Annotated in this window: 55 protein-coding genes and 3 pseudogenes (1 of these 58 running past the window's edge); 10 read left to right on the top strand and 48 right to left on the bottom strand. The window is 30.5% G+C overall.

The window, feature by feature from the left end:
- From BUB01_RS18725 to BUB01_RS18710, 4 genes are all read right to left on the bottom strand, one after another.
- Positions 1-282 carry the beginning of a hypothetical protein gene (locus BUB01_RS18725; RefSeq protein ID WP_072991810.1) on the bottom strand. Its footprint begins 375 nt before the window's first position, so the window shows 282 of its 657 coding nt (coding positions 1-282); it begins with the start codon at positions 280-282; the stop codon falls past the left edge of the window.
- Between the two features lie 5 nt (positions 283-287).
- A complete protein-coding gene (locus BUB01_RS18720) occupies positions 288-737 on the bottom strand; it encodes a hypothetical protein (protein WP_072991808.1) in 450 nt (149 codons plus the stop codon).
- A 4-nt stretch (positions 738-741) separates the two neighbouring features.
- Entirely contained in the window at positions 742-4,389 is a 3,648-nt protein-coding gene (locus BUB01_RS18715; RefSeq protein ID WP_072991805.1) for an AAA family ATPase, read from the bottom strand.
- Positions 4,390-4,701: 312 nt separating this feature from the next.
- On the bottom strand, positions 4,702-5,481 hold the full coding sequence (locus BUB01_RS18710; RefSeq protein WP_072991802.1) for a pseudouridine synthase: 780 nt from the start codon (positions 5,479-5,481) through the stop codon (positions 4,702-4,704).
- 223 nt (positions 5,482-5,704) lie between these two features.
- Here BUB01_RS18710 and BUB01_RS18705 point away from each other — a divergent pair, with 223 nt between their 5' ends.
- The 5 genes from BUB01_RS18705 to BUB01_RS18685 all read left to right on the top strand — a co-directional run bounded on the left by BUB01_RS18705 (position 5,705) and on the right by BUB01_RS18685 (position 12,039).
- Positions 5,705-6,397, top strand: coding sequence for a response regulator transcription factor (locus BUB01_RS18705; protein ID WP_143152536.1), 693 nt, complete (start codon positions 5,705-5,707; stop codon positions 6,395-6,397).
- Positions 6,394-7,821: a sensor histidine kinase gene (locus BUB01_RS18700; RefSeq protein ID WP_072991795.1), complete on the top strand. Its 1,428-nt coding sequence runs from the start codon at positions 6,394-6,396 to the stop codon at positions 7,819-7,821. Before BUB01_RS18705 ends, BUB01_RS18700 begins: the two co-directional genes overlap by 4 nt.
- A 95-nt stretch (positions 7,822-7,916) precedes the next feature.
- Complete coding sequence (locus BUB01_RS18695) at positions 7,917-9,143, top strand: hypothetical protein (RefSeq protein ID WP_072991792.1); 1,227 nt, start codon at positions 7,917-7,919, stop codon at positions 9,141-9,143.
- 446 nt (positions 9,144-9,589) lie between these two features.
- Complete coding sequence (locus tag BUB01_RS18690; protein WP_072991789.1) at positions 9,590-10,174, top strand: TetR/AcrR family transcriptional regulator; 585 nt, start codon at positions 9,590-9,592, stop codon at positions 10,172-10,174.
- A gap of 89 nt (positions 10,175-10,263) precedes the next feature.
- On the top strand, positions 10,264-12,039 hold the full coding sequence (locus BUB01_RS18685; RefSeq protein ID WP_072991787.1) for an oleate hydratase: 1,776 nt from the start codon (positions 10,264-10,266) through the stop codon (positions 12,037-12,039).
- Positions 12,040-12,186: 147 nt separating this feature from the next.
- On the opposite strand, the gene BUB01_RS18680 is transcribed toward BUB01_RS18685, so the two are convergent.
- Both BUB01_RS18680 and BUB01_RS18675 read right to left on the bottom strand, forming a co-directional pair.
- Positions 12,187-13,026 carry a helix-turn-helix domain-containing protein gene (locus tag BUB01_RS18680; RefSeq protein WP_479723192.1) on the bottom strand — a complete coding sequence of 280 codons (840 nt, stop codon included), beginning with the start codon at positions 13,024-13,026 and terminating at the stop codon, positions 12,187-12,189.
- Positions 13,027-13,106: 80 nt separating this feature from the next.
- Positions 13,107-15,215: a HelD family protein gene (locus BUB01_RS18675; protein WP_084109019.1), complete on the bottom strand. Its 2,109-nt coding sequence runs from the start codon at positions 15,213-15,215 to the stop codon at positions 13,107-13,109.
- 420 nt (positions 15,216-15,635) lie between these two features.
- Here BUB01_RS18675 and BUB01_RS18670 point away from each other — a divergent pair, with 420 nt between their 5' ends.
- Positions 15,636-16,229: a cysteine peptidase family C39 domain-containing protein gene (locus BUB01_RS18670; RefSeq protein WP_072991781.1), complete on the top strand. Its 594-nt coding sequence runs from the start codon at positions 15,636-15,638 to the stop codon at positions 16,227-16,229.
- A gap of 343 nt (positions 16,230-16,572) precedes the next feature.
- Here BUB01_RS18670 and BUB01_RS18665 read toward each other — a convergent pair whose 3' ends face one another.
- The 3 genes and pseudogenes from BUB01_RS18665 to BUB01_RS18655 form a co-directional block, all read right to left on the bottom strand.
- Complete coding sequence (locus BUB01_RS18665; RefSeq protein ID WP_072991778.1) at positions 16,573-17,790, bottom strand: Bcr/CflA family efflux MFS transporter; 1,218 nt, start codon at positions 17,788-17,790, stop codon at positions 16,573-16,575.
- Positions 17,791-17,928: 138 nt separating this feature from the next.
- Positions 17,929-18,102, bottom strand: a pseudogene (locus tag BUB01_RS24025) (DapH/DapD/GlmU-related protein); the annotation flags it as partial.
- A 95-nt stretch (positions 18,103-18,197) separates the two neighbouring features.
- Complete coding sequence (locus BUB01_RS18655; protein WP_072991775.1) at positions 18,198-19,958, bottom strand: 1-deoxy-D-xylulose-5-phosphate synthase; 1,761 nt, start codon at positions 19,956-19,958, stop codon at positions 18,198-18,200.
- A 146-nt stretch (positions 19,959-20,104) separates the two neighbouring features.
- On the opposite strand from BUB01_RS18655, the gene BUB01_RS18650 reads away from it, so the two are divergent.
- The gene (locus BUB01_RS18650) at positions 20,105-20,563 is read left to right on the top strand and encodes a MerR family transcriptional regulator (RefSeq protein ID WP_072991772.1); all 459 of its coding nucleotides are present in this window, start codon (positions 20,105-20,107) and stop codon (positions 20,561-20,563) included.
- 215 nt (positions 20,564-20,778) lie between these two features.
- Here the strand turns inward: BUB01_RS18650 and BUB01_RS23875 are convergent, their stop codons facing one another.
- The 8 genes from BUB01_RS23875 to BUB01_RS18615 form a co-directional block, all read right to left on the bottom strand.
- Positions 20,779-20,910, bottom strand: a complete 132-nt coding sequence (locus BUB01_RS23875; RefSeq protein WP_278337157.1) for a hypothetical protein — start codon at positions 20,908-20,910, stop codon at positions 20,779-20,781.
- A 42-nt stretch (positions 20,911-20,952) separates the two neighbouring features.
- A complete protein-coding gene (locus tag BUB01_RS18645; RefSeq protein ID WP_072991769.1) occupies positions 20,953-22,308 on the bottom strand; it encodes an MATE family efflux transporter in 1,356 nt (451 codons plus the stop codon).
- Positions 22,309-22,852: 544 nt separating this feature from the next.
- Complete coding sequence (locus tag BUB01_RS18640) at positions 22,853-23,446, bottom strand: uracil-DNA glycosylase family protein (RefSeq protein WP_072991766.1); 594 nt, start codon at positions 23,444-23,446, stop codon at positions 22,853-22,855.
- 3 nt (positions 23,447-23,449) lie between these two features.
- Positions 23,450-24,361 carry a helix-turn-helix transcriptional regulator gene (locus BUB01_RS18635; protein ID WP_072991762.1) on the bottom strand — a complete coding sequence of 304 codons (912 nt, stop codon included), beginning with the start codon at positions 24,359-24,361 and terminating at the stop codon, positions 23,450-23,452.
- Between the two features lie 89 nt (positions 24,362-24,450).
- Entirely contained in the window at positions 24,451-26,232 is a 1,782-nt protein-coding gene (locus tag BUB01_RS18630) for a recombinase family protein (RefSeq protein ID WP_072991759.1), read from the bottom strand.
- 60 nt (positions 26,233-26,292) lie between these two features.
- Entirely contained in the window at positions 26,293-26,439 is a 147-nt protein-coding gene (locus tag BUB01_RS18625; protein ID WP_072991755.1) for an SHOCT domain-containing protein, read from the bottom strand.
- A gap of 414 nt (positions 26,440-26,853) precedes the next feature.
- The gene (locus tag BUB01_RS18620) at positions 26,854-27,087 is read right to left on the bottom strand and encodes a helix-turn-helix domain-containing protein (protein WP_072991752.1); all 234 of its coding nucleotides are present in this window, start codon (positions 27,085-27,087) and stop codon (positions 26,854-26,856) included.
- A gap of 4 nt (positions 27,088-27,091) precedes the next feature.
- Positions 27,092-27,508 (bottom strand): sigma factor-like helix-turn-helix DNA-binding protein, encoded by a 417-nt coding sequence (locus tag BUB01_RS18615; protein ID WP_072991749.1) that lies wholly within the window; start codon positions 27,506-27,508, stop codon positions 27,092-27,094.
- Positions 27,509-28,359: 851 nt separating this feature from the next.
- Between BUB01_RS18615 and BUB01_RS24065 the strand changes: the two genes are divergently transcribed.
- A complete protein-coding gene (locus tag BUB01_RS24065) occupies positions 28,360-28,437 on the top strand; it encodes a hypothetical protein (RefSeq protein ID WP_479723191.1) in 78 nt (25 codons plus the stop codon).
- Between the two features lie 188 nt (positions 28,438-28,625).
- Here BUB01_RS24065 and BUB01_RS23320 read toward each other — a convergent pair whose 3' ends face one another.
- The 3 genes and pseudogenes from BUB01_RS23320 to BUB01_RS18595 form a co-directional block, all read right to left on the bottom strand.
- On the bottom strand, positions 28,626-28,763 hold the full coding sequence (locus BUB01_RS23320) for a hypothetical protein (RefSeq protein ID WP_159433277.1): 138 nt from the start codon (positions 28,761-28,763) through the stop codon (positions 28,626-28,628).
- Between the two features lie 58 nt (positions 28,764-28,821).
- Positions 28,822-29,271: pseudogene (locus BUB01_RS18600) on the bottom strand (YbhB/YbcL family Raf kinase inhibitor-like protein).
- Between the two features lie 140 nt (positions 29,272-29,411).
- The gene (locus BUB01_RS18595) at positions 29,412-30,164 is read right to left on the bottom strand and encodes a sulfite exporter TauE/SafE family protein (RefSeq protein ID WP_242958447.1); all 753 of its coding nucleotides are present in this window, start codon (positions 30,162-30,164) and stop codon (positions 29,412-29,414) included.
- Positions 30,165-30,419: 255 nt separating this feature from the next.
- On the opposite strand from BUB01_RS18595, the gene BUB01_RS18590 reads away from it, so the two are divergent.
- A complete protein-coding gene (locus BUB01_RS18590; protein ID WP_072991742.1) occupies positions 30,420-31,289 on the top strand; it encodes a TetR/AcrR family transcriptional regulator in 870 nt (289 codons plus the stop codon).
- A 243-nt stretch (positions 31,290-31,532) separates the two neighbouring features.
- Here BUB01_RS18590 and BUB01_RS18585 read toward each other — a convergent pair whose 3' ends face one another.
- From BUB01_RS18585 to BUB01_RS18470, 27 genes and pseudogenes are all read right to left on the bottom strand, one after another.
- Positions 31,533-32,336, bottom strand: coding sequence for a conjugal transfer protein (locus tag BUB01_RS18585; RefSeq protein ID WP_479723190.1), 804 nt, complete (start codon positions 32,334-32,336; stop codon positions 31,533-31,535).
- Between the two features lie 123 nt (positions 32,337-32,459).
- On the bottom strand, positions 32,460-33,458 hold the full coding sequence (locus BUB01_RS18580; protein WP_072991736.1) for a bifunctional lytic transglycosylase/C40 family peptidase: 999 nt from the start codon (positions 33,456-33,458) through the stop codon (positions 32,460-32,462).
- Positions 33,455-35,707: a CD3337/EF1877 family mobilome membrane protein gene (locus BUB01_RS18575; protein WP_479723189.1), complete on the bottom strand. Its 2,253-nt coding sequence runs from the start codon at positions 35,705-35,707 to the stop codon at positions 33,455-33,457. The genes BUB01_RS18580 and BUB01_RS18575 overlap by 4 nt, the downstream gene beginning before the upstream one ends.
- A gap of 80 nt (positions 35,708-35,787) precedes the next feature.
- Complete coding sequence (gene tcpF, locus BUB01_RS18570) at positions 35,788-38,235, bottom strand: conjugal transfer ATPase TcpF (protein ID WP_072991732.1); 2,448 nt, start codon at positions 38,233-38,235, stop codon at positions 35,788-35,790.
- The gene (locus BUB01_RS18565) at positions 38,219-38,611 is read right to left on the bottom strand and encodes a conjugal transfer protein (RefSeq protein ID WP_072991730.1); all 393 of its coding nucleotides are present in this window, start codon (positions 38,609-38,611) and stop codon (positions 38,219-38,221) included. Before BUB01_RS18565 ends, tcpF begins: the two co-directional genes overlap by 17 nt.
- Positions 38,612-38,714: 103 nt before the next feature.
- Complete coding sequence (locus tag BUB01_RS18560) at positions 38,715-39,215, bottom strand: antirestriction protein ArdA (RefSeq protein ID WP_072991728.1); 501 nt, start codon at positions 39,213-39,215, stop codon at positions 38,715-38,717.
- Positions 39,216-39,308: 93 nt separating this feature from the next.
- Positions 39,309-39,530, bottom strand: a complete 222-nt coding sequence (locus tag BUB01_RS18555; RefSeq protein WP_072991725.1) for a hypothetical protein — start codon at positions 39,528-39,530, stop codon at positions 39,309-39,311.
- A 44-nt stretch (positions 39,531-39,574) separates the two neighbouring features.
- Positions 39,575-40,765 carry a MobT family relaxase gene (mobT, locus tag BUB01_RS18550; RefSeq protein WP_479723188.1) on the bottom strand — a complete coding sequence of 397 codons (1,191 nt, stop codon included), beginning with the start codon at positions 40,763-40,765 and terminating at the stop codon, positions 39,575-39,577.
- A 100-nt stretch (positions 40,766-40,865) separates the two neighbouring features.
- Entirely contained in the window at positions 40,866-42,758 is a 1,893-nt protein-coding gene (locus tag BUB01_RS18545; protein WP_072991718.1) for an InlB B-repeat-containing protein, read from the bottom strand.
- Between the two features lie 17 nt (positions 42,759-42,775).
- The gene (locus tag BUB01_RS18540) at positions 42,776-43,279 is read right to left on the bottom strand and encodes a hypothetical protein (RefSeq protein WP_072991715.1); all 504 of its coding nucleotides are present in this window, start codon (positions 43,277-43,279) and stop codon (positions 42,776-42,778) included.
- Positions 43,280-43,315: 36 nt separating this feature from the next.
- A complete protein-coding gene (locus BUB01_RS18535; protein ID WP_072991712.1) occupies positions 43,316-43,705 on the bottom strand; it encodes a hypothetical protein in 390 nt (129 codons plus the stop codon).
- Complete coding sequence (locus BUB01_RS18530; protein ID WP_242958446.1) at positions 43,705-44,172, bottom strand: hypothetical protein; 468 nt, start codon at positions 44,170-44,172, stop codon at positions 43,705-43,707. Before BUB01_RS18530 ends, BUB01_RS18535 begins: the two co-directional genes overlap by 1 nt.
- A gap of 72 nt (positions 44,173-44,244) precedes the next feature.
- On the bottom strand, positions 44,245-44,397 hold the full coding sequence (locus tag BUB01_RS23540; RefSeq protein ID WP_200802918.1) for a hypothetical protein: 153 nt from the start codon (positions 44,395-44,397) through the stop codon (positions 44,245-44,247).
- Between the two features lie 128 nt (positions 44,398-44,525).
- Entirely contained in the window at positions 44,526-44,867 is a 342-nt protein-coding gene (locus BUB01_RS18525; RefSeq protein WP_072991705.1) for a hypothetical protein, read from the bottom strand.
- A gap of 10 nt (positions 44,868-44,877) precedes the next feature.
- Positions 44,878-46,362 (bottom strand): hypothetical protein, encoded by a 1,485-nt coding sequence (locus tag BUB01_RS18520; RefSeq protein WP_072991702.1) that lies wholly within the window; start codon positions 46,360-46,362, stop codon positions 44,878-44,880.
- 19 nt (positions 46,363-46,381) lie between these two features.
- Entirely contained in the window at positions 46,382-47,422 is a 1,041-nt protein-coding gene (locus BUB01_RS18515; RefSeq protein WP_242958445.1) for an ATPase, T2SS/T4P/T4SS family, read from the bottom strand.
- Positions 47,423-47,473: 51 nt separating this feature from the next.
- Entirely contained in the window at positions 47,474-47,644 is a 171-nt protein-coding gene (locus tag BUB01_RS23535) for a hypothetical protein (RefSeq protein ID WP_200802916.1), read from the bottom strand.
- Positions 47,645-48,178: 534 nt separating this feature from the next.
- Positions 48,179-48,451, bottom strand: a complete 273-nt coding sequence (locus BUB01_RS18510) for a hypothetical protein (RefSeq protein WP_072991697.1) — start codon at positions 48,449-48,451, stop codon at positions 48,179-48,181.
- A gap of 21 nt (positions 48,452-48,472) precedes the next feature.
- Entirely contained in the window at positions 48,473-49,834 is a 1,362-nt protein-coding gene (locus BUB01_RS18505) for an FtsK/SpoIIIE domain-containing protein (protein ID WP_072991694.1), read from the bottom strand.
- 67 nt (positions 49,835-49,901) lie between these two features.
- Positions 49,902-50,531: a DUF6037 family protein gene (locus BUB01_RS18500; RefSeq protein WP_072991691.1), complete on the bottom strand. Its 630-nt coding sequence runs from the start codon at positions 50,529-50,531 to the stop codon at positions 49,902-49,904.
- 76 nt (positions 50,532-50,607) lie between these two features.
- Positions 50,608-50,997, bottom strand: coding sequence for a YdcP family protein (locus BUB01_RS18495; RefSeq protein WP_072991688.1), 390 nt, complete (start codon positions 50,995-50,997; stop codon positions 50,608-50,610).
- 20 nt (positions 50,998-51,017) lie between these two features.
- Positions 51,018-51,332: a YdcP family protein gene (locus BUB01_RS18490; RefSeq protein ID WP_072991685.1), complete on the bottom strand. Its 315-nt coding sequence runs from the start codon at positions 51,330-51,332 to the stop codon at positions 51,018-51,020.
- Between the two features lie 430 nt (positions 51,333-51,762).
- A complete protein-coding gene (locus BUB01_RS23745) occupies positions 51,763-51,903 on the bottom strand; it encodes a hypothetical protein (protein WP_242958444.1) in 141 nt (46 codons plus the stop codon).
- Positions 51,904-52,023: 120 nt separating this feature from the next.
- Positions 52,024-52,254: pseudogene (locus tag BUB01_RS24020) on the bottom strand (TIR domain-containing protein); the annotation flags it as partial.
- 128 nt (positions 52,255-52,382) lie between these two features.
- Entirely contained in the window at positions 52,383-53,201 is an 819-nt protein-coding gene (locus BUB01_RS18480) for a macro domain-containing protein (RefSeq protein WP_242958449.1), read from the bottom strand.
- A 584-nt stretch (positions 53,202-53,785) separates the two neighbouring features.
- Complete coding sequence (gene rlmD / locus BUB01_RS18475; RefSeq protein WP_072991679.1) at positions 53,786-55,150, bottom strand: 23S rRNA (uracil(1939)-C(5))-methyltransferase RlmD; 1,365 nt, start codon at positions 55,148-55,150, stop codon at positions 53,786-53,788.
- A 102-nt stretch (positions 55,151-55,252) separates the two neighbouring features.
- Entirely contained in the window at positions 55,253-55,612 is a 360-nt protein-coding gene (locus tag BUB01_RS18470; protein ID WP_072991676.1) for a DUF1540 domain-containing protein, read from the bottom strand.
- Positions 55,613-55,755: 143 nt separating this feature from the next.
- On the opposite strand from BUB01_RS18470, the gene BUB01_RS18465 reads away from it, so the two are divergent.
- Positions 55,756-56,478: an alpha/beta hydrolase gene (locus tag BUB01_RS18465; RefSeq protein ID WP_072991673.1), complete on the top strand. Its 723-nt coding sequence runs from the start codon at positions 55,756-55,758 to the stop codon at positions 56,476-56,478.
- Positions 56,479-56,569: 91 nt separating this feature from the next.
- Here BUB01_RS18465 and BUB01_RS18460 read toward each other — a convergent pair.
- The coding region (locus tag BUB01_RS18460) for an SdrD B-like domain-containing protein (protein WP_200802915.1) at positions 56,570-57,671 on the bottom strand (1,102 nt) is incomplete at its 5' end.

Raw genomic sequence — 57,671 nt, 5'->3', positions numbered from 1 at the left:
TGCCTTTTTAGCAGCTTGGGATGTATCTACTTTTGATTTATTAGAGAAAAAACTTGCACTTATGAAAATTATTATACATACAATTCCAAATATCTTAAGAGGTCTATCTTGTTTCTTTATTAAATCTACATCATCATTTGTTTGTTCATAATCAAATGAATCATTTTCATTATAATCATTTTGGTATTCATTGACTTGCTCATTTGAATTTTGATTTATCCTATCAAAATTCTTCTTTTTATTATTGGCTTTATCCTTAAAATTATATTGTTGATCACTCATAAATTTCACCTTTCCTCAATATATTTTGCTGGATTTAATTTAAAATAAATACACATTCCTATTCTGCAAACTAATATTTGTACTATCATTAATATAGTAAAAATAATATGCCTAGTAGTATTACCTATTTGATACCCTGCATTCATTATCATAATTCCTATATTAATAATTACTAAATCAATGAAAAAAATCTTTATAAAAGAGTATAACCAAGGCAATACATGATACATCTTTCTTAAAACTGGAATAAGAAGTGATAGTCCTATAAAAAACCCACAAAAAACTACATTTGTACTAGCCATATTAGTTATTGAAAATCCAGATTTAATAGTAATACTAACTGTAATAAAAAAAACAAATGGCATAATAGCTAATAAAATTAATATAAAACACATTGGAAAAATGAAATAAACAGCAGCTATACCACTTCCTAATAATCCTTTTAATTTTTTCATATAATTACACCCTTTCTATATCAGTATCCATTATTGTAACTAACTCTTCTCTAGTTAAATCCATATCCGTACTCAATCTCATAGCTTGATTATTTATTGTTTTCTCATATAAATTACGTACATATCTTCCATTACCAAATTGATCTTCACCTGCTACTGTATTAAATATATCTTTTAATTTGTCTTTAGCTAATAAGTCAAGTTCATATCCTTTGCTATCAAATAACATTTCAGCTATTTGCATTAATTGATCTGTAGAATAATCTTTGAAGTTTATTATATTTGGAAACCTTGATTTTAATCCAGCATTTACATTAAGGAAATTATCCATGTCTTCACTATAGCCTGCAAGTATTACAACTATTCTATCTCTATAATCATCCATAAGCTTTACTAAGGTATCAATGGCCTCTTTTCCAAAATCATTCTCTCCACCTTGTGAAAGTGAATAAGCTTCATCAATGAATAATACTCCATCCATTGCCTCCATAACCTTTTCCCTTGTTTTTATAGCAGTTTGTCCAACATAGCCAGCAACAAGTCCAGACCTATCAGTTTCTACTAACTTATTTGTTTTAATTACTCCAATATTGTATAATACTTCTGATACAGTTCTTGCTACCATTGTCTTACCTGTTCCAGGGTTCCCTTTAAAAATCATATGTAGTGTCTGTGTACTATCAACAGCAAGTCCTAGTTTTTTACGTTCATTTTGCAACCTAAGTCTAGCACTTAAACTACGTATATAATCTTTAACCTCTTCAAGACCTATTATCTTAGCCAGTTCACTCTCTAAATCAAAATTAGTTACTGCTTTACTTTCACATTCTATATCTTCTTTTTGAATTACATTCATTTCATTCACTGGAACATCCTCTACTGCAATTCTTGCTGATTGTTTTCTCATTATTTCTTCAAAATAATTTCTTACCATACGACCATTCCCAGAATGTGCATTAGATTGTTTGTGTAATAGATAAACCTGTTCTTTAAGAACGCTATCAACTCCATCTTCTAATACAAATCCTTTATCTTTAATCATTTTTAAAGTTATTTTAAATAAATCCTCTGCAGAATAATCCTCAAAATTAATATTAAGAGGGAATCTTGATTCAAGACCAGAATTAGTTTTTAGGAAATTTGTCATTTCATCTTTATAACCCGCAAGAATGACTATTATTTCTCCTCTATAATCTTCTATAAGCTTAACAAGTGTATCTATTGCTTCTTTTCCAAATCCTCCATTATCATTAGCCAATGCATAAGCTTCATCAATGAATAGAATTCCACCTAAAGCAGATTTAAACACCTCTTCTGTTTTCTTCGCAGTTTGCCCTACATACTCAGCAACTAACCCACTACGATCAGTTTCTATTAAATGTCCGGACTTTAATAAGCCCATTTCTTTAAACATCTCTGCAATAAGTCTTGCTATTGTTGTCTTACCTGTTCCTGGATTACCACTAAAAATCATATTTAAAGCTTGTGATGTATCAACACTCATTCCAGCTTTTTTGCGTTTTTCTTGAGCTATTAGCAACTTGTATTGCGTTCTAACAAAATCTTTAACATTTTCTAATCCTATTATTTTAGAAAGATTTTCTTCTAAATCAAAATTATTTGTTTCTTCAAATTTAAAGTCTTCATACTTTAATAAATCCATTTCCACATCATCATTAGTTATTAATCTCTTAGATTGATTAAGTATTGCACTTTCTATAACATTTCTAACAAGACGTCCATTTCCACTATCATTTGTACCTTTAATTTGTTTTTTCTCAAATAGCTTTACAAGACCTTCTTCACAGTCCTTTGAAATTTTATATCCTTTAGAATTAGCTGTAATAAGTGATATTTTATACATTTCTTCTGCTGTATAATCCTCAAAATTAATTATATTTGGAAAACGTGATTTCAATCCTGAATTAGTTTTTAAGAATTCTTCCATTTCCTCCTTATATCCAGCTAATATAACGACTAAATCATCTCTATTATCTTCTATACCTTTAACTAAAGTATCTATGGCTTCAAGACCAAAAGTATCATGCTTATCTCTACAAAGCGCATAAGCTTCATCAATAAATAAAACTCCTCCTAAAGATGATTTTATTACATCATTGGTCAATTTGGCTGTATGTCCAACATATTGTCCAACAAGATCTGCTCTAGTAACTTCCTTTAATTGTCCTTGTGATAATATACCAAGTGCCTTTAAGTATTTAGCAACTATACGCGCAATTGTAGTTTTCCCTGTTCCAGGATTTCCTGTAAATATCATATGCATAGAAATATCAGCTACTTTAAAACCAGCATTTTCACGTTTCTTTTGAATCTTTAAATTGTCCTCAAGACCTAAAATATACTGTTTTACTGATTCTATACCTACTATATTTTGTAACTCTTTCTTAATCTCATCAATTCCAGATATATTTTTCTTTTGAATAATATCTGATAATTTTATAAAATCACTATTTATTTTTGCCACTACCTCACCATTAACTGCAGATAGTAATACAGCTTGATTTTTAGAAATGGTATTTTTTAACCTCAACTCTGCTAACTGCTTGTACATATTATTCTCTACAAAACTTTCCATACCAGCTACTCCAGTTAAAGTTTTATAACTTGCTACAATTAAATCACATACATCCTTATCATAGCTTACATTCATTGAAAGATTTTGCATACATTTCCCTGTGAAAGTTTCAATTATATTTATTGCTAATTTACATAAATCATTATAAGTAAACTCTTCAGTATGAAGTATATCCCCTACACATTCCATAAACTTAGCTCCAAAAATATTCTGAACATCCTTTTCAGATTTTTCTGATGCAAAAACAAAGTATTTACTATTTGAACTTATTTCGCTTATAGAATTTTCTAAAAGCATCCCATTTGCTTCAACTAAACTATTGTTTTGAAATACATATCTTGAATTAAGAGTATGCGTTCCATTAATTGTTAACGTTTCTATCACATCTATAACACTAGAATGACATTTATCAAAATTATCAAACATTACAATATCTGACTCTCCATATAAGCATTTATATAAATCTGTTAAAAACAAATTAAATTCTGAAACTGTGCCATATAAGGAAAGATCAATACTTAATATAGAACTACTGCTAATAATCTTCTTTTCTTTAAGGCGTTCTGCAATGAATCGTATACTACTATGTTTACCTGTACTCTTATTTCCTAAAACAATAATTGTATTTTTAGGCTTTACCTTGTCATAACCTATTACAAAGGGACGTTTAAAAGCTATACATAGATTATCTAAATAATTTGTTTGACCTATAATTAAAGTAGATAGTTCTTTTCTAATAGAATCAAAAGTATCTGGTATGTTATTAATATTTATTTTTGAAGTATCTTTATGTTGATATGTAGCTATATTTTCATCTACCTTATTATTAGGTTTATTAGACCTACTAGCAAAACTTTCTTGTACATCCTTTTTCATTTCCTCCAAATTATCGAAAGAATTGCTAGGAGTTGAACTATATTCCTGCCTCATATACTGATTTTGCTTTTGTCTGTTATTTTTAAAACCTTTTTTTATAAAACCATGCTTTTTAAAAGCTTCAACTACCTGCAATTCAGGAAAAAGGAATTTAATTATATCCTTATTGTTAAATTTCATTTATTCTACCTCCTATTTATATTAAACACTTGCATATATGCTACTACTAAAATTAGTTTATATTAATAGTAACCCTATTACCAAATTTGTATTTTTAAAATTAATACATTTACTATGTTGATAATATCAAACGTTACTTCCATTATAGTGTCATTTATACTATTTTTCCACATTTTATTAAATATCAGATAGTTTCTGAACATTTATTCATCATAAAATTTATATAATATATAATTTTCTAGTAAAAAAAATCAATTTCCCTTATCATAAAATAAGAAAAGTTGATTTTTTGTTTATAATTATCTACAATTTTTATTCAAATAATTTTTCTAATTCTATATCTGTTAGAAATCTATATTGTCCTTTTTCTAATGATTCATCTAACATTAATCCTCCAATTGAAATTCTTTTTAAGTAAACCACCTTACATCCAACGGACTTTAACATTCGCTTCACTTGATGCTTACGCCCCTCTGAAATAGTCAAATAGCCAGATACAACTGCTTGATTATATTGACCTGAATCTATATTATTTAATTTATCAATATATATTTCATGCTTAAAATCTTTATACACACCTTGCTTATCTACTTTTATTTTAGCTGGCTTTGTTAAAATCTCACCTTTCGAAATATAAACACCCTGCTCTAATTTTCTTTTATCCTCTTCTTCTAATGAACCTAAAGCCCAAAAGAAATAAGTTTTTTCAACATGCTTTTCTGGATACATTAGTTTATGTTCAAACTCACCATCATTAGTAAATAACAATAAGCCCTCTGTATCCTTGTCCAGTCTTCCAACGTGAAATATCCCCTTAGAACTATCATTATTAAAAAAATCAAATACTGTTTTATTAATTTTATCTCTCCTAGCAGTAATACACCCTGCAGGTTTATTAAACATATAATATACTTTTTCAGTATATTCAACTACTTTATCAAGATATTCGATAACATCAAAGTACTCATCAATTTCTATGGATGGCTCCATTTTAACTTGCCCATTTATTTTTACTAACCCATCTTTTATATAAGTTCTAACAACTTTTCTTGTTCCAACAGATGATTGTGTCAAAAATTTATCTAATCTCATATTCAAACTTTCACCTTTTTTTAAATTATTTATTTATATATTACTAAATAAACTAGAAACTTAAAATCCTTTTTTAAAAATTGTGTTTTTAAAATTGTACTACCATATGTCCTATACTTTTTTATTTTCAAGATATTAACAAAATTTTATATCTTGCAACAATTATTTAATAACTTTATGCTAGAATATATCCGCCTAATAATTATTAATACAAAAGAGGTATATTATGAAAAATAAAATTTTAATAGTTGAAGATGATAAAAATATAAAAGAAATGGTTGCTTATGCATTAGAAAAAGAAGGTTTTATAGTTGATTCCGCTGAAAACGGTAAAATAGCATTAGAAAAGATAATTGAATTTAATCCTGATTTACTTTTACTAGATTTAATGCTACCAGATATTAATGGTTTTGAAATATGTAAAAAAGTCCTAGAGCAACATACCTTACCTATAATAATGCTAACTGCTAAGGACGATATAGTTGATAAGGTTCTAGGATTAGAAATAGGCGCTGATGACTATATAACAAAACCTTTTCACATTAAAGAAGTTATAGCTAGAATTAATAAATCACTTCAAAGAATATCTAATAATAAAAAAAATAAAAATATTAATGAATTACTTTATATAGGAAAAGAAACTTTTATAGATACTGACGGTAAAGTTATAATAAAATATGGCAAAGAAATAGTTCTAAGACCAAAAGAATATGAAATTCTCTACGTACTTGCTACAAATGCTGGTAAAGTATTTTCAAGGGAACAATTACTTAATAGCGTTTGGGGCTATGATTTCTTTGGAGATGCAAGAACTGTGGATGTACACATCAGAAGAGTACGAGAAAAGTTAGAGGATGAAGAAAATAAATATATAAAAACTGTATTTGGTGTTGGTTATAAAATGAGGTGTCTATGATTTTTAATAAAAATAGAACTTTAAGAAAGAAAATCACGTCAAGATGTGCATTAATCCTTCTAATAAGTGCTGCTCTACTTAATGCTGTTGTAAAATATATTATTGATTTTAATGAGGCTAGTACTATAAAAAACGATATGATAATGCAACAAAAAAATTCTACTGAATTTATTAAACAATACTTTATTTTAAGTGGCAAAAAAATGGACAAGTATAATTTTATTATCGAAGCTCCCAAAATTGCTAACAATTTGTCTGATAATTATAAATGTACTATAGGAATATATAATACAGATGGTGACTGTGAAATTAGCGTTATAAAAGGAAATATAGATTCAAATGTAAAAGAACATATAAACGAAGCAAAGCATAACAAATCTTATACTTACATGAGCAATAAAATTTCCGATTATAAGGGCTATTTTGCATACCCTTATTACAATGAAGATAAATTTTTAGGAATTGTTGAACTAGTACGAGATTATGAAAGTTTAATTGTTAATGATAGAAATATTTATATGGTTTTCACAGTTGCAGAAATACTATCTATATTTTCAACAATTCTAATTATATATTTTATAGTGAGTAAATCAACTAGACCATTAGAAAAACTTAAACAAGGTGTAGAAGAAATTTCTAATGGTAATTATAGCTACAAAATTAATGATATTTCATTTAATGATGAGATTAGCGATATCGCAAAAGATTATAACAAGATGGTAACAAAGCTTAAAACTCAAATAGAAGATGTTCATAATCTAGAGAAAAGCAGAAGAGACTTTTTTTGCAATGTTACTCATGAACTTAAAACTCCTTTAACAACAATAAGTGGTTATGGAGAACTATTGCTTGATAATTACGAAGATACTTCTTTTAGAGATAAAGCATTACACTGCATTATAGATGAAAGTAACAACCTTAACAATATGATATGTAGTATATTAGCTGTATCTAAAGGCCAAATCTTATCAAGAGAAAAACTAAAAATAAACATAAAAGAATTAATAGAAAAATTAGCAGATGAAGTAAGTATAAGAACTATAGATAAAGGAATATCTATAGCTTTACATTTATCAGAAGGATATATACTAGGAATACCCTATGATATAAAAAGTCTTATATTAAACATTTTAGAAAATGCTTTTAAGTATTCCCCCTGTAATAGCCAAGTATCAATATGTGGAAAACAAATTAACAATAATTATTCAATACTCATTAAAAATAAATCTTATGACGTGGATAATGAGTTTGCCAAAAAAGCTTTTGAACCATTTGTAAGGGGGAACAATTCCATAAATGAAAGAGGAAACGGTTTAGGATTGTATATATGTAAGCAAATAGTTACTGAGCATGGTGGTGATATATCCATGATTATAGATTACAATGAAGTGCAAATTAATATTAATTTAATATCATTGCAATAAATATGCATAAGATTTTTAGCAACCTTAAGCTAAAATATTTACTTAAAGAGAAGTTAAAATTCAAGATTTTTTATTTTAGGGAAGGAGTTAAAATTATGAAAAAATGCATTTCAATACCGACAATCAGTATTTTAGGGCTATCACTGCTTATCACTGGCTGTAGCACACAAAAAAGCATTCAGGTTTCAAAAGATGTAAAAGCGGAAACTAAACTCCAGGCAGAGCAAACTAAACAAAAGACAGAAGCTGTTTTTAATAAAGAGTTAAAAATGTTTAAGAACGAATCATTAATAGCTTGGAAAGACGATGATAATGTTATTGGCTATACTGTAAATTATACAGATGATTCATTAAGCAAAACACTAAAACTTTATAATATTAATATTAAAACAGAACAAACAACTGAAATATTAGCAGACAAAGGTATTAAAGAAGTTATAGGTATGGAAAATGATGAAACACTAATAGTAGCTGATGATGTATCTATTTATTCTATATCTCTTAAAGATAATACCATGAAAAAAATCTATACTCCCTTATCTAAAAAAGAATATGAATCATTAGTTATTATGAGTAAATTAAATGAATTACTATTAAAAAAAGGATATCTTTCTTGGCGTAAAGAAGAATTAAATAATAAACAAACTTATGAGGCTATTAATTATAGAACAGGTAAAAAACATGAAATCGTAAGATATGGTGATTTTTACGAAGGTGAAGCTTTTGCTATATCTGAACCATATTTATATATATGTGACAAGGAAAAAATTAGACGAGTAAATTTAGATGATGGAACTACATCTGAATTAAAAATCTATAGAGCTTTTATACAATCAATATTAGAAGACGGAACCTTACTTGTTCATAGCATTCATGAACAAATGCATTATGGACCGGTAACATTTTATAATGCTAATTTTGAGAAAAACAAAATAACCGAATATGTAAATGATATAAAGCAATATAACTTCTATAATCAAAAATATGATGAAAAAAGCAAACTTATTTTTATTAATGAATCTACTAAACCAGATAAAGATAATAAGTCTTCTTCATTTGTTGGAACATTCATGGGAATTATAGATAAAGATAAATTTATTATAAAAAATAAAATTCCAGTTGTAGACAAAACGATACAAGATTCTAAACTTGAAAATATACTATTAAATCCTAAACGTGATAAAATGATAGCAACGAATGAAACCCTTATTGAAGATAAAAATGCCAAACCTAAAGAGATTAAACGAAAAAACAAACCACCTATTAAAATTGAAAAAATAATGAAACCAGTATATACGCGATATTTATTTGATATTAAATAAATATTGATTATTAAAAAACTTATATATATTAACACTACTTCTATCAGTACATTAAATATTTAAATTTCTCTAACTTGCTTATTTGTTTGCTATATACTTCAAAAAAGGTAGAAACTCAAACAGGGTTTTCTACCTTTTTATCTATTAAAAGTAACCTACAAAAATCTTTACAGAAATTTTCTCATTTATTCCAACTCTTTTCAAAGTATATTATAATATATTTAAACCCTGTCCAAATTACAGAAATTAACAAAAGAATTTTTTCCTGTTTTCTAATTTTAATATTAACACATTTGGACCTTCCAAAGTATGGTCCCAACCTTGTATAATTTTGAATTTCAATCAATCTATTAAATTGTTTTACTTTACCACCAATATTTAAATTTAGTTAGAGTATAGGCTAATTTACTATATAGCAAAATAAGTAATAGAAAGGAGACATTGATATGTCTAAAACAACTAAACGTGCACTAGAGATATCACTGAAAAATTTACTATTAAAAAAACCTCTTGATAAAATAACTATTTCTGATATTACTGAAGACTGTGGAATTAATCGCATGACTTTTTATTATCATTTTAAAGATATTTATGATTTAGTTGAGTGGTCTTGTATTGAAGATACTGCAAAAGCTCTTGATGGTAAAAAAACATATAATACTTGGCAACAAGGCTTTTTACAAATATTTAATGCAGTACTTGAAAATAAGCCTTTCATTTTAAATGTATATCGTTCTGTAAGTAGAGAACAAGTTGAAATTTATCTTTATAAATTAACTTATAACTTACTTATTGGCGTAGTTGAAGAAAAAGCTATTAATATGAATGTTCCCGAGGCAGATAAAAAATTTATTGCAGATTTTTATAAATTTGCGTTTGTAGGATTAATGCTAGATTGGATTAAGAACGATATGAAAGATGATCCTCAAATTATCATTGATCATCTTAGCACTTTAATAAAAGGTGATATTAAAAGAGCTTTAAATAAATATCGTATTGATAAAATACAACAAACTGAAGAAAATGATTAAATTTTTATCATATTAGATAAATTGTTTATTGTTACCTTTGCATATAAATATTAATATGTAGTTAAATAAAGTATATGGAGGTAATTTTTATGTATTATTCAAGTGGAAATTATGAAGCCTTTGCTCGTCCATTAAAACCAGAAGGAGTTGACCATAAATCAGCATATGTAATCGGTTCTGGTTTAGCTGCACTTACTGCAGCATGTTATCTTGTAAGAGATGGTCAAATGAAAGGAGAACATGTTCATATTCTTGAAAAAGAACCAATTCCAGGTGGAGCCTGCGATGGATATGAATATGATAATCTTGGCTATGTAATGCGTGGTGGCCGCGAAATGGATAACCATTTTGAATGTATGTGGGATTTATTCCGATCAATTCCTTCTATTGAAACTGAAGGAATTAGCGTTTTAGACGAATATTATTGGTTAAATAAACGTGATCCAAACTACTCATTAATGCGTGCTACAATTAAGTGTGGAGAAGATGCTCATACAGATGGAAAATTTGGTTTATCAGATAAAGGTTCCATGGAAATTATGAAATTATTCTTTACTCCAGATGAAAAATTATATAATAAGAGAATTGATGAATTATTTGATGAAGAAGTTTTAAATTCAAACTTCTGGTTGTACTGGCGTACTATGTTTGCTTTTGAAAATTGGCATAGTGCTTTAGAAATGAAGCTATATATTAGACGTTTTGTTCACCATATTGGAGGATTACCAGATTTCAAAGCTCTACGTTTTACAAAATATAATCAATATGAATCTATGATTCTGCCAATGATTAAATATTTAGAATCATATAACGTTCAATTCCATTATAATACAAAGGTAGTAAACGTGGAATTTGAAATAAATGAGAATAAAAAACAAGCTAACCGTATAGCTATTATTCATGATGGTAAAGAAGAATTTATAGATCTTACTGAGAATGATCTTGTATTTATAAGCAATGGTGGTTGTGTTGAAAACTCCAGTCTTGGAAGTCAAAATACTCCAGCACCTTTCAATAAAGAAATTAAAGAAGGTGGCGGATGGGATATGTGGCGTAAAATAGCAGCTCAAGATCCATCCTTCGGTAATCCAGATAATTTCTGTTCTGATCCAGAAAAGAGTAATTGGATGTCAGCAACAGTTACAACATTAGATCAACGAATACCACCTTATCTTCAAAATATATGTAAACGTGATCCATTTAGTGGAGGGGTTGTAACAGGAGGTATAGTTACTGTCAAAGATTCAAATTGGTTATTAAGTTGGACATTCAATCGTCAACCACAATTCCGTAACCAACCAAAAGGACAACTTGTTGGATGGGTTTATGGCTTATTTAGTGACAAGCCAGGTAACTTTATAAAGAAACCAATGCGTGAATGTACAGGAAAAGAAATCTGTATGGAATGGTTATATCACCTTGGAGTTCCAGTAGACCAAATTGAGGATATGGCTGAAAATAGTGCTAATACAATACCTTGTATGATGCCATATATTACTTCATTCTTTATGCCTCGTGCTGCAGGAGATCGTCCTAATGTTGTTCCAGAAGGAAGTGTAAACTTTGCCTTCATTGGTCAATTCGCAGAGACAAAGCGTGATACAATATTCACAACAGAGTATTCTATGAGAACTGGTATGGAAGCTGTTTATAAATTACTTAATGTTGACCGTGGTGTACCTGAAGTTTGGGGAAGTGTTTATGATATTCGTGATTTACTTAATGCTACAGTTATGATGCGTGATGGTAAAGGTATAACAGACATGAAACTAGGAATTAAGGAAAAATTAGCTCTTAAAGATACTCTTAAGAAAATTGAAGGTACTGATATAGAGAAATTATTAAAAGAATATAATTTAATATAATATAATTTAATTTAAAATTAAACCCAGTAGAAAAAATTTTTCTACTGGGTTCTTAATTATTTTAATAGTTAAACGCTAACGAATTAATTCTCAATTTCACATATTTTCGAAACTGTTTGGAATTTACTGCTATATATTTGTTTTATCTTAATTAGTATTTATTACCTTTTCAGAAGATAAGACAAACTTTTGTGTAGGATATCCAAACTCTGTTAACAACTCTGCTTCTGCAAATCCTAATTTTTTAACCATTTCTCTATGACCTGTATCAGCTTTATCCCCTTCACGAAAAGTAGTAATTGAAATAGTAGTATCTAGTAAAAAATCATCCATAACTTTTTTAAGAAATGCTTGTGCTATTTCTGAATTACGATATTGAGGATGTATTCCAAAAAAATCAATACTACCAGTTTCTTTGCTGAAAACCATACTTCCAATAACAGTATTATCACACTTCAATATTAAAGCTCTTTTTTCAGCTATACACTTCTTTAACTTGTTTATGTATTCTTCCTCATGTAAATTAGGAAAACCGTCAATAACTAATCTCACTAAGTTCATCCATAATGGAACATCAGATAAAGTAGCAAGTTTAATTTGTTTTTGTAATTCTAGAATATTTTCTAAACATATGCTAGCCTTTTTCAAAACAAATCTTAGCTGCAAAGGATAAAATTCCTGTTCTTTTCGATATTGGTTAGGAGATTTTTTATACATAGCTTTAAAAATAGAAGTAAATGCTTGTTGACTTTCATATCCAGCTATCAAAGCAATTTCAATTATAGGTTTATTGGAAAATACCAATAACTTCGCTGCTTCTGTCAATTTTCTTCGCTGTATATAGTCATGTATTGTCAAGCCAACAGAAGCTGTGAATGTTCTATGCAAATGATATTTAGAATAGTGCACAGCATTTGCTACTATATCCAAATCCAGTTTTTCTGATAGATGATCTTCAATATAATCAATAGCAGTAATAACATTCATCACTTTATAAACCATTGCAGCTTCCCTCCTTCCATAATATATTAATCAATTTATCGAATATCAGCTAATCTTCTGCCCATTTAAATTAGTTGCGTAGGTTTACCACTATACGTCAAAGACAATTTATGCATTGCTCGAGTACATGCAATATAAAGAAGGCTACGATCATAATTACTAAAATAAGTATCATTATTAACTGAAGGTATAATGACCTCATCAAATTCCAATCCTTTTGACATTTGAATTGAAGTAATTGATATACCATTCATGAAAGACACGCTCTCTGGTGAAATCAAATGCACTTCGTAGTTCAGAGATAGTATATCATAAAATAATTTAACCTTTTCATTGGTTTTTAATATAATTCCTAAGGTGATATTTTCACTACTCTGAAATGCATCAATTATTTTCTTTATCTGCACAAGTTCCTCCTGTTCATTCTTACAGCATATAATATCAGGTACATCTCCATGACGCTCAACAGCCTCAATTGAGTCAACATCTTTTACGTGTTTTGCAAATGAAATAATTTCATAGGTTGAACGGTAGCTCTTCTTTAGCTCTACAAATTCTGCATCTTTATATAACTGACGCAGATCATCAAGCGTATATAAATGATTTGGATTAATAAACTGTCCAAAATCACCTAGAATTGTTTTTTGACACTTAAATAAAATATTAATCACGGCATATTGAACTGGAGTATAATCTTGCATTTCATCGATAACTATATGTCTTATAACCTGACTCTCCTGCAACCCCTCAAAAGTTGCATGGAAATACATAAACGGATATACATCCATCCATTCGATTGTTTTTTTTGCTGGCATAACAAATTTGTCCTCTATACACATCTGACTATAAAAATCCTTGTATAGTGCCAGGGTATTTTTAAATTTTAACATGGCATTTAGGCTTCTATAAATTGCCCCTGGTCTTGGCAAAGCCTCTTCTATATAGTTATCAGTTTCAAAGTAATCATATATATCATGTGCAATTATTTTAAGTCTTTGCTTGATGGGATGTCTTTTATAGGATGTAAATCTATCATATATCCATTCCTTTTTTGCAATGAAATTTCCAAATGTATAGTCCATAGGCTCAAAAATTATATCAGTCATATGTTCAAGATAATTATCCATTAATCTTACAAAACCCATTGTGGATTTAAAGCAGACTCTATTTGCCCATTTTGGGTCATTCATTTCAATAGAATCTTTATCTTGCTCAAATTGAATAATCCCTTTAAGCTGTTCCTTTGCAATATCTTCAAAACTCATCTCATAAATCGGCTCTTCTCCCAATTCAGGCAAAACATTAGAAATATAATCCCCAAACACCTTATTAGGAGAGATTATTATGATATTACTTGCAGAAAGTTGACTTTTAAAACGGTATAGTAGATAAGCAATACGATGTAATGCAATGGATGTTTTACCTGAACCTGCAACACCTTGAATAAGAAGAGTTGATGCCTTTTCATTACGAATAATTTGATTTTGTTCCTTTTGAATAGTTGCAATTATAGATTTCATCTTTTCATCCGAAGTATGCCCCAATTCTCGTTGCAAAATATCATCCTGAACATTAACCGAACTCTCAAATAAATATTCCATCTCACCATTTTTGATTTTGAATTGACGTTTTCTGATTAACTCTCCTCTAATATATCCACAAGGTGCATTATATCCAGCAGCTCCAAGCTCACAATCATAAAACATACTTGCAACTGGGGAGCGCCAATCAGAAATTAACAGTTTATTATCATAACTGAAAGCGAATTTTCCAATGTAAAAAACCTCTGCTTTTTCTGCAGATATTTCTTGAAAATCAATTCTTGCAAAATAAGGCGAATCTAATAATTTGACAACCTTATCTCGAATTTTAACTGAAAAAGCTCCTCTGTTATCAACTTGTTTTAAAGTAAGTTCATTTTGGAACATCTCGTGTGGATCAATTTCACCACGATACTGTACCATATATTTTTTAACAGCCATATATTCTTCATCTAATTGGTCAACTGAATAATTTGCTTTTTTTATAGCATCATTTAGTTTGTCCTTAATATTATCAAGATGCTTGACTTCATCTGGAAAAGTCAGTATTTTATCGTTTTTTTTCTCTTTACTTTCCTTGACATGGGCAGGCTTATTCAAAAAATGTCCGTCTTTTTGCTGTGACTCACTCATTTAAATCCTCCTTTTTGGTAAAACCCAATCTCTTAGCGCCTAACTATATTCTATATTTGCTTTATTTTCATCTTTAGATGTTATAACTCGTAAATGACAGTACTAACATTCATTACTTTATAAAATCTTGAAGCTTTAATCCATCTTCATATCACCATGTATAATTATATTATGTAGATATTAATCATATTTAATAAATCTTGCTATTTTGAACTATTAAAAGATATGTTAAAAAATTCTTTTTATCTTAATTTTTAAATGTCTCTTTATTAATAACTATAGATTCTAATTTAAAAGATTACTAAATTAGAATCTATAATTATTAACATATACATAATGTCAATGCACATTATTCAACATTATTTCATATATTATCATTATAAAGAATTTTCTTTAACCTTTAGTAAGGAGTGATAAACAATGGGAACCGAAATCGACAATATTGAGAATTCCGAAATTAATATTGACTCCTACAATCACTTTGTCCCTGTACCATTATGTTATCAGGAAACTTTATACACTTGCGGGGTAGCTTGTGTACAATCAATACTTGCAAGTTACGGTATTATATATCATCAGGATGTGCTAATAGAGTCATTGCAGCAGAAGCCGATATTTGGGACTGATTATCATAATATCATTAGCTTTATGCAAAAGCTTGGTTTTCAAGCTTCATTTAATATAGATATGAACATCAACATTGTTAAATCTTATATTGATAACATGATTACACCTATTCTTTTAATTCAGGCTTGGAAAGATGACAATATTGATTATAATTTTGACTGGAAAGACAATCATTATGTAATAGCTTGTGGTTATGATGATTACAGAATTATATTTATGGATCCTTTCACACTCGGCAACTATACTTATATTTCCAACACCGAGCTTATTAAACGTTGGCATGCAATTGATCAATTCGGTAATCATAATTACTTTAGTGGCTTAATTATTAAAAATGATAATTTACCAATAATATATAAACCTTGTGTCATAAAACACCAAGATTAATTATCCTACTGAAATTTAGTAGTGTATTTAATATCCACAAAATAATTCACTTTTTAAAGAATTATCTTTATAAATCAGATTTAATAAAAAGCCTTGTTTGATTTAATACAAGGCTTTTTCATTTTGAAAATTTTCCTAAGATTCTCCCCTAAACTCCTCATGCTTTTGCAAAAGTTTCTTCACTAATTTTTTTATCTAAGATTACCTAATTTTTTAACAATTACTTAACTTCTAGTTCCTTCAATTACTTAACTTCTAGTTCCTTCAATATATAGATTAAAAACATATTGTACAATTTTAACTTTCCCGTAATTTACATATACAAATTTGAAAAATTAAACTTTTAGTTTAACCCCTCTAATTTTACTTTGCTATGTAATAGAATTATCCAAACTAAAATGACTATTATAGTTGCTAAAATCATTATAATTCCTAACCCATGAATCAAATTATTCCAAGCAAGAGAACTAAGCACCATACCAATGCTTCCCATAATAGTATGGACTGCATTAATTAGTGAGGATGCTGAGCCAATGTCTTCTTTTTGTTGATCTAATAGAATATTAGTACTAAATGGACGAATCGCTCCTTCTACTAGTGTAAAAGGCAGAAAGGAGATTAAGAAAACTACTGGCGAATGAGTTCCTAGGAAAAATACTGCTAATCCACTAGCTAACGATATTCCAAAACAACACCATGAAAAAATACGAGGTGGCACCTTTCCTATAGAACGAATATAAATTATTGGTCCAATAATTGCAAAGGCTGAATTAACAGCAAAGAAGTAACTATATGTCTGTGCATTAAAATAAAAAAAGTTCTTATAAATATATGAAGACATTGCTACATAAGCCATATAAGGCGCTGCTAGTGTAGCTGCAATGAATAGGAAAGTACTAAATCCTACATTTCTTCCGACTACCAATAAACGTATTAGAGAACCTCCTAAACTTCCATTATAACGTTCTTTTTTGGGTAAAGTTTCTTCAAATAGAAATGCTACTATTAATGTTAATAAACCTATAACAGCAAGTACTATAAAAGTTTCTCTCCACTCTGCTACTTTTAAAATTGCTGCACCTACTATAGGTGCTAACATTGGTGCAAGTACTCCCATAGCTTGTACAATTGCAAGAATTTTGCTTTTTAATTTTCCTGAAAAACAATCTTTGATCAACGCAGTTGAAATAGCCATAACACTACCTGCTCCTAACGCCTGAAACACCCTAAATAAAATTAATTGTTCAATTGACATTGAGATTGCACAACCAATACTACCGATTAAATATATAAATAACCCCAAAATTAATATTGGTTTACGACCATATTTATCGCTTAGAGGCCCAAATACTATGATACCTACAGCATAAAAAATATAAAAAGCTATCAAAGTTAAGTTTACCATTGCTGATGATGTATTAAAATACTCATTCATAATTGGCATCGCTGGTAAATACAAATCGATTGATAGTGGTATAAACATTCCCATTAAAGAAATAAATAATACAAGACCCTTCGTGCCTAGATATTTTTGTGGTGTTAATAATTTTTGATTTTTCATATTGTTATAATTGCCTCCTAATTAAAATACTACATTGAGGGATAAAAAAAAGATAAGTTATCAACAACATTTGTTGATAACTTATCCAGTATACGAATATACCCTCCGTCACAGCTACATTATAGTAAGAATCATTGTTTAAGTCAATACTTCAATTTTTTTAATAATTTTTGCAGGTACACCGCCCACAATAACATTAGGAGGCACATCTTTGGTCACAACTGCACCAGCTCCAATAACAGCACCATCACCAATAGTCCCACCTGAAACGACTGTTACATTTGCTCCAATCCAAACATTATTGCCTATCACGATTGGCTTGGGATGCATATCACTACGTTTTCTTGGATCAATGTCATGATTTAAAGTAGCCAATACTACATTGTGTCCAATCAGAACTCCATCTCCTATTTTATAATACTTATGATATCTTCTACCACCTGAACATCTGTAAGTCTATTTTTTTTCATAAGTTCCTCCGGAACATAACGATCTAGTAATTCCTTCTTGATACCATAATTTAAAACCTTCATATCAGAAGGACCATAAAATCTTGCAATCTTCTCACCAAAGCCACCATCTAAAATACCATCTTCAAGAGTAATTACAAGTTTATGCTCTTTTTTCAAGCTTTCCAATAATTCTTCATCAATACCTGTGATATACTTTGGATTAATCAGAGTAGCCTCAATACCATTTTCATTTGAAAGCTTTGTGACAATTGACTGACCAAGCTGATAGAAATCTCCAAGTGCAATCACTGCAACATCTTTTCCTGCTTTTGTTACCTTATATTTATTTAATTTAGAGTAATCTGTCTTATCTTGTACTCCACTTTCAATTACTCCCATTGCTGGAACACGAATAGCCACTGGATGCTCATTTTGACTCATTCCCCACTTAAGCATCCTAAAATATTCTTCCTTACATGTTGGAGCAAGATATACCATATTGGGAATGTTACTCATCATACCAATATCGTATAATCCAAGATGTGTTACATCATTCATTCCATAAACAGATGCTGAATATACCAGTATTACTGCTGGATTATTATTTATACACAGATCTTGTGAAAGCTGATCATATGTTCTTTGAAGAAATGTACTATATACTCCATAAACTGCTTTTCCACCATTTGCTGCAATTCCTGAAGACAAAGCTACTGCATGTTCTTCTGCAATACCAACATCAACAAATTGTCTACCTGCTTCTTTTCTTCTTTCTGTACAAAAACCAAACACTCCTGGAGTTCCTGATGTAATGGCAACTACTTTCGGATCTTTTTTCATAGCATCTAACAGGTATTTTCCAGTCAAATTACCATAATCCTCTGTATCACTCATAGAGAACCTTGATTCTCCTGTCTCTAATACAAAAGGCATTCCCCAATGCCACTGTTCCTTATTCTTTTCAGCAAATTCAAAACCTTTTCCTTTAATTGTGTGAATATGAACAACTACTGGATGATCTATATCCTTAACCTTGTTAAATACACTGATTAACTGCTCAAAATCATGTCCGTCTTTCACATAGTAGTAATCTAATCCCATTGCTTTAAAGAAATTACATTGGCATTTTCCTTCTGAATCTCTAAGTTCTTTAAGATTTTTATACAAACCACCATAGTTTTCTGCAATGGACATATCATTATCATTTACAACAATAATCATATTTGTTCCTGCTTCTGCTGCATTATTTAGTCCTTCATATGCTTCTCCTCCGCTTAGTGAACCATCTCCAATAATCGCAATCACATTATCATTCTCATCTTTTAAATCTCTTGCTTTAGCAAGACCGCAAGCAAGACTTATGGATGTGGAAGTATGTCCTATGTTAAAAAAATCATGATTGCTTTCTTCTGGATTAGAATAACCAGAAACCTCATCATATTTTTCAGAATTAATAAATGCTTCTTTTCTTCCAGTAAGTATTTTATGAACATAGCTCTGATGAGAAACATCATAAACAATCTTATCCTTTGGTGAGTTAAATACATAATGCAAAGCAACTGTAAGTTCTACAATTCCAAGATTAGGCCCAATATGCCCTCCATGCTCACTTAACTTCTTAAGCAATACTTGTCGGATTTCTGAACTCAAATCTTTCATTTCATCTACTGATAATTTTTTTACATCCCCTGTCGAATTAATTTTTTCTAAATACATATTTCATTCTCCTTCAATATCTTTTATGATATTTTTTATATTTGACGCACATTTTCTTGAGTGATATTATTATCATAAACCTGAGAGTAAACTCTAAGTCAATGGAGTTTTAATAATTTTAAAAATATTTTTTAAGAGGAGTAAAAATGTACTATACGATTAGTGAACTATCAAAAAAGATCGACGTATCTCCACATACCCTTCGTTTTTATGCTAAAGAAGGTTTAATGCCTTTTGTTGAACGTAACCAAAATGGAATACGGATATTTAAGGATGATGATCTTGAATTGCTTTTTATGATTAAATGTTTAAAGAAATCAGGGATGTCAATCAAAGAAATTAAGGAGTTTATGAACTGGTGTATGCAGGGCGATGAAACAATTGACCAGCGCCTCAACATGTTTAGAGAACAGCAAAAAAAAGTTATAGACCAAATTGCAGAACTACAGACAACTCTTGATTTAATCAAATTCAAATGCTGGTACTATGAAACTGCACAAACTGCCAAAACGTGCTCTGTACATGATTCCTTAAAGCCAGAAGATATCCCTGAAGACATTCGAAATTTAAAGGAAAAAACAAAAAAAATGTATTGTAATAAATAGGCCCTTTATGGTATTAAATTCATAAAAAATCACTTACTTTTTCACATGAAAAAGTAAGTGATTTTCAGTGACCTTTTTAAATTTTACGCTTCTTATCAAAGCCATTGATATTTTTCATAGCATCTCTTTTTTCTAAAGTTATTCTATTATGTTCCCACACTCCATATTGTAATTTATTTCTTTCCTTCAAATAATGCAATATTTATTATATAGACTTATATCTCTGATAATACTTTTTCTAATATTTCATAATGCCAATAATATAAATCCTCTGGCTTTATGGAAAAAGCTTTTTCCTTATCAACAACTATTTTTTCAAGGACTCTTGCGTCCCATTGTATAATCATCCAAGGAATAGTTCTGCTAAAATGAATTGGAAATGTATTATTTTACTCTATCAATTTTTTGGTTCTCCATGCTTTACCTTTGAAATAAACCAATCCTACAATTGCGGGTAAAACAGGTGAGATAGCCTCACCGACATAGACACCTACAAATCCATAGTTAAGAAAAAATGCCAATAACCAACTCATCAGCAAACGAACTACAACTGCATCTAGTAATGCATTAAACATAGCTATATTTGCAGCGCCTACACCAATAGCAAATGAATCAAATGTATACATCGTTGCATATATTAAGCTGTTAAGCGAACAACAAATTCTCAAATATAAAACACCATCCCTTACCACGTCCACGCTTGCGGGATTGAAAAGAGTAATAATTGGTTCTGCAAATAATTGTACGAATATTGCTACTAACAAAGTAATAATTAAATTAAGTCGCAATCCCACTATTGTAGTGCTTTTTACACGTCCAATATTTTTTGCACCCATATTTTGTCCCACCATAGCTGTGATTGACTGACCAATTGCCCAACAAGGCATACCAGCAAAAGTACTTACCTTTAATCCAATGCCAGAAGCTGCCGCGACAGAAACCCCAAAATTGTTCAGCATACCCGTAATCAAAAGATATGATATATTGACAATTACCATCTGGATTGCAGTAGGCATTCCAATTTTTAATATAGGGAAAAATTTATTAAGCTTTATACCAAAACTTTTAAATTTAAAGTCAAAAATTAAACTATTACGCCTTAAGTAGATAATTGAAAGTATAAATGAAACTGCTTCTGAAAATACAGTTGCATACGCTGCTCCTTTCGTTCCCAATTTTAAGGGTCCTACTAAAATCAAATCTAAAATAACATTGATGATAGTAGCAATTACAACAAAGTAAAGTGAACTTTTTGAATCACCAAAACCTTTCATAATTGAACAAACAGCATTATAGCCAAACACAAAAAATGTTCCAGCACATATTATCTCCATATAATCACAAGCATCTTGCATTGCATCGATAGGAATATTAAGGAGCTCAAAGACTGATTTATATACAAGTAATCCTATCAATGTAACAATTATAGAAACAATAGTTGATATAGTAAACAATGTTCCAATTGTTTCTTTTTGACCTTTTTCATCACCTGCACCTTTATATTGGGCGATTAGCACCGTACCTCCCATTGTAATTCCGATACAAATTGAGGTAATAATAAAACTAATCATGGATGCATTACTGACTGCTACAAGTCCGACTTTCCCAACAACTCTTCCAACAACCAACATATCTACAAGACTGTAAAATGACTGTAGCAAATTGGCTATAAAAAGAGGTATGGAAAACTTTATTAACTTTTTAGTTACACTTCCGATTGTTAAATCCTGTTGATCTTTTTTCATTTATGATTACATCCCTTCTTAAAATAAAATAAAAAGCAGAGGACACTATGCACCTTGTTGGTGCAAGACCTCTGCTTTTACGATAGTACTAAGATTTCATTGTAAGTACAATAAAATAAGCATAGCAAAAGGCCGTAGACAAAACATTATCTACGGCTTAATAAATCTCACATTTAGTATTATTCAGTAATTGGTAACAAAACAAAACCATTATAGATACATTTCTATTCTGGTTTAATCAAAATTACCCTCAATAACTGATACTAAATAATTTTATTGGGCTCCGCACAATGTTTCATCTTATCCACATTTTTGGAGCCATTTGCAATACAAAATTTCCCGAATATTATATAAAACACTATACTCACCCTTTCATACAATTATTTACTTATATAATAATCATTTTTTTAAAATTAGTCAACCTCAAATAGCATCTCTATCATCAGTATTAGCTGAAGTTAACATATAATCAATAATATAGTCCTTTGGTGTTATTATAGACACTTATCATGTCAGGCTTTTCAAAAAAACTATTAAATTCTAATTATCCAATTATGCGAGCCATTACAGCAATATCCTCAGAAACCATTTCAAACTTTGACTTTTCAATTAGAATATTGCCACCGGTTATAATATATGACGGCATAACCCGGATATTCCTGTAGTAAATTTCGCTATTTCGTAGCTTGTAAGTTGAAATAGCAGGAAGAGCATTTTTCTTTGTTGCTTTCTTCGCAATCATGTTAAATGCCTTTTTAGCAACGTCTCCCATGAGCATAATTACTTTGATATTTGGGAATAATGCAAGCTCTTTTTCTAAATAAGGCAAACTATTCTCAATACTACTTTTTTCAATAGTGTAATCCGATTTAGGAGTTTTGACTGCATTTGTAATATAGACACCCATCTGCAATATGTCTTGTATATTTGTGACTTGTAATCCTGCCTTTTGAAAAAGAGGTATCGTTGTTGTCATATAATCTGCTTCGGGCTGTCCGTAGAAATCTTGAGCTGGGTCAGCAGGAACTACCTCGTTTATCATAATTGCCTTGATTTTCAATGGGTCAATCTCTAAATTATTTAACTGTATATGTTCCATAGTGCCAACTACTTTTTCTAATTCTGTTCTAATATTCATTTTTCAAACTCCTTTGTAATGGTTTAATGCAGCTTCATATTTTTCTATTATCCGTTGCTTTATAAATTGTGGACGAATTATTGTAACTCTATCACCAAAAGACATAAGAAAGTCATACAGCCAATCAGTTTCAGGTAATGTCAGATTTACAATATATCCATCTTCACTCTTGACGATAGCGCTATCTTCTAAAGTATCATATAGCTTAAATCCTACCTCTAAAGGAAATCGTAACTCTAAATCAATCAACATTCCCATATCCTGTGGCTTTGGGAAAATGCCGTGCTCTATTTCAGGAAATTCTTCAAACCGTATTTCTGTTAAATCTAGATTCTTTATACGAGAAAATCGAAATAGCCTATAGTCATCGTGCAAAAGACAAAAGGCATAAAGATACCACGCTTTGTCTTTGTAAACTAACTTTCGTGGTAAGACATCACGCTTTCGGTTTGTACCAGAAGAATTGTAATATTCAAAACTAATTCTCCGTTTTTCAAAAATAGATTTCTTTAATTGGAGAAATAATTGATTTTCATCTTCTGCCATGCTTCCCCAACGGGAAAAATTAACCTCAATCCAATCTGTAAGCCCTATTTGAAAAATTGCACTGAGTTTCTTTAAAATGTTATCAACTTCAGGATATTGTATGGCTGAAAGGCTTTGTATGCTTGATAGTATTTCTTGCTTTTCTTTGTCAGAGAAAAAAGACTTATCAAGAACATAATCGTCAAGAAACTGTATGCCACCATTTCGCCCTGCTGTAGCATAGATAGGAATCCCCGCACTGCTGATTGCATCAACATCACGGTAAATGGTTCTAACAGATACCTCAAATCTTTCTGCTAATTCGGGAGCAGTAGCATGTCCTTTATCCAATAGGTAATACAAAATTCTAAACAATCTACTTTCTTGCAACTAACCACCTCCATAACTTAATTATATTATTATAACCTTGACAATGATATGTCAAGGTTATAATATGCACTATTTAAATCAATTATTTTTCAACTTTTTTTAGCAATACGCAAGTCTCCACATGTATCGGTGCTACTATTAGAACACAATTTTTCAACCTCGTTATTATCATAGGAACACAATTTATCAGTTCTATGTCTACCTCTTGCATTTTTTCTTTGAGGTCTAAATTTATCTCCATTTAAGCTACTCTTAAATCCTGTTTTATAAACAAATGTAATTTGTGCAGGGTCTTTATTTCCAGCTTCATCAATTCCACCTATAATAACTTTTTCTACTACACTTTCAAAAACATATCTGTCGAATTCCTCTAATACCTCATTTTGTTCTAATGTAGTCTTAAATTCTTTCAAACGGTGTTTTATTTCTTTTTCATTTTCAGAGATTTCACCAAGCTTCTTTCTATCTTCAATAAGATTTTCTTGAGTTAATATTAAATCAGCATATTTCGCTTCATATGTAGCTTTATCAATTGAATCCTCTAACCTCATGTCAATTAACTTATTTTTCTTTTTTTCTAGTGTATTTATTTCCTTATCTATTTTAGATATTTGCTTGTTAACACTACTACCATTTAAATTTCCCTCCATTCTCCGCAAAAATTCTTCAAGCACTTCTTTATTATCAGAGCATAATAGACGATAACTTTCTACAAATGCATCTTCTATTGCTTTTTCTGGTATAGCTTTGCTATCATTACAAAATTTCTTTCCTTTTTTAGTGGCTGTAACACACTGCCAAACAACTTTACTGTGGTCTGTTCCACTATGCCAGTTTCTTCTAGTTAATGTACTACTGCAAAAACCACATTCAAGCATACAACTAAAAGCATATTGTCTACTGAATTTTTCTCTTTTAATATTTCCGTCACCAATTTTAACCCTATTTTGATTCCTTCTTTCTAAGATTGCCTGTGCCTTTTCAAAAGTTTCTTCATTTATAATAGCTTCATGGTGATCTCTAATATAAAATTTATCTTCTTCGCCAAAGTTATCTAGTCTTCTCTTTGAAATTGGGTCAACAGTAAAAGTCTTTCCCATAAGCAAATCGCCTTTATATTTCTCGTTTTTAATTATTCCAATTACAGTTGATTGTGCCCACGAACTGCTTCCATATCTTGTTTTATATCCAAGATTCTCTAATTCTTTACCTATTACTGAACCTCCAGCACCTTCAATATATCGGTTAAAAATATATTGTACAATTTTAGCTTCTTCTTGATTTACAGTTATTGTTTTATCCTCTGGATGATAGTCATAACCTAAACATCCTTGAAATCCAACCAATTCGCCGCGTTTCATTTTCATTTTAAGTCCTTTTTTTACATTTGCAGATATATTTTCAACCTCTTGTTGTGCTACAGAGCTAAGAACTACGAGCAGTAATTCACCATCCATTGTAAGAGTATTAATCTTTTCATCCTCAAAATAAACAGCAATATTCTTTTCTTTTAGCATACGAACATATTTTAATGTATCTAAGGTGTTTCTTGCAAAACGTGAAATAGATTTTGTAATCACCATATCAATTTCATCATTCATACATTCATTAATCATTCTTTGAAAATCTTCTCGTTTTGTCACCTGTGTTCCTGTAATTGCTTCGTCTGCAAAAATTCCAGCCATAGCCCATTCTTTATTTTTCTTGATTAATTCGGTGTAATAGGCTACCTGCGATTTATAACTATTTAATTGGTCTTCACTATCAGTACTCACTCTACAATAAGCCGCTACCCGTAATCGCTCAATTGTTTTACCTTTATTTCGACTTGTTGATATGCCTTTAGCTTTTATTACTTCAACTTCTTTCATATAAACCACCCTTCCGTATTCCTTTTGTTGTATTAATTATACAACCAAAAGAACTGCGATTCAAGCAGTTATATCTGATACTATCTTATAATCTTTCATAAGTCCTTTTTTTACCTTTATATATTCTTCTTCTGAAATCAGCTTACGAACAAGTAATTTTTTTAACATTGCAAGTTGCATACTGTAACTAATCAAATCCTTGTTCATATAATCCCCCTTTCTGCTAATCTATTATTTACTAAACAAATCGAATAGCTGTGGCTCAGCTCACGGGAATCTAACCCCTGCATGGTTCTCATGCAGCCGTATCCATTGTCTGCGACGGTTTTATCACGCTCGGACTAAGGCTATACGGGAGTATCATTATTGTAATAAAAAATCATGGCGATAATCTTGCCAAAGATTATCTACAGTACACTGACAATAATCGCTCGCTTTATGGTCATGGCGTATCAGTCTGTCGGCTATCTTCTTATTAAAATGTATTCGATTGCTTTATTTAGTTTTCAAAGAACAATAAAAGCTTTTAGATATCAAGCAATAATTATTTGATTAACTTTTATATGATATTAAATGAAGCATTTTGGAAAGAGGACAAAACATATATTTCATATAAAATCTCTAAACTACAATAATCTCAAAATTCAAAATCATATTCATTACAGCAGTTTGTATTCTACCCTTTAATTCACTGTCAACAACCATATAAACATTTCCATAATCATCATACATTTTACGTAAACTTAATTTTGATATATAACCATCATAGAAGTCCAAAGACTTTTTAATTGCTTCTTTATCTCCATCCGTGGCAGCTACAATAATATCAAATGATAGATTTTTCTTCTTCTTCATATTCTTATTCCTCCTTGTACAATTTTTTTATTTCTTTCAGCGTGCTTGTCCTATGTCGATAAATTGTGCTGCGTACGAGATTCATTAGTTTTCCAATTTCTAAATCTGACATATCCATAAAGTATGATAGTAAAATAATATTTCTTTTCTTCTCTGGTAGCACTTTTAGAATTTTGCTTAACTGCCTATCCATTATTTGTACTTCCATTCCAAGAACATTAAATGCTGTATACTCACTAGGATATTTGTCTATGCTATAAAAGTGCTCCAATTCTACTTCCAATAAATCAGAGAATGAAATTTCATTTCTCCAATGTCTAGAAATATCTCTATAATACTTACTTCTCTCATACTTAATGACTTTCTTTGTAAGACAATCAAATTGAGCTTCAATTGCCTTTTCAAAAGAAGATGCTTTCATAAGTTCACCCCCTTTCTGTCACGAAGTGGTTGAGGTCTTTCCTCTTTCCGCAACGTAACTTCCAAACGAGGTGACTTTTGTTGCATTTCTTTAAAAATTTTTTCAATAAGATTTTTAAAGTCCAAAAAAGCACATAATCAGAGCGTTTAATCTGTTTATGTGCTTTTGATTTAATTATTTCTCCAATATGTTTCAAAAGAGCATATTGATGATATTTTTTATTTATTGCTGTATAATAAATTTTTTTATTAAAGAACCCAAAGTATAATTCTGTTAAGCAATCATACATTTTAATAGCAGCTACCTCCTATTAGCCGCCGCTTATAAAATTTACATTGGGTTGTACCTTCCGAATTTCAAGAAAAAAATACGACAGCTTCAATTATTCAAAACCGCCGTATAACTATATTTAAATGAGCGCAAGAAAAGGATACTGCTGTAATAGCGGTTTTTTTATTTACCGTACAACAGTATATTTTTTTCAAACAATACATAATCAGAATTATAAAACCTAATAATACGTTTTTCTATACCTGTTACACAATTATTAGGAACTGTAGATTGTACTTAGGTGATTAGATATGCGTAACAAAGATGAAAAATATAATTTTACAGCATTTGGACTTGCTACAAAGGAAGCCCGAATGAAAAAAAGGGCTGACACGTGAGTAGGTTGGAAATATCATTTGCATTGACTCTCGCTATTCAACAACTATTGAGAATAATGGTCAGCATTAAAGCCTACGATTTTTTTGCGATTTAGTAACATTGCTTAATATTTCAGTAGACCAATATTTTTACCCTAGCACTAATACTATAAAAAGTACCAAACGGAGACAAATCGAAACTAAATGAATATTTTTGATAAAAAAGAACTAATGCTTATCGATACGCTAGCTGATGGGATTATAAAATCTAAGGAAATATAGTATAGTGTCTATCTATTTTACCTTTCGTCTTATCTATTTTAATAAATAACTTTTTTATTGATTTGTCTCGATTTAGATATGTTTGTCTATTCATTCTACTACAAATTCTAATATTTCTTTTATTAATTCATCCTGCAATGCTTCAAACTCATCACCTGTTTTACCTAATAACATTGTCCAGTTCGCATTTAAAGCTCTCGAGCACTTATGCTATTTCCAATAGTATGGCCAGAAAGAGTAGCTTCTTTTTCTACATCTATAATACCTTGATTAACCATGATCTCTAAACGAATTTCTTCTTCTGATTTCAAATTAACTAACTTCATTTCATTTTCTCATCACTTTATCTTTTTATAATAGATAAAACTATTATAACTTTATATATTATAATTCTGCGGTTACAGTCATAACCGCTCGTCCAAGAGTATGCCCAATCATACTGAATCCAAGAAATGCTGGCGTTGTATTACCTAGTACACCTATATTTTCAACATCTAAAACATAAACAACAATTACATATGTATGTTGACCTTGTCCAGCTGGTGGAGCAGCTCATATAAATCTTGTTACACTTGCATCATTAGGAAGTGGAAATGCTCCCTGTGGTAATCCGGAACCAGTTTGTGCATCTATATCATAAATAGTTACAGCATAACTCTTTGTACCTTCTGGTGCTCCTGACCAAGATAAATGAGGAGATGCATCTTGACCATCTTCTACGCCAAATATTCCAGAAAAGTGTTCCAATGCAAATGTTTTTTCATCTATAATATCTTTGCTTGTAACTTCAAAGCTTACTGCCTTTGGTAACTTTTTCAAAAATTCTTTACTCATAATTGTTCCTCCAAAACTTACTGTAATTGCAATTAAAATTCAATAAAAAGAAAGTCACGTGTGATAAGAAATTAAAGGTGTTAAACATTTAATCCCTTAGTTTTTATTGAATTTTTCAAGTCTTTATTTAATAATATGTGCTATTTAAAAATCAAAGCTATTCCAATAGCTATAGTCATAATTAAAAGAACAGGTTGGATAATCTTCTCTAATTTTTTCTTATCCACTCTATTCAATAATAATGGTGCAACAAATGCTCCACTCATTGTGCCAGTTGATAATAGCCCAACAAGTTTCCAATCAACACTGCCAAGGCCTAGATGCATAAGAAAACCTGTTATGGAAATACCAACAAGCACCATTACAGAAGTACCCACAGTTTCAAGCACACTGCACCCAAGAATAGTTAGACCAGCTACAACTGGAATACTTCCGCTTATACCTACAATACCAGACATAATACCACCAATTAATCCAAATACAACTGCTAAAAAATTAGAATATATATTTGATTTATGTTGCATTTGTTTCTCAGTAGTTGTTTTTTTTCGTTTTTTGAATAAAGAACGTAACATCTGTATGCCAAGATAAAGAATAACAATTCCAGTAAATTTGTTATATAAATTTACTGGAAAAACACTTGAACATAAGGAACCTACAATTGCACCTAAAACACCACCACTTATCATTATAAGTCCAAACCTAATACGAATATTTCCAGCCTTCCAATGACTGAATGTTCCAATCGCTGTTGTTGGAATGATAGTAGCTAATGAAGTAGATGTAGCAATTGCAGGTGAAATATTAAAAAATATTGTTAAAATTCCAACATAAATTCCACCACCTCCTCCACCAAGTGAAATGATTAGAAGTCCAACCAAAAAACCTACCACAGGAAGTGCAATATAAATCATATTTGTTCCTCCCCTAGTTGTAATAAGAATTTAGAAATTAAGATATCATTAAATTGTATAGCTGACATTAGCATCGCTCCTTAATTTATTAGTGTGTGACTTTCAAGTTTTATTTTAGATTTGAAAGTCATAATTGTCAACATTATATTTCAAATGACTTAAAAAACTATATTGATTTTTATCAATGAGAATGATAACCTAAAAATAATAGTACAATTGAAAGGAAGTGACAATATGAATAATATGCGTTCTCAAATATTAAATAAATCGAGTTTACTTTTTATTAGAAAAGGCTTTCATTTTACATCAATGCAAGAAATTGCAGATTCTTGCGAAATTGCAAAAGGTACACTATATAAATTTTTTCCTTCCAAAGATGAACTTTTTATTGAAGTATTCAATGACTGCTTTGAACAATTTTTTAATGAAATGAAGTTTGATAATGGAAATACGCCTTTAGATAGATTAAGTCAAGAAATAGCTTATCAAATTAGCTATTTTGTTAAAAATAGCTTTATGATAATTGACTACAGAGACGTAGCAATACAAGCAAATCCTAAATTTACTCATGTTCTGAATGAAGGACGAGCGCGTTTACTTGCTTGGCATGAACGATGTTTAATTACAGCTTATGGAGATATAATCGAACCGTACCTTGGAGAATTATTAATTTTTTTACGTGGCATCATAAAATCATATCAATTTTTTTTTCTTGAAAGTACAGTTAATGTTTCAATCAATGATGTTGCAATTTTCATAGTTCAGCAAATTGGGGCTGTTATCTCAAACTTAATTGAAACCAAGCATATTCCATTAATTAATAAAGAGCTGTTGAAAAACAGTGAAACTACAGATTTACAAGCTAGAACTCTCAAAGATGAGATTATTACAATATTTAATGAACTGAATCTTTCAGTATCTTCATTAAAAAACAATAACCAAAAAGATGAAGCAAGTAGTATTGTATCAGCTTTATTAGAAGAAATCATTTCTAATAAGCCAAGGATATATATATTACATGCCCTGTTAAGTTATCTTAGAAAAATACATGAACTTAAAAGTTTAGTAGACGATGCATTAGAACTAGTTGCTAAAATAACTTAAACTAAATAGTAGTTCATTTAAACTATTACTTAGTATTTATAATTATGACTTTTTAAGTTTTTGTCTAATGCTCCAATGAGGCAATATTGTTACTCTTAAGCCCCTAAATATACTTGGATACAAAAATATTTAAAATCAAAAGGAAATAAATGAGTGTAAAAATGGAGAAATACATTAATTAAGGGGTGTAGCCAACATCGTCAGATGCTGGTATTACCCCAAATGGAGAAAAGTTGCTTTGATTTACTTAACAATCATCCAATTTTGGTTCTTTTCAAGTGTTAAATCAAACTGTGAAATTTGCGTTACCTTTGTCTGCTGGTCTAGATATTTCACTGATACAAATACTTGGATTTTATTTCCTTTCTTTGTGTATATTGGGTTAAGTAATTCTGCAAATGAATAATTTAGACCAATAGGCTTCAATGCGCTATCTTTTACATAGTAAGATAGTTCCTTTTCAGTTGCCGTTGGGTAGAGCTTAAAGAAGGTCTTTAGAAATTCGTTAATTTCTCCAGTAGTTAATGCATCAACCGTTCCATCATCTTCTTTTGTTTTTGGCTCATAACTTGATTTTGAAGGTATGTTGCAAATTGTAGGATTTTTTATTATAACCATGTTTCCAGAATCATCTACATATACTATAACTTCATATGAAGAACTTATACTTTTCTTATTTTCACCATCTGTAATAAACTGGTCTACTGTAAAAGTTACTTGAAATTGCTTTTCTCCATCTTGTTTTACAGCCCAAATCTCCACGTTTTGAACTGTAGAGCTAGTTGGTATATCTCTGCGAATGGTATCAACATTCAAAGTTTGCAATTCTTCTGTAAGATATTTTTTAATTGCTTCATTTCTGCTTTCAATGGAAGCCTGTGATGGCTGCCATGAATAATAATCTTTTGCAAAATTTTTCACAAAATTTTCTATCTTATGGGTATCCACAATTTCTTTATCAATAACTTTAGTTTCATGAACTGTTTTAATGTTTATTGCAGTAAAATTTTTATATACTGCAAAACAAAAGCTAGTTATAAGAAGCATCCACAAAGCGATTACTGCTTTTTTATGTGTATTTACTTTATATACTCTCAGCTTTTTAACTTTGGGCTGTTTTATTTTCTTTTTTCTTTTCAAAAAATTTACCATATACTATAATCCTTCTTTCTATTTTTTAATTCTTCCTGCACCAGCTAAATGCTCTTGCCAATAAGAGCTTGCCAAATCTGTGTAACCTATTGGATTGCCAGCATGATACATACGCTTATTCCCTTGATATATTCCAACATGAGTAATATAAGTTCCAGCATCATAAGTCGAATGAAAAAATACCAAATCCCCAGCCTTTGCTTCTGACAATGAAATATGCTGTGTAGCGTCATACTGCTCTTGTGCTGTTCTAGGTAAATTGATACCAGCTTTTCCATAACACCACTGAACAAGTCCGCTACAATCAAAAGAGGTTGTTGGATTATATCCGCCATATACATACTTCCATCCTTCATATTTCAATGCTTCATTCATAATTGCTTGTACCGTTGAATCATCAAATTTTTCTGATGTTATATACTCTGATACCAGCAAAACATAAAACATATTTCCATAGCTGTACTTCCATCCTCCATTTTCTTTAACAGCTATCGGATTGTCATATTTTACTTTGCTACCTCCAGACTTTTCATCTGAAAAATTTTCTGCAAGCTGAAAGGAGTATTTCTTTCCTTTAGTTGCTACATAATCAATAAAACCACCACCATAATTGTAAGCTTGTATAACTGTGTTAATATCACAATCCTTACTTTTAGCTGTTTTAAGCAGAGCCGCAAAATACTTGCAGCCCTGCTTTATAGATTCTTCTGCACTTAATATATTTGCAGGAAGCCCCATTGATTCACTTGATTGCATAACATCTTGAAGCGTTCCTCCAGATTCTACCTGCATAATAGCAAGTAAATAATTTACATATTCTGAAATTCCATATTCTTTAGCATATTTTTCAACAATAGGCTTGTATACCAATACTTCTGCTGATACACTGACCCCATCATAATTAATATTCGAACCTCCATTTTCTTCATCTGAAAAAATTACAGCGACAAAAAAAAGCAAAACAAATAACGCTCCAAAGACCCCAAATATTAGAATAATGAAATGTTTTTTTCTCATTTCTTATCCCCTCTTTTCCTTATAAATTGAGGACTTTTAGCAATTGTAAATTTCTTTTGCTTGTTTGCTCTACGATTAACAATAATTCTATTTTCTTTTACAGATTTTCTTTGAAACCCTTTCTCCTTTGATACGGAATATTCAACTTTAGCTGGCTGTTTTTCTATGTTTGAAGTCCTATTATCTTGCTTATCAGATACAGGTTTACGCTCTATTTTTCTTTGAACTCCATCTTTTTTCACAATTTTACGTTCTTTATTTACTATTGGATTATCTGAAATTCCACCATTTAATTTTTCCGTAGGTTCTTTAATAATTTTTTCATTTGGTCTGTTAGTAATCTTCCTATCTTTGTTATCATTCGCTATAGTAGTTTGCCTAGTTTGTGCTCCATCTTTTTTAGTATGATTAGCAGTAGTTTCACGAGTTGAAGTTGTAGCAGGTCTTTCATGTAGTGAATTATTCATTTTATTAGGCTCTGTAGAATTTTGAGCTTTACTTTTACCTGCTTGCTCCATATTAGAGCGACGTTCTGCAATTGTCATTCTACGCTTATCTTCTTTATCTTTTCTTTCTTGTTGTCTTGCTTTTCTTGTACCTGTTACACTGGTTTTAAAGTCAGAAATTCCATTCTTAATTTGTGATTTTCCATGATACAAAACATACCTTGCATTTACTGGCAAATCCTGTGCTTGTTCTTTGAATTCCCCTGCCATATCTTTGATATGGTCTTTAGTATCCATTACCTTTCCTACTGCCTGTCCTGCTCTTTTCCCAAATGATGTTTTATTTAAATTTTCTTCTTGACCTTCATCTGGTCTTGTATGGTCTGCTTGTGCAGCTCTCGAAGCATAAGCTCCAGAAGTACCACTTTTTTTACCTTTATTAGATTTCTTTCCATTAGCTGCAATTGAACGTCCAAGCTTATGTTGTAAGCGGTGCATATGAGCCATCATAAGCATACGTGGTCTTCTTAAAACCTGTCTTCCCATGCTTTGCGATTCTCCACTTTGAAGTGAGAACATGCTCATTAAATCACCTAGCTTAAAATAAATACCTGCAAAGGTAACTATCTGTAAAAAAGCTATTAGAAAAAAAGGATATGCAGTAGATAGACTATAAAGCATAGTAGAAATGCTAAAAGCAGTCGTTACAATAAGTGTAATACCAGCTCTTGACATAATCGTATTAAACAATTTCATAATAGCTCGCTTTATCATGCTTTCAAAAGTTGGTATCATACTTAGTAGAAAACTCACTGGTAAAAACATTGCATAAATGATAAACAAAACCTGTGAAAAAATCATGATACCAGTAAGCATGAACACAAAGGCTGAAATTCCAATATTGAAGATAAAAAGAAAAAACACCATCCCCAACCTATTAATAGTTTTTGTGATGGTGAGATTAGTATTTTTCTTATCTTCTATTTCCTTTTTTACTATATCCTCTCTGTCTTTGCCGTTATTAGTGTCAGGGCTTGTAGAAAGCAAACTTTCCACTCGATTTTCGCCAACAGTTTTTATATCAGAGTTCTCATATTGCAGTAGTAACCAAGGCTGCTTTACCTGTATTGAAAATAAACTATCACGAATAAGGTCTACACTATCTTTTCCTTTACTTTTAGTATTTGGCATTACAATTTTTGTACCAATTGATAAACTAGCATTACTAATGTCAGCCGAGAAACCATTAATTTTTTGAATATAGTCTGGTGCATAAGCAATAAATGCGGCTGACAATACAAAAACCACAATAAAATTTACAACTGAATGAATGGCTTTTGTAGTTTCTCTTTTGATAAGTCCTATATATCCAACATAAATTCCAAGTATCAAAATGAAAATTAGTAAAAAACCTCCATAGAATCCACTTATAGAAAAGCCACTTGTACTAATACCTGCTATAACCTGCATATTCTTTCCAATTGAATCTGCTGTTGCTGATATAAAATCAAGAGAATATGCTTCCTGTACTAAATAGCCTGTAGCATTAGATAAAAACAGACTGATAGTCCATATAAAATTTGTAATTGCATATAACCCATACATAACCTGTTTTCCAATTCCATCAATCCAATTCCAAGGTAGCCAATCCCAGCTATTATCTACATAAAAATCAAGTTGGTAATTATCTAATGGATATTTACTGTATTCATTACCTGCTTTTACTGTATCATCAACAAGCCCTGCTGCATGTGCTACTGTTCCAATCATTGCCAATGTAAAAATAGCAATCACTAATACCATAAGTATCGTAATTGCTATTTTCCCTGCACGATGCCAATTAAATTTTTCTTTCTGTTTCTTTAGTTTTGCTTGCCTCATTGCTACACCTCTTTTCTCACTGGTGGGCGAGTATCAAAAGCATGAAGCAATTCTTCAAAAATTGGATGGAACTGTATCACGCCAACTCTACCGTATAAATCACTTACAAGGCATTGTCCATTTTCCAAATCACGTAAGCGTTTCTGGTTGTTTTCATCCTCCTTATCTACTCCAAAAAATTCTAAAGTTTTCTTTATCTCATTAATGTCTGTAGAACGGAAAGCAAATTTTAATCCTAGATTATTTTTAAGCTTTTCATCTAGCAGGTCATCTGTGTTCTGAGTTACAAAATATACTCCTGCATTCATAGCCCTACCAGCACGCACCAGCTTCATAGAAAGTGTTTTTCCCTGTGCTACCTGTAAAAAACTCCAAGCTTCATCAAGGTCTACAATTTTAAAAATACTGCGGTCAGAGTGAATAAAATCAAGGGCAAAAGTACTGATAACAATTAACATAGCCACTGAAAGAAGTTCCATTGTCGTATATTCCTCAAAAGAAGTTTCTTTATCTGGAAGCACTAAATCAGCAACCTGTATAATATTTAACTGTTTTTCTAAACTTATAGATTGAGAAATAGAACCGTCTGAAAATAATAAGTGTGCAAAATCATAATCTATAAATGATTCAATATGCTCTGCAATACTATTACTTATAACAGTATTTTCAGCTCTTAATTTATCTATAACTAATAAAAGCCCTCTTTTTTCACTCTTTGTAACAGCTCTAATCGCTTTTCTTAATACTGGAAATCTTTCGCCATCACGTGAAGAAATACCTGTGAGGAAAGTTAATATATCAATTGCTAAACTTTCTGAATCCTTTGGTCTTTTCATAATCACATAAGGGTCAAGCAATCCTTTATTACTCTCTTCACTTGTAAGATTTACTATATTAATTTCTTCCGCAATTTCTGGTAGTGTTTCTTTCCAGTTTCCACGTTCCGACTTAGGGTCTACAATAACAGCCTGTGCTCCAAATAATACAGAATAATAAACAATCATATTATTAGAAAATGATTTCCCTCCACCCAATGAACCAACAAAAGCAGCTGCCAAAGCATTAGTTACAGAACCTTTAACTCCTTGACTTGCAAGAGCAGGTTTTAAATATACATTTCTTCCTGTATCAAGATTATAGCCTATATAAATTCCTTCTGTTTCTCCAAGCATTTGAGTTGCCCCAAAACCTAAACCAGCAAGGAAATCAGAAGTAACATATTGTATATAATCATTCATATACCTTTTACTCGCAGGAATAAATTCATTGTGTAAACCCATCATATCTCCAAAAGGTCTAACAAGTTTAACATTCAAATCGTCGTAAAAGTCTTTAACCTCATTACATCTACGCTTCAATTCTTCTATATCTGGCGCAGATACCCTCACCACATAACTAAGCTTGTACATAGATTCCTTACTTTGGTCTAAACTTGTTTCAAGCTCATTTACACTGTCCAAAGCTTCCATAACATTTGAGCTTGTTTCTGTATCACTTTCCAAAGCATGATTATCAAGGTCTTTCAATTCTTTTTTCTTATTACGAATCGTAGATAAAGCTTTTTTATTTGCTACTATTTCTACATTCATACTTGTATCAATAGGAAAAGTAAATTGCTGCTGCTGATAATAAAAAATCTCGGAAGATGGAAAATCTAATTCGCCCACAATAGAATTAATTGTAAAGTAAGCAACATATGTTGTTGATTCTTCATGTTCAATTTTTAAATATCTCTGATTTTCCTCAACCAAACAGCGAGTTGGCTTCAATAAATCATAACGTTTTACCAAGGTTTCATTCTTAAATTTCTTATTAGGTAAATAATATTCATAGTCTTCATAAGCTGTTCCAGTTTGTCCATATAAATGCTCAATAAGATAACCAAAGTCATTCTTATTTAATTTTCTTACTTTAAAACGCCTAGATATTTTATTTTCTAATAGTTTTTCCATCTTTGCAAAACGTCCAATTTCATTATTGCTCATTGAAACAAAATCACCCATAGCCTTGTGATTTACGTCCTTTAAAAAATCTGATAGTACATTTACTACTTCTTGCCTAATATTTTTTATTGTTAATTCCTGCTCATTTAAGAGAAGCTTAAAACCAATAAAAAATCTATAATCAATCTGATTATCACCAATCATGGAAATTAATGCTTCTGTCTGCTCGTCTATTTTTTCATATGCAACTTCTTTAAGCCTACCTGTCACTTCCTGCTTAGAGCGTTCCTGCGTTGCCTGTATGCTGGATTCTGTGCTAATCTGTAATGCATGAATTTTTCCATCACGATTTTGGGCTATTAACTGGCGAAAGCTGTCATGTACAATAAATTTCTGTTCTGCTGACAGAAAAGAATAATTATATGGTATAAGCTCATAATAAGCAAAACATTCTCCATCATGATTCCAAACCAGATTATTTTCAATATATTTAATCGGATATGCCATAAACTTCACTCCTTACTATTGTTATTGCTTCATTCATCTTCTGATTGTGAAGCTTTACTGGCTTTCCTGCATAAGTTACCTTATGTCTTACACTATATGCAATGACTGATTTTAAAAATCCATAAGGCTTTTTTCCGTCAAAGGTCTTCTGACACATAAACCAAGTAATAGCCATAGGAATTCCAAAATACTTTAAAAAAGCTCCACCAATCATAGAAAGTGGCGGTAAATTTCCTAACAGCATGACAGCAAATAGCGATAAAACAAACCATGTCATTTGTGTAAAAGTAATTGGAAATGGTAACTTAAAGTCATTAATAGAATAAAGCACTTTTTCCACTGACCAAATACTTGTATAACTTCTTATTTTTTTCATGTAATGCTCCTTTCTTTTTTACAATAGAAAAAAGGCAGCTCTATAAATAAGAACTGCCGTATAAAATCAATTATTTGTTATTGAATGTTTACATTTAATTTTTTTATCCTATATATTCAAAAACACCATGAGCTGTAACAAGAAAATTTCCATTCAACTCTAGATCTCGTCCATAAGCTTCATAATCAATATAGTTTTGCAAACTAGCTGGCATTTCCCCGAAATCTCCTGTTTCTTCAATATAATAACGTGCTACGTCTTCCATATCATCACAATCTGGATAATGTATAATATCATCAACATGCTCCGCCATTTCCTCAAAGCTACTGAAAAAGGTTCTTTGAATCTCTCTCATTTCAAATTCGATAGATGTTCCTTCCAGTTCCTCAGCCAAAGCACATAAGCGGTTAATTTCTTCAATTGGAGTATATTCGTCAATATCAAAAGGTAATTCATAATCATGTATGGCGTATTCTTCATATTCACCATTTAAGCCTATTTTTTCTTTCATGTCTTCTATGTCAATAGGTGGAGTAAACCAAGCGCCAACCAATTCACCTTCATTGTATTTACCTAAATTTGCAATATAAACTTGCATTTCCATATAAAAACATCAAATCCTTTCTAAAATTAAATATAAAAAAACAGCAAACCTCACTAGATTCACTGTTTTAATAGGAATTAATTTTTTTTATTATTATACTCCTATAATTTTATTGAATAATTGTAATAGACTATCCTTAACTCCAGATGCATTGAATACAAGACCAACAGCAATTAAAGCAATAACTAAAAATCCAATAAGTTTTGAGAACTCACGTTTGAATCCTAAATATACTCCAATAATCACAATTGCCATAAGTACTAAAGATTGAGCATTTGATAAAAACCAATTGTATAAATTTTGTCCGAAATTCATAAAATTTCTCCTCCCATTATTTAAATTATTTGATAGGCAGCCTTTTACTCAGGATAAGTTATCACCTCCTTAGCTGTAGCCGCCTGCTGTTTTAAAATCTTCTCATGTTTTTCTTTAAGCTCTGCATTGGTTATAATTTCATTTATAAATTGTGTGTTATTAATTTCATCAAGCTTCATAGCCATTTTTAAAGTTGGTGCAACTTGACGAGAAATCCAATTTAAAGTTTTTCTGAATGAATAAGGCTCTGGCTTTGTAGTAAGATTCATAGATTCTCGATTTTCTCCAAGAAACCAAGCCCATTCATTATTTACTTTCCAATCGCTGCGAGGTTTTTTATCTTCTTTATCCACGAAGCGAACATATCTGTTGATAATTTTAAAAGCTGTACTCTCTGGATTGTCATAATACATCAAATCTCTAATAGCGTAATAAGCTCTTTCATTTTTCAATCTAATTTCAAAACGATTCTTAACTTCTGCATCTTCTATTGGAATATTATTTTTCTTATACTGTTCATAATCTTTTTCATAAATGCAAAAGTAAACCTCACTTTGTAATGAACCAATGTATAGCGTATTTCCCATACACTCCTTTTCATCTTTGCGTACAAGTTCACCACTTCTATAATTCTTAAAACTGCGGAAAACAGAAACACATTCCTCATTCCTGCATTTTTCTGTGAGATTAGGAATATTTAAAATTCCTAATTTGTCATTTATAGCGAGATCAAGCCGTTTCATTACACCATCTTCCACCAGTGCATCCATAAAAAATTCATACCAGCTTCGCTCCTGTGCAAGAAGATAATTTTCAAACTGACGGCAGCCACGCCCTTTCAGTTCCACAAGCACACCTTTTTCTTCTTCTCCAGATACAAGTATAAAAATATCACCCATGCAATAATGTTCTGAATAAGAGTAAAAACCATAATCTTTATGAAGCATATATGACAGTTTCAGCCTCAAAACATCTTCTACAATGTGCTTAACATCAAGTGTTGGGAAACGAATTCTAACATAGTCGAAAAGCATTTCTAGTGGTGAATCTGGATTAAACCGTTCTAATGCTTTTGAAATAGATACTTGAAGCTCTGTGGATGGACTAACCTTACCAGTTTCAATGTCACTTAAATACTGCCTTGTAATCCCAGAAGCTACCGCAAGCTTGTTTTGTGAAATGCCATATTCCCCTCTCTTTTCTTTCAATTCTTTTAACCATGAGTTTTCTTCCAATAAAAATTCCTCCAATCAAAAAGGCGCATATCAACTCTTAATATCAGTTGATATACGCCGTATTTTTAATTTTTTATTATTAAGATAATCTCAATTGTCACTATTTTTTAAGATATATTTGCTCCCTAAAGCTTTTTAAAAATCCTTCTAATGCATTTTCATTTTTAGAATTTCCCATACCATTTTTAGTTACATACTGTTTCACCAAATCAATATCTGCTTTGTTAAACCCCCACGTTTGTACTGTATGTGACCAATTACCATTTTTACTTTTAATATTATTCATAGCTTCCGATAATGTATTACTATAATCTGCTTCACTCTTCCATTCTGAAGTAGTTTCAAGACCCCCACTTAAATAAGTCTCTAAGTAATGTTTAGGACTAATAAACCTTGCATATTTCTTTATTCCGTCAAAATCCATAGCTCCTTCATTAGTTGCTTCTGTGTCTACTATAGCAACTTTTATCTGTTTTTCTGTCTTATTATTATGGCTGTCTATAGTCACATATGTTACATTAGTCTCACCAGAGCTTGTAAATCTAGTAAATTTAGAAGCTGAATAATTTTTAACCCTCACCGTTGTTGTTCCATCTTCTCTATCTGTAGATTTTACTGTTCTTAGAAGCTCCGATTCTGTAATTACTCCTGTTTGTGCTTCATATAAAGTAAAGAAACGATCATACGCGCTTAAATCTGGTGCATAATCCCATATTGCGTAGAAATAAAAGGTATATCCATTTACACTTGTCAGATTCTTAATTGTCTGTCTTTCTGTAAACTTAGCTGAAAAGGCGTTAGGGTCTGTATTCCATCCTAAGTAAGTATTAGGGTGAGTCGGTGGAGTAAAGCCCATTGCTGGTAAAGTATAGGATTTACCATATTTGCAAGTCAATGTTTCCATAGTACCGCTTCCACCATTAGCATGAAATACAATATAATAAGTATTTGCTTCTGCATTTGCCTTTAAGCTTACATTTCCAGTTACCGTAAAAGTATATTTTTTATTATTAGAGCTATAAGTACCGCTCCAATTTGCCCAAGTATATCCTGTTTTCACATTTGCATCAACAATGCAGCTTGCACCATAATAATAGCTTCCTCCGCCTGCAACACTCTCTATTCCTGTACCAGCGCTCACACTCACAGTATATTTCTTTCTTGTAACAGAAATATAAGAAGTCTTTTCCTCTTTCGCTGTATATGAAATACTTGCTGCATTATAGCATTCATCTTCTGCCCTTGACCATGAAACAGTTTCACCATATACATAATCTTTGTTAATTACTGTATCATAACTTCCGTAATCACCATTATCTTGTTGATACCTTACATACACAATTTGTCTTGACTTTAATTCAGTAACATAATTTATAGTTTTATTAAAATAATTGTGTAAGGAACTAGGATTATCCCAAGGCGCAGCATTTGCAATTCCAGAATAGTTCGTATATACTTTTCCTCTGAAGTTTCCTTCTTCATCCATAGAACCACTATTTTTACGATTTCCGTCTTCATCAATCTTAATTGTTATCATACAGCTATCTACTACCAAATAACCGCCATTAATTATAAACTCATTGTAAACTGTACTATTTTCTTGTGCCAGTTTTGATTTAACATAACTAAGGTCGATTCTGCATAAATCATAGATATAGCCATGTGATGATACTTCATCCACCATTTCTACTGTATAACCAGATAATTTGAAATAAATATATGCTGACTTTGAACTTGTAGTTACCTTCATTCTATAACCAATAGTTCCCCAATTAGTGGTATTTCTATTTACAGTAGAAGCTTTTCCTTTTGTTGCATAATAAAAATATCCATCTCTAAAAACAATATCAGAATCATAATTATTATAGAAGGTTACTGCATTGTCAAAACTGCTTGCCATTACCTTTTTCGCAGGCAAACTAAAGATAGTTACTCCAAATATAGACAAAAATAAAAGCAGACCGACTAAGCCTGTTCTCCACATTTTTTTCATTCTATTTATTTCCTTTCCTAGAATACAAACACTGTCCAATTATAGCAAACTGTTTTTTCAGTTCCATTAGGATTCTGTTTCCCAGTGCTATAAATACCAACAAAGGAATATAAATTGCCGCCATCACTAAGTTTTACTTCTGGTACTTCATCATATAAAGTATGACCTTTGCTGCTAACGCTAACTTCCTTATACTCAATACCTTGTTCATTTAAATATTTCATTATAGTATCTTTCAAATCTGAATCTGTAATATTCCCATTCTTCCAGCTTTCAATAAATTTATCTAGTTTTAACTTCTGAACTTCTGTGATATCTCCTTTTGCTGATTTTGAATCTTTCCATCCTTCCGAAATAGGAACATAAACATCCTTTCCTTTATCATATAGTGTCTGCTCTGAATCAGTATTCTTTATCATTACTGGATTTTCTTTTGAATACAAACTTACACATATATAGATACCTAAAAGTAGTATTGATATTGCTAATAAGGCAACTAAAAATTTATTGTTCTTTTTCAACTAAATCAATCCCTCCTTCCAATTTCATAATTTCTTCTATTTTATATCAACTGTGTATTGCTCCATAATTGCTGTTCTCTTTACTGATACTTTCCCTTCCGTTCCAATAGGATGTTTATACTTCTCGATCACTTCAACAGACAATAACCCTTTCTTATAATCTACATCTAAAATATTAACTCTAACTGTGCTATCAGAATTTACTTGTATCAACAGATCTTCTATAAAATCAGCAACCAATTCATCATTACTATTTACGGAATAAGTCTTACTGTCAAACTGATTTTCAATAGTTTCTTTCAAAGCTCCATTTACCGCATTATCTAATTCATTTTGTCTAATGTTCATTCCCCAAAGTGTCATTACAATTACAATAGCTATAATAGAACAAATTGTTATCCCAAAACCTAAGAATACATTTTTCACTAACGACTTCTCCTTTCATCTGCTGCTATTGGAATTTTCCAGATACTTGTAAGATTTTCTTTGTCTCTAATTTGAAAGTAGACTTCATAAATACCTGCACTAGGTAAATTTATATAGCCGTTAGCTTTAGAATAAGAGTCTATTATACTTTTTCCGTTCACTGTTCGTATATCTAAAACTTTTCCAAACATAATATCTGGAAACATTTTTTTAATAATCACGTCGTTCATTGGATATATGACACCTTCCATGTCTTTAGCATAATACCTTACCAGAAAATCAACACTTTCATCTTCAAAAAATCTTCCTTTTGATGTTATATACGCAGCTTCTGGCTTAGTTCGCTTATGCCATGTAATCACAGAATCAAAATCACTATAGGAAGAGTAATTGATTTCTGTTTTATTTAAAGGTATTCCAGCAATTTCAAGAATACCTTGTTTACCAGAAATGGATACTATAAACAATATTCCAATAACAAGAATTGATGTGATTATCGCAATAATAGCAGCTCCGAATTCTTGAAATATTTCTTTCATCTATACGCTTCCTCCTAAAACACTTATAGTAAACTTCTGTATCATTGAAGCCATTGGAGTGCTTAAAAAAAAATAAGCAACAATTCCAAGAAAGAGTATTCCGCTTATTGCTTCAATGACAAACTCTCCGTATTCTTCAAATATCTCCTGCATTTTGTACCTCCTACCTACTGATTACCTTTAAAAATCCAAGCAAAATTGCTGCCATGCTACTTCCTGCTATAGCATAAATAATGCTGCTTCCAAACTGCTCCATAATAAGCTTCATTAATCCGACCTCCTTATCTTGCAAATCCTCGAATTTGCTGTGTATTCATGACTTTGAGAAAATCAATGCGATATTTATATTTTATAATCACTTCCATCAATGTAGGTTTACCATCTTCATCTTTAACTACACTATTATTGTCTATGAGTAATTCATATCCATCACTTGAAGCCTGCTTTTTACACGCATTAACAACACTAGGTGCGAAATTAGAATCTTCTATTTCTGCTATTACAGAGTTATGAAAATCTCTTGCATTACTTGCATCAATACTAGCTGACATAATTCCAGCCATAGAAAATATTGATATAAGAAATATGAAAATTCCAACATAAGTTTTAATTGTTGTACTCATAATCCCCCTCCTACATACCAAAATTCAAGTTTTTAAGAAATACTACTAAGAGCAATGACATATCCATCATTAACTTAAAAGAAGCTAATAAGGAAGGTAATAATATATAAACCTTCATTCCAGCTATTTTATCCTCTTGTGATAACTTTTCAGCCTTATCCATTAGTGAATTATTACGCTCAATCAATTCTTCTACCTGTTTAGTTACATCACCAGCATTTCCACTTGACAATGAGTATAATATTTTCATAGCTGACTGCACATCAGGATTACGATATTCCTTTAAAAATCTATGATATGGTTCAATAGAGTTAGGGTTTTCCTCCAGTTCTTCTATAAGCTTTTCAAGTGCATGTGATAAAACTTCTGGTGAGTTTTCTACTGATTTACGAACCGCTACTTGTACATTATCTGTCTGCAATAGTAGTGCAACTTCCATAAGCCAGTTAGGAAACTGTTTTTCAATTTCCTTTGATACCTTTTTCTTTGCAAGGCTATGTCCAATTTTATGTTGATTTAAAAGAAACAACACAACCACAATTCCTACTATTAAAATTGCAAAATTCTTAAAATAAAGAAATCCACCAATAAGTATTATTGCTGGAATCATAGCTATTTTCTTGCTGACTTTTGCTTCCTTTACTTCGTCATAATCTCTGACTTGAATATACTTCTTTCCTATACATGTGCTGTCAGCTTCCTTTTCAATCCAACTTCTGCAAAGTTTCTTATCCGCTTTAACATAAATCAACATACAGCTTCCTATTAATACAACCGCTGATATTTGGCATAATTGCATAGAACTAATATTCAAGTTTCCCCCCAATAGATAAAGAGGTAAGATACATATTAGCAAAGTCGCTGCCAAGGCAATCGTTATATTTCTTTTTACAAGACTAAATTCTTTCTGTAAATTTGATATTCTTTCCGCCCACATAGCTCTATTCTTTGTAAGTAGTGCAATGCTTCCGCTTACATCACCGCCACGTCTTTGTGCTGCAATAGCAAAAGAGTGTATATTATCAACTCTTTCACATCTAAAGAACTCTCCTATTATGTCTAATGCTTCTTTCTCTGGGTCTTCACTATCAGTTGTATATTGAATATGCTTTATAGCTTTTTCCAATATATCATGAAATATTCCTTCATCAAAAATTGTAGCTGTTTCTAATAATGCATTAAGTACAGTTCTGTTTCTTTTGAATGAATATAAAAACTGTTCCATATAACTATTAGATAGAGAAAACATGGTTGTGTGATATCTACCTTTCATAATCTGTATAATAACCATTGGAGAAAGTAGAACACCTATTATTCCAATAGTAGCAATATATTTTAGTTCCAGCTTATAAAGAATACCAAAGATAGCAGCCATAAGCACAATCATTCCATAAATGATAAATGCTTTTTTCACAGTATATTCGTATCCATACTTAGCTAATTCATTAGTCAAATTTTTATATCTAAGATATCTTAGTCCACTCTTTTTCTTCAATACTATTTCCTCCTTCACTTTAAAAAGGCTTTATTTCCATTCGTTCAAACTTTTCCGTAATGGCTTTAGGTATCTTTTCTTTTACAAGCTCTCCATTAAGTACCATTGGAAAAATTATATTATTGCCATCTTCTCTATAGAAAAAGCATACTTGATCTATATATCTATGAACCTTTCCATCACTCATTTGTTTCTTACGTATCAAAATTCCTACATCAATAAACATATAAATGTCATTTTCCATTCTGTCAGCATCTATTCTACTTTCAAGCATATTCAATATTCTGTCTGGAATCTTTCTTGCATCATCTGTATGAATAGTGGTAAAACCTCTAATTCCAGTGGATAAACTCTCTAGCAAATATTTAACTTCTACTGAACGTGCTTCTGATAACATAAGCCATTTTGGATTTTGACGAAGACTTGTTTTAATTGCCTTTGTGTAACTAAAACCTTCTGATACTATAAGCTCTACACAATCCTTATCTGGATTAATTTCTCTATAGTGAAGCTCTGGTGTATCTTCAATAGTAATTACCCTTTCATTACTCGGAATATACTGTGAAAAGAATTTTATTCCTTCTGTCTTTCCAACTCCTGGCTCTCCACAGAAAACAAAATTCATGCGAGCCTTAACACAGTTTGTAAGCAGCTCTAGTATATCTTTGCTGCAATAACCGTCTTTTACTATGCTTTCTCTTGTCATTCTTACAGCAGGGAGTGTCTTTCTTATACATACTGACCTCCCAGAAATTGCAGCCGATTCATGAACAATACTAATTCTTAATGTATCTGTATCTGCTTCTAAAAGATTTTCCACCTTGTTAAAAGCTCTGCTTACATTGTTAGCAATATAGTGACTGAACTTTTCAATAAATTCCTTAGCAATACCATGACCCTCCACTTTTATTCTTTCATTATCAGTATTGGTAATCCATAAATCTCTACCGTTAAAGTCAATGTCCGTAATTTTATCATCTTCAACATATGACCACAGTAATCCAAAATGTGCAGGTACTAATTCCCACTTTGTACTACGTTCCATTGTTCTCCTTTCCAAAAAGGGAAATTATCCCCTCTTTGTGTAATGATTAATTTTGTAATAGCTCTATTAGCCTGTAATAGTGCTTGCTGCTCTTTTAAAGAACTCGTCAACCAAGTTTTTAAAGGAAGTTGCTACAACTCCATCTGTTGATAAAAGCACTACTATAATTGCTACCAATGCACTTATAGCTACCGCTGCAATAATTACTGACCCATATTGTTCAAATATCTCTTTCATTTTTCTACCTCATTCTTTCTTTAATTTATTTTTGAGTAATAAAAAAACAGCTATATTTCAAGCTGTTTTCATGACTTAATTATTTTAAAATTTTAGCTATATATTTAAAATAGCTTATCGCGTATAAGATTTTTCAATATAATTTCACCTCCCTTCAATGTGAAAATAGTAATCTATATGAAAAAATGCAGATAGTCTAATTTTTTAGATTATCTGCATTTTGTATTTTCCTAAATCAATATGAACTTTTATAAGTTTTTAATAATTCAAATACATTTAAATTTATACTTACATATGTCAACTTTTAAGGCTTAGTTGACATTTGCTTTTGTTTTTCTAAACCCATTGAAACTACGGGGATTTCTAAGTGTTTTTTGACTGTTTCCTGTCTATTTGTGCCCCCCTGTTAGATACGGGGGGCTAATATATGCAGGAGTGGCTTCGCCACACCTGCAAGCAGACATGAATCACCTGCGGCTTTCGCTTCGCACGCCGCCTGTGCTTCCTGCCTGCTTCTTATTATTTAAAACTTTTTTAACTAAACCCAATATAGGACACGATTACTTGTCCATCTTCTATGTTAATATTAAACTCAAATCTTATAGGATATTCTGCCTTTGTTTGTCCATAATCCAAATAAACACTACAAATCATATCAGCAGTAAATTCAGAAAAAACACTTTGCAATATTCTAGTTCCAGATGATTTACAAAAGTCTACTGCCTGTTCTTCATCTTCAAAATCCTTAATGTATTCATCATAGCCTATAATTTCCTCAATATTTTCAATAGAATACATTTCTTGCATGAAATTAAACACCTCCAAACATTAATCTGTTTTTACAACTAATTTATCTATTTCATTTAAGAAATTATGACCTTTAGGTACAAGTGGAGTATAAAACTCAGAAATAACACTTGTACCTGTGTCTACATATCCCCTTCCTTTAATTTGCTTTAGGAAAAAATCCTTATCAGTTTCACCAAACATCATTCCATAGCCCATTTCAGACATACGACCTAAAGCTACACGAAAATTAAACTGGTCGCGAATTCCATCCCCAAGATATTTAGCATCTGGTCTTTGACAAGCAAGAATTAAAAAATATCCTGACTGCCTTCCAAGCATAACAAGCTGTTTTAACTTATTAAGAACCGCAGTACTTTCTTTACTCCCCAGCATTTCCATGAAAGCAACATATTCGTCAAAGATAAGAAAATTAGCAGACAAGCCCAAGTAGGCATAATTTTCACCTGTTTTATATCCTTCCATTTGCTTCATATCCTCATTACGTTTCATCATTCCATCATAAAAATTATCAATGCAGGCAATCATATCATCTTTTTTATAATAAACATTAGGCATAACAGCTTCCAAGTCTGCAAGATCTGCATTTTTAGGATCAAGAACATAAAGTATAGAATTAGTATTCAGCAGCGCTTCAACCAATGTTAAAATAAAATAACTTTTTCCCCCACCTGTACCACCTGCAATAAGCATATGTGGAAGCTTATCATATTCCCAATAGATATTTTTCATTAATCTTAATTTTCCATGTTCAGCCTGCACATCTTCAATAGAAATACGGTTTGCTATTGTATCATAAAGTAGAGTATATTCCACATAAGAATCCTTTAATTCTTTATCTGTAAGTTCACAATATAAACCACTTTCAAGCTTCTTTTCAAGATGTAAGAGCTGGTCTTGATATTTACCTAATATAATTTCTACTTGAATATGAATCAAACCATTTTTTAGCTTATAGTACATCTTTGGAAAATGAGTTATTCTTTCCTTTGTCTTTCCAGAAGATATGTCTTTGAAAAAACTGTTTGACTGTACCTGTTCTGCTTCATACCACTTATTCTCTAGTATCATTCTTGCTAATTTTTGTCTGTGTATAAGCTGCTTGATTCTATCATAATGGAAGTGATAATATAACCATGCTGAAAGTAAACTTACTACTACTGCAAAAATCATACTAAACACAAAATAAGGAGTAATATTAAACTGTAAAGTACCACTTTTTAAAACACTTACATTTTTCAAATTTATATTCAAGACTTGCTTTACATTAAGTAACAAAATCATCGTACTGAAAATTGCTATTAATGTAGATGCCACAAAATTAAAAACCAGTGATTTATCACTGGCTCTAATCCTTTTTCCTTTATATTTACTTAATTGCATTAATCCTCCTACATAACACAAAACAGTTAATTTTTAAAATTAACTGCTTACTAGTTTAATTTTTAAATTATCGATTTGCAAATATAGCCATAATTTCTTCATCACTTTTTTCATCTTCCAAACTATCTGAAAAGAAGAAGCTTAAATTCATATCATTACAATAATGTTCGTATAATTCTGGACGTAATGATTGTGCCTTATTACTATTTTCAATGCTACGTTGATTTAATGAACCATCTTGCTTTCTTCCATTACGGTGTACATCATAGCAATATATCGCCATAGGATTATTTCCCTCTGCACGGCTTCCTATTAATCTTCTTTCAGTATCATTTTTATTAATCGTCTTCTCTTTAGGAATAAAATCAGCAAAAATTTTTGAAAAATCTTTAAATATATCTCTATTTACATTTCTTATATTAACACCAAAGAAATCACAAAATTCTTCTGAACTATTAAAATAAACATTATAAAAATCAATATATGCATTAATTGAATCATTTATATTGTTTGTTTTTATAAATTCAACTTTTGCCTTTGCATATTCACTTGGTTTTCTCTGATTTTCTTTATAAAGTGTTAATATTACAAAATAAGCTTCCTCCTTATATCTAAATGGAAATGAATCTATAACCCATCCTTTTTGCTCCATATCATTTAGAAGGTATGGTAAATTTTTAAATAACAATTCTGCCATAAATATTTCCTCTCAAAAAATTCTTTTATTCTTTGAACTAATTATAATCCATCCCATTATTTCAATCAATAATATATTATTTTTTTTCTTGTATATTCTGACTTTGTGACTGATTATGTCCAGCAACTGATGATTGCTTGACATTTCTTAAAATAATATCATCGGCCTTAATATACCAATCTACATCTGCACCTTGAAAAGTAGCATTCGCGACAGTATCTGCCACAGGATTTACGATTTCAACTTCCGCATTGTAGTCGAAATTCTTTAGCGATACCGTTGCAGGAATACTAACTTGAATCATTCTTCCTTGTTCTCTTGATTTTAAATCATAAGTACGTTCTTTGATTTCACTTGATGCTGTACCATCTTCATTCTGTATATATACCTCACGTCTTAATGCCGAAAATTTTAAATTTCCAAATGTAGCTTCTTTATCAATAACAATTCCATTTGCTAATCTCATATAAATTTACCTTCCTTTCCTTATGCTTCTACCATGTCATCTGCATGAAGAATATAATTTGTAAATCCACGATTGCCAATTTTATAACCTTCCGCGGTAATTCGTGGATTAATAAGTTTCACTCTTTTTTCAACCTCAAAATGCTTCTCCCCTGCTTCAACTGGAAGAATAACAACAATATCATCTGCTCTCTGAATATCTGAATATAAATTATAGCTGCGTGATAAAACAGTATTACGTCCATTTACTCTTCTCTGTTCAATCTTACCTTCTCCAGCATATTCTAAATTTCCAAATGTCTTCTCCATGTTTGGAACTACATATTTTAACTCCATATTTTATACCTCTCTTCTTTTTATATTTAAAATAAACAATTTACTTCCTATTTCTTTTATTCTGTTCCATAAAAAAATACCTAACTGACTGTATTTTATCAAGGACAAGCTATATGCTACGCACCCTTGGCAAAATCCATTCATTTAGGTAAATATCAACTAGGCAGAATAAGAAAAATTTTATTAATTTATAATGGTGGTGAACGCTCCTTATTTTTTCTTTGTATTTGAATCACATCCTTTCTAATTTTTTTCATAAAAAATAGGCGTTCATTTCTGAACACCTCAGCTAAAAAAACAACCAGTAGAGTTAATTAATAGATTTCTTTTTTCATATAATTAGCCTTATCCGAATTTTATCGAAGTTTATTTTTTATGATGCAAGAATCATCCCTATGCTCCTTTATTTGAATGTTCATTACTTAATCAACTAACCTACTGCGTTTTTTACGGCTTGATAATCCCAGTAAAGCTTACTATCTTTACGATAACACATAGCTGTATGAATTCCTATATTTTTTACAGCATCTGGGCACTTAGTTTTATCAATTGTTGCCGCGTTATATAGCACAACAATTTTAAGATTGTCACGAACAGCTTTATCGCACTCGTATTCAATAAAGCTCTTGTTACTAGTGCTACCGCATTCGTTATTCTTAAAGCAATAATTACATTCTCCTGCTCTACGCGACTTCGTGCCATTTCCTACAATAAGTACAAATGTTTTTGATACGTCAAATCTTGATCTGAGTGAAGCCTTGATGCTGCAATTCTTGCTACTGTCGCTCGACTGTGTTATGTCATGAGCATCGTGGAATGATAGCCCCCAATAATTGCTGTCATTCCATTTATGTAGTTGTTCAACGGCATCGTTATCGCCTGTCCAGTCGGCTGCAATATAAGTTTTAGTCCTGTATGTCATAGTTAATCTCACCTTTCATTTTGTAAATATTTATTTCTTCCATAACTTCCCTAGTCAAAAGGATAATTATTGGCTGATTAATGTTTTTATCGCAATAACAAAAGCAATGTAAATATCATTTCTATAAATTATTTGCAACACTCCTTTAATTTAAAAAAGTTTATCTTATTTTTCATTGGTTCATGTATAACAATAGACACTTGAGAAGGATATGTAAATTTAATTCTACTAACTTTAAAAGACCAAATTAATAGTTCCAAGAGTTCTTGCTCTGAAATCATATTATATTCTTTAAACCTTGTTATTCCAGAACCTAAAAGAGGAATTGAGATTGAGCGGCCAGCGTAAATTATATCTACTTCATTCCAAAAATCAAGAAGAAAATTTATGTAATCACTCATATATAAATATGCTCTATCATCATTATCAAATTTAGAAAATGCAGTCAACAAATAATCATCATGTTGAAAAATAGTTCCAAGCTTATACTTTTTCTTTTTTCCACATTTTCGATTATCATTTATTTCAATAATCTTCTCATTGCAGTGTTCATCTCTATCTATTGATTTATTCAATGCATCTAAATCATCCACCAATTTATTAATATAAATGCCGTTAAGAGTCCTATCTGATATAACTTTATTATCAACTAGAGTATCAAAGTATTCGTTAAATGCTATTACCTTAAAATCACTTTCTTTAAATATATCACCAATTTTGATATCAATAACAGAGTTGTTAATTTTTAGTCTTACTTTACTTAATGAATTTGCTTTTACCCATAAAACTATATAAATAATAAGAAAAACCAAAATAAGACTAACACTTGCTCCCAATTTATAATTATCGGGGATATCAATTAAAATTGATACAATAGAACAAATTACGCTGATAATTGATAGTACAACAAAATACTCTTTTATTAACCCTTTATCAAACAGCTTCACTTTAATCAAAAAAATTCCTCCCACCTATATACCTCTCATGTATTTAATTTATAATTATAGACATAATAACTATGTTATACATTACCCCCTCCTATACCATTATTCTACAAATTGTAATAATTTCCTTTAAATTAGTATACTTTTTAACTAAAAATAAAAAAATCTACAATCAAATTAATTTGTAGATTTCAATTATTTAAATTTACAAATAATGAATAGGTATATTTCTAATACGGAGTTCGTCAATGATATCAAATTTATGAAATTTAAAAATCGCTAATATTTATGAAATTTTAACAATGTATATGTATTGTTCTCAATGTGCCTCATATAAAAGGCTTATTAAACCTAGTAAAATTCATAAAAATCACTTGCTTTTTCTGATAAAATAGCAAGTGATTTTTAATTTTTGCACTTCTTATCGGGCCATTGATATTTTTTATAAATCTATTCTCTTGTGTTCCCACACTCCATATCAATAACCACAGAAACGTTAATATATTTTTTTAACTGTTTATTACGGATTTTATCACCCTCATTTGTAAAAACAAAATGGTTGAAGAAGTGCCTAAAATTAAGGATTTCTATATAGTTTTTCGTTGTAGCAACACGCAAGTCTCCACATGAGCTGTATGAGGAAACATATCTACAGGCTGAACCTCTATAGTCTTATAATCTAGTTCCTCTAATATAGCTAAATCCCTAGCTAACGTTGTAGGATCACAACTTACGTATACTATCTTTTCTGGTTCCATCTTTACTAAAGCCTCTAGTAATGATTTTTCACAGCCTTTTCTTGGTGGATCTACCATTACTACATCTGCTTTTATTCCCTTTTGTATAAGTTCAGGTATTACTTCTTCACATTTACCTACAAAAAATTCTGCATTTTCTATGTTATTTGTTTTTGCATTTTCTATAGCATTTTCTATAGCCGCTGGTATTATTTCTACACCATAAACCTTTTTAGCTTTTTTAGATAGGAATAAAGAGATTGTTCCTGTACCACAATAAGCATCAAATACCGTTTCATCTCCTGTAAGAGCAGCATATTCTAAAGCTTTATTATATAACACTTCTGTTTGGTGCGGATTTACTTGGAAGAAAGATAAAGGTGATATTTTGAATTTAAATTCTCCTATATAATCTTCTATAGTATCTTTTCCCCAAAGTGTTATATTTTCAAGACCTAATACCACATTAGTCTTTTTAGAATTTATATTTTGAACTATTGATACTAAGCCTTCTATATTTTCTCTTAGATCATTTATTAACTCTTCTTTTTTAGGAAATTTATTTTCTGTAGTAACTATAACTATCATTACTTCTTTTGTTTTAAAGCCTTTCCTAACCATTATATGCTTAACTAGGCCACTATGTTTTGTTTCATTATAAGGCTCTATATTATTTTTTTTCATCCATGATTTAACTACTTCTATAGTTTTGTCGCCTTCTAGATGTTGTATATGACATATATCTATATCATTTATATCATGACTTCTTGGAGAGTAAAATCCTATATTTATTTTCTCCAAGTTCCCTCCCACTGGCAGCATAACCTTATTTCTATATCTAAATGGTTCTTCCATACCTAGACAGTCATGTACTAAAACGTCATTTAATTTTCCTATCTTCTTCATACAATCCTTAACTCTATTAGTTTTGAAGCTAAGCTGAGCTTCATAGTTATAATGTTGAAGATTACATCCTCCACAGGTTTTATATGATTTACAAAAAGGATTGGCTCTATTTTCTGATGCTTCTATAATTTCAATTATCTTACCAAATCCAAAATTCTTATTAACTTTTACTATTTTAATTTTAACCTTTTCATTCAGAAGTGCTCCGTGTATGAATACTGGAAAGTTATCTATTCTTGCAACACCTTCTCCTTCATATCCTTCACCAACTATATTAACTATGTACTCTTCATTTTTATTAACTGCCATATGTTCACCATTCCTTTATTACTAATGCATTAAGCTTTATAAATTATATCATACTTTTTAAAATATTTTAAACCCACTGATTTTTTTCAGTGGGTTTAACTATTATCTATCCCTAAAGGTTTCACATTGTGTTCCATGACTTGACTTTGCTTTTGGTCCAAAAACTTGAATATCAGATGCCATACACCTATTACTTAAATTATGCTCACAATTAGTAGCATTACAAATAATGTCGGGATTCATAACTATATCATCTGTTACCATACTTTGAATAATTTCTCCCGTATAGTTTGTGTTAGCTATACTTTTAAATGCATTTTTAAAGTTTTTTTTAGCAAAGGTCTTGCATTCTGTTCCACTACTTGAATGAGCCCCTATTCCTTGAATACTTATAGTTCCAGCTGAACACATACCACCTATATTATTGACACACCCTTCAGCACTACAACCTACTTTAGTCATAAATTATCAACTCCTAAAAGTCTTTTCTTTTATTGTTAGCGTGCTTGAATATTTTATACCTATGTAATTTTATGTTTATTTTTGTATTAAGATATATTATCATATTTATTAATTATAGTTTACTAATTCAAGGAGGAAATATTATGCAAGTAACTACTGAAAAATTTGAAATAGATAATAGAACATGTTATATTTACTTATCACCAAATATCACTTGCGAGAAACGTTCTGTAGTTTATGTTCATGATGGCGAAAATTTCATGCTTATATTAAATTCAATTTTAGATAATATGAATGCAGATGATATTCTCAAGCTTCCTATTATAGTTGGTATTTCTTCAGAAAATAGATTAGATGACTACACTCCATGGCCAGCTGATTCTTTAACAACAAAATTCCCACCATTTGGAGGTAAGGGTGATAAATATCTTGACTTTATCGTAAATACCTTAAAACCTTATATTGATAAAAATTATCCTACTTTAAGCAATATAAAAAATACTTTTATGATGGGTTTTTCATTAGGTGGTTTAATAGCTCTTTATAGCGCTTTTAACTATAAAGAGTTTGGCAATATAGTAAGTATATCTGGTTCATTTTGGTATGAATGCTGGATAGAATATATTAATAATAATGATGTAATAAATACAAATTTAAACCTCCTTATGATTTCTGGCAAAAATGAAGGAAAAAATAAGTTAACTCGTCATAAAGACTCTTATTTATATACTTTAAATACTAATAAAATAATGAACACTAAATTAATTAATGAAGTTCCTTTAATATTAGATGATTTTAAACATCATGAAAATCAAGTTAACCGCTATACATTAGCCTTAAAATGGATAATAGATAAAATAAATTAATTTCTTAACCTATAAGTAAATATTTAATTTAAATGCTTTTTATTACATATATAATAGGATGAGTTTTAAAAACCCATCCTATTTTTATTTATTACCTTTTTCTTTTTATTACTATAACCCCAAGTACTCCACTTATCATTCCTAGTAATAATAATTGATTTGTTCCAAGTACTTCACCAGTTTTAACTATAGCATTTATTATTTTTTCATTTTTATTTTTTAATATTTTTTCATTTTCACTTGTAGATACTAATTTATCATCACACTTAACAACACCTGCATCTATAGTCAATTTAATTGATGTTTTTTCATCCAACTTGATAATTTTAGTTAATCCAGTATTATCTGCGTCTGAATCTAAATCTTCATCTATACTTCCTTGCTTAGTAAATTTATACCCCTTAGGCAATTCAAATACAATTTTATAATCACCATATTTTAAATTATCAAAAAGATATTTTCCACCATTCTTAGTCATAGTTTCTGCAATCTTAGTTCCATCTTCAGAATATAACGTTATTTTAACACCATCGACTCCTGCTTCATCTTCATCTTGAACTCCATTATTGTTCTTATCAAGCCACACAGTATCCCCAATTTTACCTACCTTATCTTCTTTATTAGGAATACTAGGTTCTACCTTTAATATTCCAGCATCTACTGTAATATTATTTTCTCCATACCCCAATGTTACTGTTGCCTTTCCAGATTCATCAATATTGGAATCTAAAGCCGCTTCTACACCCTCTTTTTCTTTAGCAGTAAATTTATATCCATCTGGTTTTGTAAATGTTACTACATAATTTCCCTCTAATAGATTTTCAAATTTATATTTTCCATTACTGTCTGTTGTTGTAGTTGCTATTTCATTTCCTTTATCATCATTTAAAGTTACCTTTTGTCCTGGAAGTCCTTCTTCACCTGGGTCTTGCTTTCCATTTTGATTAGCATCATTCCATAGTAAATCTCCTATACTTCCAAGCTTAGTAACTCCAGCATCCTGGTTTAAGTTTTTGTCCCCTGCTTTTAATGTTACTACATCTGTTGTTACTTTATTATCAGTATTCTTTATAAAGTTTACCTTTGAATCATTTTTTCCATCACCTTTTCCCTTCTCTGTCCATGTCTTGTAGTCTGATGGCATTTCAAACTGAACTTTATAATCTCCCGCATCCAATCCTTCAAATATATAA

It is taken from the genome of Clostridium cavendishii DSM 21758, from assembly GCF_900141845.1.
Classification (GTDB): Bacteria; Bacillota; Clostridia; order Clostridiales; family Clostridiaceae; genus Clostridium_AG; species Clostridium_AG cavendishii.
This window is presented reverse-complemented; position numbering and strand designations above follow the sequence as displayed.

Bases quoted from the DNA above. Each gene is read 5' to 3' on its own strand.
- BUB01_RS18625 (WP_072991755.1), bottom strand. From the start codon at position 26,439: ATGAACAAGGATTTGATTAGTTACAGTATGCAACTTGCAATGTTAAAA.
- BUB01_RS18575 (WP_479723189.1), bottom strand. From the start codon at position 35,707: ATGGTATTAGTGATTGCTATTTTTACATTGGCAATGATTGGAACAGTA.
- BUB01_RS18655 (WP_072991775.1), bottom strand. From the start codon at position 19,958: ATGTATTTAGAAAAAATTAATTCGACAGGGGATGTAAAAAAATTATCA.
- BUB01_RS18565 (WP_072991730.1), bottom strand. From the start codon at position 38,611: ATGAAAAAAATAAGAAGTTATACAAGTATTTGGTCAGTGGAAAAAGTG.
- BUB01_RS18465 (WP_072991673.1), top strand. From the start codon at position 55,756: ATGCAAGTAACTACTGAAAAATTTGAAATAGATAATAGAACATGTTAT.
- BUB01_RS18630 (WP_072991759.1), bottom strand. From the start codon at position 26,232: ATGAAAGAAGTTGAAGTAATAAAAGCTAAAGGCATATCAACAAGTCGA.
- BUB01_RS18560 (WP_072991728.1), bottom strand. From the start codon at position 39,215: ATGGAAATGCAAGTTTATATTGCAAATTTAGGTAAATACAATGAAGGT.
- BUB01_RS18675 (WP_084109019.1), bottom strand. From the start codon at position 15,215: ATGAGTGAGTCACAGCAAAAAGACGGACATTTTTTGAATAAGCCTGCC.
- BUB01_RS18690 (WP_072991789.1), top strand. From the start codon at position 9,590: ATGTCTAAAACAACTAAACGTGCACTAGAGATATCACTGAAAAATTTA.
- BUB01_RS18700 (WP_072991795.1), top strand. From the start codon at position 6,394: ATGATTTTTAATAAAAATAGAACTTTAAGAAAGAAAATCACGTCAAGA.
- BUB01_RS18470 (WP_072991676.1), bottom strand. From the start codon at position 55,612: ATGACTAAAGTAGGTTGTAGTGCTGAAGGGTGTGTCAATAATATAGGT.
- BUB01_RS18715 (WP_072991805.1), bottom strand. From the start codon at position 4,389: ATGAAATTTAACAATAAGGATATAATTAAATTCCTTTTTCCTGAATTG.
- BUB01_RS18695 (WP_072991792.1), top strand. From the start codon at position 7,917: ATGAAAAAATGCATTTCAATACCGACAATCAGTATTTTAGGGCTATCA.
- BUB01_RS18555 (WP_072991725.1), bottom strand. From the start codon at position 39,530: ATGAATTTCGGACAAAATTTATACAATTGGTTTTTATCAAATGCTCAA.
- BUB01_RS23320 (WP_159433277.1), bottom strand. From the start codon at position 28,763: ATGAAGTTAGTTAATTTGAAATCAGAAGAAGAAATTCGTTTAGAGATC.
- BUB01_RS18620 (WP_072991752.1), bottom strand. From the start codon at position 27,087: ATGAAGAAGAAGAAAAATCTATCATTTGATATTATTGTAGCTGCCACG.
- rlmD (WP_072991679.1), bottom strand. From the start codon at position 55,150: ATGGCAGTTAATAAAAATGAAGAGTACATAGTTAATATAGTTGGTGAA.
- BUB01_RS18500 (WP_072991691.1), bottom strand. From the start codon at position 50,531: ATGGCAGAATTGTTATTTAAAAATTTACCATACCTTCTAAATGATATG.
- BUB01_RS18645 (WP_072991769.1), bottom strand. From the start codon at position 22,308: ATGAAAAAAGATCAACAGGATTTAACAATCGGAAGTGTAACTAAAAAG.
- BUB01_RS18510 (WP_072991697.1), bottom strand. From the start codon at position 48,451: ATGCAAGAAATGTATTCTATTGAAAATATTGAGGAAATTATAGGCTAT.
- BUB01_RS23540 (WP_200802918.1), bottom strand. From the start codon at position 44,397: ATGCAGGAGATATTTGAAGAATACGGAGAGTTTGTCATTGAAGCAATA.
- BUB01_RS18525 (WP_072991705.1), bottom strand. From the start codon at position 44,867: ATGAGTACAACAATTAAAACTTATGTTGGAATTTTCATATTTCTTATA.
- BUB01_RS18670 (WP_072991781.1), top strand. From the start codon at position 15,636: ATGGGAACCGAAATCGACAATATTGAGAATTCCGAAATTAATATTGAC.
- BUB01_RS24065 (WP_479723191.1), top strand. From the start codon at position 28,360: ATGAATATTTTTGATAAAAAAGAACTAATGCTTATCGATACGCTAGCT.
- BUB01_RS18585 (WP_479723190.1), bottom strand. From the start codon at position 32,336: ATGCTTCTTATAACTAGCTTTTGTTTTGCAGTATATAAAAATTTTACT.
- tcpF (WP_072991732.1), bottom strand. From the start codon at position 38,235: ATGGCATATCCGATTAAATATATTGAAAATAATCTGGTTTGGAATCAT.
- BUB01_RS18590 (WP_072991742.1), top strand. From the start codon at position 30,420: ATGAATAATATGCGTTCTCAAATATTAAATAAATCGAGTTTACTTTTT.
- BUB01_RS18495 (WP_072991688.1), bottom strand. From the start codon at position 50,997: ATGAGATTAGCAAATGGAATTGTTATTGATAAAGAAGCTACATTTGGA.
- BUB01_RS18505 (WP_072991694.1), bottom strand. From the start codon at position 49,834: ATGCAATTAAGTAAATATAAAGGAAAAAGGATTAGAGCCAGTGATAAA.
- BUB01_RS18680 (WP_479723192.1), bottom strand. From the start codon at position 13,026: ATGAATGTTATTACTGCTATTGATTATATTGAAGATCATCTATCAGAA.
- BUB01_RS18665 (WP_072991778.1), bottom strand. From the start codon at position 17,790: ATGAAAAATCAAAAATTATTAACACCACAAAAATATCTAGGCACGAAG.
- BUB01_RS18615 (WP_072991749.1), bottom strand. From the start codon at position 27,508: ATGAAAGCATCTTCTTTTGAAAAGGCAATTGAAGCTCAATTTGATTGT.
- BUB01_RS18640 (WP_072991766.1), bottom strand. From the start codon at position 23,446: ATGAATATTAGAACAGAATTAGAAAAAGTAGTTGGCACTATGGAACAT.
- BUB01_RS23875 (WP_278337157.1), bottom strand. From the start codon at position 20,910: ATGATTATACAATGGGACGCAAGAGTCCTTGAAAAAATAGTTGTTGAT.
- BUB01_RS18720 (WP_072991808.1), bottom strand. From the start codon at position 737: ATGAAAAAATTAAAAGGATTATTAGGAAGTGGTATAGCTGCTGTTTAT.
- BUB01_RS18580 (WP_072991736.1), bottom strand. From the start codon at position 33,458: ATGAGAAAAAAACATTTCATTATTCTAATATTTGGGGTCTTTGGAGCG.
- BUB01_RS18490 (WP_072991685.1), bottom strand. From the start codon at position 51,332: ATGGAGTTAAAATATGTAGTTCCAAACATGGAGAAGACATTTGGAAAT.
- BUB01_RS23535 (WP_200802916.1), bottom strand. From the start codon at position 47,644: ATGAAAGAGATATTTGAACAATATGGGTCAGTAATTATTGCAGCGGTA.
- BUB01_RS18545 (WP_072991718.1), bottom strand. From the start codon at position 42,758: ATGAAAAAAATGTGGAGAACAGGCTTAGTCGGTCTGCTTTTATTTTTG.
- BUB01_RS18650 (WP_072991772.1), top strand. From the start codon at position 20,105: ATGTACTATACGATTAGTGAACTATCAAAAAAGATCGACGTATCTCCA.
- BUB01_RS18685 (WP_072991787.1), top strand. From the start codon at position 10,264: ATGTATTATTCAAGTGGAAATTATGAAGCCTTTGCTCGTCCATTAAAA.
- BUB01_RS18710 (WP_072991802.1), bottom strand. From the start codon at position 5,481: ATGAGATTAGATAAATTTTTGACACAATCATCTGTTGGAACAAGAAAA.